The sequence below is a fragment of the Limosilactobacillus balticus genome, assembly GCF_014145615.1.
Classification (GTDB): Bacteria; Bacillota; Bacilli; order Lactobacillales; family Lactobacillaceae; genus Limosilactobacillus; species Limosilactobacillus balticus.
In genome coordinates this window covers 1-57,671 of the sequence record NZ_JACIVH010000034.1, presented here as the reverse complement: position 1 = coordinate 57,671, position 57,671 = coordinate 1, and the positions used below count along the sequence as shown (strand labels likewise).

Sequence of the window (57,671 nt, the reverse complement as noted above, 5' to 3'; positions counted from 1 at the left end):
ATTTTACAAAAGCCGGTCGGACAGACGATCCTTTTAACCGCTGTTTTAGGAGAAGTTGTCCCGATGCTGGCATTAACTTTTTATGCCTCAATTAATGGGGGAAACGCTCGGCGACTGTGGCTGATCGTTTTGCTTTTCTTAGCTGCTTTTGTTCTTTTGCGCCGTTTCAAGCAACCATATGTCTGGTTTAACAAAATTTCTAAATCAACAACCCAGCTAGACATTCGCCTTGCTTTCTTCTTGATTTTTGCATTGGTAACGATTGCGGAAACAGTCGGTGCGGAAAATATTCTTGGGGCTTTCTTAGCAGGAATGGTTATGAAATTGCTTCAACCGAGTGAGACTACGGAAGACCGGCTTAACTCCATTGGTTATGGGTTCTTAATTCCGTTCTTCTTTATCATGACCGGGGACCGACTTGACCTAAAGAACTTATTTGCTAATCGGCAGGCTGTTACCTTGATTCCAATCCTGGTCATCGGCTTTATCTTGGCAAAATTGCCAACCATGATAATTTATCGCCGTCGATTTAAGCTTCGGAACTCATTTGCGGGCAGTTTCTTGGTAGCAACGACGATTACTTTGGTTTTACCAACCTTGGAAGTTGCTCGCAACCTGCATGCAATTACCCAAGCGCAATCAGCTGCTTTCACTTTGGCCGCTGTTATTGTTTGTATCATTGCGCCGATTGTCTTTAATTCAACCTACAAACTTGAGAAGGCAGACTTAATCAAACAAAAGGTAAACTTTATCGGAACCAATACCTTAACTGTCCCGATTTCCCAACAATTATATAAGAATTGGTATGATGTGCGGATGGTTACGGATAATGAAAATAACTTTAAAACTTATAATAGTCAGGTGAAACATTTAGAATATATGCCTAAACTTGACGCGGAGTCCCTTGAGCAAGGTGGCTACTTTGATTGTGACATTATCGTTGTTGGATTCTTAAATGATCATAAGTCCGCGCGGTTAGCTCAGATCGCCAAAGAACATGGGGTAAAACGGGTGATTGCTAGTCAAAATAATCCCCGTCTCGATCCCAAAGATGTTAGTGCTCTTCGTGAAAAAGGAATTGAAATCTTTAATAGTTTCAATGTCCAGAGCAGTGTCTTGCGGGCCTTGATTGAATCACCATTGATCTTGCGGATGTTGACCGATACCGAGGCGGGACTATATGAGGCTACACTGTTAAACAGCCGGTATAGTGGACGCGAACTGCATACGTTACCGTTTGTTAACAAAATTACGATTAGTCGAATCTTCAGAAACCACAAGCCAATTGATCCGCACGGGGATACAGTGCTAGAATACGGCGATCATATTCTCTTTACTGGTGACCGCCAAGCAGCTGAGGAAGTCCGGGAAAATTTACAAGGGCGAAAATAATTTAATATTTTGACCTAATGTAATTGCCGGAAAAGCGCTCTTATGGTAAGATTTTAAATGAATTTAGAAGGAGGCACGGATTATGCCATTAGTTCATATCGACTTGATTGAAGGCCGGACCGATGAGCAGTTAAAGGCTCTCGTAAAGGATGTTACAGCAGCAATTTCAAAGGATGCCAATGTTCCTGCCGAACGGGTGCATATCGTGTTGAATGAGATGCGCAAAGACCGCTATAGTGTAGCTGGTAAGATGGTCAGCGACAAGTAACAACAAGAGAGTCATCGGGGGAGGCAGTTCAGTCTTTGCACGGTGGCTTTTTTGTATGATCTAAAATCCATCAAGTTTCTTCCTATTATATAGGTAGAAACTGCTCGCAATTAGCAGCGAAAGGATGAATATAATTGAGTGAACAACAATATATCATGGCGATTGACCAGGGAACGACGAGCTCACGAGCGATTATCTTTGACCATGACGGAAATAAGGTTGCGATCAGTCAGCAGGAATTTCCCCAATACTTCCCGCAGCCGGGGTGGGTTGAACATGATCCCCTGGAGATTTGGGATAGCGTTCAATCAGTGATTTCAAATGTAATGATTAAGTCCCAGATCAAGCCCTATAAGATTGCGGCAATTGGGATTACTAACCAACGGGAGACGACGGTTATTTGGGATCGCCATACCGGTAAGCCGATTTATAACGCAATTGTCTGGCAATCGAAGCAAACGAGCGACATCGCCGAACAATTGATTAAAGATGGTTATAAGGATATGATCCACCAGAAGACTGGCTTGGTGATTGATTCGTATTTCGCGGCCACCAAGATCAAGTGGATCCTTGACCATGTCCCTGGGGCTCGGGAAAAAGCAGCAAAGGGAGACCTGATGTTTGGAACCATCGATACTTGGTTACTATGGAATTTATCGGGACGGCGGGTCCACGCAACGGACGTGACCAATGCCAGCCGGACGATGCTTTTTAATATCCATACCCTCGACTGGGATCAAGATATCCTTGACTTGCTTGATATTCCGCAGTCGCTTTTGCCAGTAGTAAAGCCAAGTTCAGCCATTTACGGTTATACTGGCGACTACCACTTCTATGGGGTGCAGATTCCAATTGCTGGGATTGCAGGTGACCAACAGGCGGCCCTCTTTGGTCAAGCGGCCTATGATAAGGGGTCGATCAAGAATACCTATGGGACCGGCGCCTTTATCGTTATGAATACGGGGCTAAAACCCACGCTTTCAGATAATGGCTTGTTGACGACAATTGCGTACGGCTTGGACGGACAAACCCATTACGCGCTTGAAGGGAGTATCTTTGTGGCCGGTTCTGCCGTTCAATGGCTGCGGGATGGCCTTAAGATGTTTAATAAGGCAAGCGAGTCCGAACAAATGGCTGTCGATGCCAAGACAACAGGTGGCGTTTATGTTGTCCCAGCCTTTACAGGATTGGGCGCACCGTACTGGGATCAGGAAGTGCGGGGCGCAATGTTTGGCCTTACCCGAGGAACTGAGCGGGGACATATCATTCGCGCGACTTTGGAAGCAATCGCCTACCAGACCAAAGATGTTGTCGATACGATGGTTAAGGATACCCAGTTACCATTAACAGCACTGACGGTTAATGGGGGAGCATCACGGAACAACTTCATGATGCAGTTCCAGGCCGATATCTTACAAACGCCAATCAAGCGGGCAGCGATGGAAGAAACAACCGCCCTGGGAGCAGCCTTCCTCGCTGGCTTGGCCGTTGATTTCTGGGAAGACCAGGATGAGTTACGAAAGCTATCGCGGATTGGCGACCAGTTTGATCCGCAGATGGATCCGCAAGAGGCAGCTGACTTGTATCGGGGATGGCAACGTGCCATTGCAGCTGCGCAGTTTTATGGGAAAAATTAATTAAAAATACCGATCACCATTCAACAAACTAATATAAAAGGAAAATGAGAGAAATGAAAATGAAAACACCGGTTCAGATGACTGATGATTTGGCATGCTTTATTAAGGAAAACCGAGAAGATACGGCTTTCCCTCATGAATCACTCTATGTTGATTTGTTAGAACAATGGAAAGTTTTAAGCCGTTACCAGTTAGAATATGCTGATAAGGAGAGCAAACGCCTTTATAATGCCTATTGGAACTCCATGGCACGGTGGTATGAGATTTTTAATAACGAACGGGATAACTTATTAGAACCAACCGCCTTGCCAAGCGATGAGTTAATGGACTTCTATGCTGGTTTAATTGAAGACCTCATGGATCACGTCCTTAATTTGGTACCACCATCGCCCCATTCGACGATTATTAAATTAACTGATTTCCGGGTCTTATTAAGTAATGAATTACAAAAGATTACCCAACTCGACCTCGGAATTCAAGGCCCGATTGACTTTGCAATGATCATGGATTATTGGAAGATGTTGGGTGAAAGTTTTGATCGGGAAAAGATCAAATAAGCGAATAGAAAAAACAGGCCTGGAGCAATCCAGACCTGTTTTTTCTATTCTATCCACTTTTGCAAGTAGTCAATCAATACCCTCGCGTCCTCCTTTGTCAGCGCAAAAGTATTATCATGGCTGATATTATCAAAATCAATATTTGACACCAGCATTTGCAGCTCAGACTCGTCAGCGTTCTGATAAATGCTAAGCTCATTAACGCACTCATCATCGCGATCTTCGCCATCATACTTAATATGGAGCCACTTAGCTTGGCAGTCAATTTTATGTTTTTCCACATTCTCACCTCAAAACTCTCCTTTCATTTTAGCACGAAGCTGGTGGGCACGGGTAATTACTCCGCGTCGCCACTGCGAAACGGCTGCTCGACTAACCTGGTATTCATCCGCAATTTGCCGGTCACTCAAATGGTGGTTGAGTTTAGCGATCAAATATCGTTGTTGAACGCGGGGACAGTGGTGGTAGAGGTAGTTAAGAAAGTCGCTATTTTCTAGGTGAGCAAATGGGGCGGTCGCTGAATGGTCAACCATTGTCTCGTCATAGTCATGATCATCTTCTTCGTTGTCGAGGGTGTAATTAAAGAGGAAACTTTCAAGTTGCTGCTGCCGTAATCGGTCAAGCAACCGCCAGCGCATCCGTTGGTAAGCAAAACACATCAAGTCCCGTTCATTTTCGACCTCATCTGTCTCCTGTAAGAAATCAGCGTAGGCCTGGGCAAAGATAATCGAAGCATCTTGGACAAAATCATCATAGTCGTCCCGGCGCGGTGAGATCCCGAGACTCTTTAATACTCCATGGACAATCGTGATCCGCTTATCGCTCATCAGAAAAGTTAAACCGTCAGAAATTTTTTTGTAATTCATTATTGAGAACATCCTTTAAAAATATTCTCAAGAGCTCTTGAGTACCGTTAACTTATCAAAAAATCTGTTGTCTTAGCGAACGATAAAACAGGGCGAAAGTGTCCTAAAAAGACGTTGACAGGGTAGATTTATCCCAGTATCTTAATATTCAAGCTAAAAGTGAACCATTTTACAACGAATTTGCACTTTTTTATGATTTGCTTGGAGGAGATAATTGTGGTTCGTAAAATCATTGATATGAGCATGCTGGATAAATTAAAAATTGATGGGGAGGTGGCAAACTACCTAGTGCAATGGGATAACACCTTATTGCTAACGGCTTATGATCAAAATCGGACGTTTGTTTTAACCGTGGATGGAGAACAGCTGCTTATTCGGGAGCGGTTGAAAGATGTCCTTAGTCGTTTTGCACAGGCGAATCTAATTTATGAGTATGAAATGGAAGTCCATTTTGCTAAAGTCGGTTGTCAAACACGGGGGTATGTCGCCGGTCACCATCGTCTAGTGCCAACTTGTGGATCATCAAATGAACAGGTTATTTATTACATGGTTCATCTGATGGAGGACGCTAGTGAGTTAGAGAGTGATAAGAGGGTAGAAATGATTATGAATGGCCGAGCAGGAGACAAATATCACGTCCAAGTTGCTACTTCTGAGCGCACTTTTCGGCGAATTGTAAGTGCCGCTGATGAAGTTGCTAATGACCAGCTTTCTCTCTTTGAATACTGGATGTATCGCCTGGGGAAGGTAAAAAGGGAGCTCTTCGAACGAACCTACTTTGGTGATTATTGTGTTTATACGAAACTTCGTAAGCTGGCACTCGATCTATTTATCCGAACAGTTTTACATATCCTGAACAAGGCTCATAAAAAGGTATATGGCGAAGAAACACCCGCTGAACTTGTTAAAGAAGTAAAACGGGTGATAAATAAGTTCTGATGGAAAAAGCATTATAAAAATGGACAATAATTAAACATTAGTCCATTAGCTTGTTATAATAGGTGGTGAAGAGGAGTAGCTTAAGTAATAGAATGGAGCATTTTTATGACTGAAAAGAAAGATGAGTGTGGCGTAAAATACACACTAGATGTTTTAGAAGATCGCTGGCAACCACGGATTATCTTTTGGTTAGGCTTTCGGCCATTTACCATTGAAGAATTACATCAATTGCTACCAGAGTTGACAGATGTTGCTCTTAAAGAAGAAATAACATCCTTGCAGAACTTGCGAATTGTTAATCCGGTTGTTGATGAAGAAAACAAGTATTCATTGACTGACGATGGTAATGACTTGCGTAACATGGTCCTAACCATGAGCATCTGGGGGCGACAACAAATGGATGACTCTGCTAACCGAGTTTCCACGCAGATCGTTGAGCCGGAAAAAGATGCCAGTATGTCAGAACTGATAAAGTATAATGAGAAGCTTAATGAATATATGTAACGAACGGTGAGTGCCTAAGGAAGTTTCCTGGGCACTTTTTTATTAGGCAAAACAACCAAATTTAAATTTGTAACTAAAATGAAATAAACAGGTGATTAACGATAAGAATTCGCAATTAGCCCGTTAAAAGGCTGATATAATCACAAGGAAAGAGAGAAGGGACTTGATAATTTGACGAAAATGTGAAAAAGTTATGAAATTCATCCTTGACTATCGATGTTACATTCTTAATAATGTATTAAGTAATTATAAATTTGATTGACTGACAACTGATATTAAAAAAGTTCGTAACTCGTTATTTACCATTGTTAGTGTAGGTTTCCAGTAATGTAACTTGTTGCACTAGTGGACTTTTTTTAATTACGGCGTTAGTCAAAAATGGGAGAAATTTTTTATGTCAGACGAAAATAATCGACCCTTGAATAATAATGATGATGGTATGCAACAACCGGAACATCACCATCACCACCACAGACATCATCGGCGTCACCGGGGATGGAAGATCTTTGGGGTAGTCGTTGGTGTTTTAATATTGGTTGCGTTGTTCTTTGCCGGCATGGCGTGGCATAATCTGAAATCCACGACAGATGATATGTATAACAATGCCGGTGCGACCAAGTCACGGGATGCGCAAAAAGTTCTTGATCAAAAACGGCCAGTATCAATTTTGCTGTTAGGAACTGATACTGGAGCACTCGGTCGGGATTATAAGGGTCGGACGGATACGATGATGATCATGACCTTGAATCCGAAAAGAAAGACTACCACGATTGTTAGTCTTCCGCGGGATATGAAGGTTAACTTACCTGGTTATCCGCAATATTCACCCGCAAAAATTAACGCTGCATATACCTATGGGGGTGTCAAGGAATCAATTAATACGATCCAAGATCACTTCAATATCCCAATTGACTACTACGTCTTGGTTAACATGGGCGGTTTGGAAAAGGCCATTAACCAAGTTGGTGGGGTTGATGTGAAGTCACCACTGACGTTTGATTATGAAGGCTATCACTTTGAAAAGGGTGAAACCTACCATATGAATGGAAAAAAGGCCTTAGCCTTTAGTCGGATGCGGTATGATGATCCTGAAGGGGACTATGGTCGTCAGCAACGACAACGGTTAGTGATTACGGCGCTATTAAAGAAGTCTGTTTCATATAAGACAGTCCTTAATCGGTCATTCTTACGGTCAGTATCTGATAACTCACAAACCGATTTGACCTTCAATGATATGATGCGGTTAGCACAAAGTTATCGTGATACTAACGAACACATCGTTCAAGACCATGCGCAAGGACGAGGGCAAAATGAAGATGGTCAAGCCTTTGAAGTGGTGCCAACGAGTGAGCAACAACGGATCACTAACTTGTTACAAAATAGTCTAAAAAATTAAATACATGAGGAGTAGAAGTCGTGAATAGTTCACAACAAACAGCGAATAATACAATTGATTTGCATCGGTTAATGATGCTCTGTCGTAAACACATTAAGATGTTAATTATCTGGACATTATTAGCCGGAGTACTGGGGTATGTTGTGGCCCAGTTCGTCGTGGTACCAAAGTATACGGCGACGACCGAAATCTTGGTTAACCAAAAGCATGAAAATGACGATAATGGACAAGCTTATACTAATCAACAAGCGGATATCCAGATGATTAATACCTATAAGGATATCATTACGAACCAAGTAATTTTGAGTAAGGCTAGTAAGCAACTTAAGAATCCAGTGAAGGTGATCAAGCCAGCCCAACCGGCAGAATACCGTCGTAATGCGGATGGCACACGGAAGTTGATTAAGGAAGCCCAACCGGCAGTCGTTGAACGTGGCGGTAAGAGCTATAACCTATCGACAGCTGAATTAAAGAAGGCTATTAGCGTGCAAACCCAACAAAATTCACAGGTCTTCTCCCTCCAAGTTAAGACTGATGATCCGCAAGAATCAGCGGTAGTGGCCAATACTGTCGCCAATGTCTTCAAGCAACAAATCAAGAAGATCATGAGTGTTAACAATGTGACAATCGTTTCACGGGCAAGTACGCCAGATGAACCATCATTTCCTAATAAGAAATTATTCGCCTTAGCTGGTGCTGTATTAGGCTTAATCCTTAGCTTCTTATACATCCTGATCGGCGACTTAATGGACACCAGTGTGCACGATGACGATTACCTCACTAATGAATTAGGCTTAACTAATCTTGGCCATGTAAATCATATTGAGATGAGCCGCGACTTTAAAGTTAATAATCAAGAAAGTCGGCGTCAAAATAACGGTAAGCGACGGGTTTAAGGAGGAGAGAATATGTCATTATTTCATCGAACACAACAACAATCAACCGATACCATGGATAATGGGGCTAAATTGATTACCGTTGCTCATCCGAAGAGCCCAATTTCCGAACAATTCCGAACAATTCGGACTAACATTAACTTTATGGCGATTGATAAGCCAATCAAGAGTTTGGCCCTGACCTCAGCTAATGTGAGTGAAGGGAAGTCAACCGTGACGGATAACGTTGCCGTAGTTTGGGCGCAAACTGGTCAAAAGGTATTATTGATTGATTCTGATTTGCGGCGACCAACCCTTCACGCAACGTTCAATACAAGTAACCAACATGGGTTAACGACAATCCTAACTAGTGGTACTAATTCCGTTGATTTACGCGAAATCATTCAACCAAGTGGGGTTGATAACCTTGACATCTTAACAGCAGGGCCAATTCCACCTAATCCAGCAGAGCTCTTAAACTCACAACGGATGAAGACATTGTTAGATACGGTTAAAGGCATTTACGATATGGTCATTGTGGACGTACCACCAATGCTAGAAGTTACTGATACGCAAATTCTTTCGCGTCACCTGGATGCGGTTGTCTTAGTTGTGAAGCAGGGACAAACCCAAAAATTAGCCGTTAAGCGGGCCGTTGAGCTTCTTAACTTAGCACATGCTAATTTACTAGGATATGTAATGAACGATGTTAATGCCGATGGCGATGCTGCTTATGGTTATGGCTATGGCTATGGCTACGGAGAGGATACGAATAAATAAAATTTCTTAGAATTAAAGGGGGGATTTATAAAAATGGACGGAAAATTGCAAAATGCTAATATTGAGCAAATCAGTAATTTTAGTTGGTATAGGGATATCTGTAAACGATTCTTCGATTTTGTGTTTAGCTTAATTGGAATCGTAGTGTTGGCTGTCCCTATGTTAATTGTTGCAATCGTGATTAAGATAGACTCTCCTAAAGAACAAATCCTATTCCGGCAAAAACGAGTTGGCAAAAATAATCATGAGTTTACTATCTATAAGTTTCGGTCAATGCGGCAAGATGCGCCACACGAGATGGCAACGAAGAATTTTGAAAATCCTGAAGCATATATTACCCCGGTTGGTAAGTTTATTCGAAAGGCTAGCCTTGATGAATTACCCCAACTATTTAACGTATTTAAGGGTGAAATGAGTATTGTGGGACCACGGCCGTTAATTCCAAATGAGGGAAAAGTCTTGAAACTTCGTGATGAATATGGAGCTAATAAGATTTTGCCAGGAATTACCGGTTTAGCTCAGGTTCACGGACGTGATGAAATCACCGATGAAAATAAGGCGGCTTATGATGGTAAGTATGCTCTAAGGATGAGTATGCTGTTAGATATTACAATTATTTGTAGAACTTTTTTAGATGTTTTGCAGAGTCGTGGAATTAAAGAAGGAAAACAATAATAGGTAAGGTAAGAATGATATGTTTCATTTTTATTATAGGATATTAATTTATGAGTTTAGAAAGTAAGAAAAAGATTTTAATTTTAGCAACAACAGCCTCAATGATTGCACAATTCAATATGCATAATATTCAAATTTTAAAAAAATTAGGGTTTGAAGTTCATGTTGGCACGAATTTTAAGAAACCTGGTACGATTCCTAATAATTTGAGCAAAAATTTAGTAGCTACCTTAAATAAAATGAATGTTCCATATCACCAGATTGATTTTCCGAGAGGAATAGGTACACATAAAATTAATAGGAAAGTATTAAAGCAGGTTTGTACGGTTATCAAAAACTATGGGATTTCTGGAATTCATGCCCATTCGCCACTTGGTGGAATTATAGGTCGTAGAGCTGCTCATAAAATGAAAATTAAAATTTTATATACAGCTCATGGTTTTCAATTTTTTAAGGGTGGTCCTATAAGAGACTGGTTGATTTTTTTCCCTGTTGAATGGTTTTATGCTCGGTGGACTGATGCATTAATTACAATTAATCAAGATGATTATCAGGCTTCAAGATTTTTGCCTGTTTCTAGGCGATATTATATTCCAGGAGTAGGAATTAATTTTGACAATACTGTCTCTACTTTTAGAAAAAAACAATTACGAGATCAAACAAGAAAAAAATTAAGTGTCAAGTCTGATGAATATTTACTTATTTCTGTTGGTGAATTAAGTAAAAGAAAAAATCATGAGACAGTTTTAAGGGCTATAGCACGATTAAATAATACTAAAATAAAATATGTAATTGCTGGAATTGGAAAAGAAAAAGATCGGTTAATTAAATTGATAAGTGAACTAGGGTTACAAAAACAAGTGCTGTTATTAGGATATTTAGAGGACTTAGACGGACTCTATTATGCAGCCGATCTAAATGTATTTGTTTCAAAGAGAGAGGGATTGGGCCTAGGAGGACTTGATGGTGTTGTACACGGAGTATATATGATTGGAAATGCTAATACAGGAATGAAAGATTATATTCTCAATAATGATATAGGCTTGCTGGTAAAATCACCTACAGATAGTAATGAACTAGCCCAAAAAATACAACTTGCAATGAATAGTAAACGGAAAGCAAAACTAAATAAGCAAATTCAAAAATTCAGTCAAAAAAACGTTGACAAATTGATGACAAATATTTATAAGAAAGAGTTTTTTAGTTATGAGTAAATCGTCCATAGATTTTGATGTTATTGTGCCTATCTATAATTGTGAAGATTATTTAGAACGCTGTCTGCATTCTTTGATAACTTCAAGAAATAATTTTATCAATATTATATTAGTAGATGATGGATCTACAGACAAATCAGGAGAAATTGCAGACAAGTATGCTGCTATGTATAGTAATGTAAGTGTAATTCATAAAGAAAATGGTGGCCTATCTAGCGCAAGAAACGCGGGCTTAGCAAGTATTAAAGGCACTTATTTTACATTTGTAGATCCAGATGATTGGGTATCTAAAAATTACTTCACTAGTGTTGCGGAGGAATTGAGTACTCATGAAGTAGATATTCTAATGGTACCTTATTCTCGAATTTATTCTGATATTAAACTTGATACATTTGTGTTTAGTAATAAGATTTCTATTTTTGACGAAGTAAAAACAAGAGATATTGTAATGAGACGGTTGTATGGAGTAATTAATTCAGAATTAAACAATCCATTAACTGTTGATAATTTATCTACTGCATGGGCTAAATTTTACAAAACTGATAAGTTTTCTGAGATCAAGTTTACTGCAAAAAGTAAAATTTATTCAGAGGACTTATGGTTTAACATAAACTGCTTTCTTAGGGCAAAGAGTTCTGAATATTTTAATAAACCAAAATATTATTATTTTAAGGAAAATGAGAATTCAATTGTCCATACATATAACGCTAATATGCTTGATCAGTATAAGAGGCTATATAGTCAAATGCATGATTATATAATTGAGTATGAACTTGACGAGAAATTTCTTAAGGCGTTGAATAATAGGATTGTTATTAATGAATTGATAATTTTGAGAAATATTGTAATGTCAAACAAAAATTCTTTTTTTAAGTATAGAATGATTAGAAATGTCTTGTCTGATCCAATGTATGCTAATGCTTATAAAAAATTTAGTTTTGATAAATTACCTCAAAACTATCGTTTCTTTTATAAATGTTGTAAATACAGACTATCAGCAATTACATATTTAATGTTAGTAGTTGGGGAACAACTTAAAACAAAAATCAAACAATAGGGAGAGAAATATCCAATGCCAGATGTGACTGTGATTGTTCCTGTTTATAATGCTGAGCAATATATATTGTTCTTGATGAGAGATTTAGAAAATCAAACTTATAAAAATGTTGAATTTATTCTTGTTAATGATGGTTCAAAAGATAATAGTTTGGAAATAATGGAAAATTACATTGCAAAAAATGGTAATGATAGATTTAAAATTATTAGTCAACCTAATAGTGGGGTTTCATCAGCAAGAAATAAGGGCTTAGAATATTCAAACGGTAAATATATTATCTTTGTAGATTGCGACGATAGGTTGTCATCGTTATTTGTCGAAAAATACGTTAATAGAATAGAGAGTAATTCTAGTGACATTGAGGTGTTTTCTGCCATTAAGGTTAACGACAGAAAGAAATTCATTGAAGATGGGAGAATAGATTACTCTCCAATAGCTTCAATGAATTCAATGGATGTTAAAAGTTATATAAAATATTTTTCTAACTTGCAAGCATGGGGCTATCCATTTTGTTATATTTTTAAGCGCGAATTGTGGAAGAATATTAAATTTAATCCGGATATAAAATATCAAGAGGATGTTTTGGCTTTTTTCGAAGTATTGACAAAATATCCTCATATTAAAATCGGTGTTAATAAAGATGCTTATTACTATTATGTTAGTCGTAAAGACAGTGCTCTGCATACGATGACTAGTGAAAATGCTTGGCAATTTGTAGAGGTTGATGATAGCATCTTAAAACTTGTGTCAGGTCAACCCTCTTTGAAAGAATGTTATGATTTTTTGTTAGCTCTAAAAATGTCTTCATTGATGATTGTAATCGTTACAAGTTGTTTGGAAAACAATGATTATTATTATCAAAAAGCGAGAGAGCAATTTATTAATCTAAATAAACATTCAAAATATATTTCCTTAAAAATAAAATTAAGAAGAAAACTGCAGGAAACGGTAATTCGCTTGAACCTGAAGCTTATAATAAAAAAATTATACGCTCGTTTATAACGATTAGGTGAAAAAATGTTGTATATATTTTTAGTTTCAATAGGTATTTTGTTATCGTTATTAAATATAACAAAAAACAAAATTATAAATTGTCTATATTTAATAGCTGTCATAATAAGTATGGTGTACTTAATGGGGACAGTAAGTCCTTACCATTCTTTTGATACATCAGCATATCAATATATGTATAATCTTCCTCCGATTAGCCATAGATTTGAGAGTGGATATATGCACCTATCATATTATTTCTACTTAAATGGTTTTACTTATGAAGCCTTTAGGATTGTTTCATATGCATTGTTCTCTATAACTATGGCAATTGGTATATTACAACTTACTCCCAATATAGTTGGATTCTATAGTTTGTATTTAATTTTTCCTTTTTTCTTAGATGTTACACAAGTACGTCAATTCTTTATGTTTTCATTGGTTATTTGTGGGGTTGGATTATTATCTACAAACAATAAATTTTTTCGATATATAGGGATATTTTCAATATTAATATCGCCGCTATTTCAAACATCAGGACTCGTTTACTATTTATTATTTATATTAATCAAAGTTGATTATAAAAAAATACTTAAAATAATGGATTACTTAATCTGGATATTACCGATAGTAACATTTGTAATTCATTATGGAAATCTTAATAGAATTTTTTCAAAGGCTTTAGAGTTAGTACTATCGTCAAGAAGTAATGGTGCTGAGTCTGTAAACTTATATACACAAGGATCTTCTTTTTCAATTGTAATCTTTTATATTTTATCAATAAGTATAAGTTATTATATGTTTAGAAAAATGATCGTTAAACTTGAAAATTATGCAGAAAACAAAAAAAAGTTATTAACTATAGTATTTTTTATTGGTATTCTTTTTATACCTCTACTAGCTTCTTCTAGTGATTTTGAGCGATTTATTAGGAATAGTATTTTTATTTTTATTCTTACTTTTTCAATATATATTTCTCAAGTAAAAATAATTGGATCTACCGAGTGGACAAAGGGTTGGGTTGGACTATTATGTGTACTTATATTAATCACGACCAGTTGGAGATACTGGGATACAAGCGTCACTGGACGTAATCAATTCTTACCATATATTATAAAAGTTAAAAACCCAAATAAACTTGAATAAAGGGAGGTTTGTTTGTTGATTTCTATTATTATGCCAGTTTATAACGTGCAGAATTATGTTTCAGCTTGCATAGAAAGTGTATTAAAACAGACATATACCAATTTTGAATTAATCATAGTAAACGATGGATCTACTGACAATTCATTAAAAAAGGTTGAGAGCTTTGTTTATGATTCTAGAGTAAAAATTTTTTCTCAAGAAAATCAAGGATTATCAGGTGCACGAAATACAGGATTAAAGTATGCAAAGGGCGATTATATATACTTCATAGATTCTGATGATGTTATAAATCATAATTTGTTTGAAATAATTATGAACGAATTTGAAGTGAATAAAACTGTTGACTTAATTAGTTTTAATTATCGTGAGAGAAGTATTGTACAATTACCTAATTTAGATAAAAAATTAAATATTAAAGAAAAAATTTTTTTATCTAGTGACGAAGCCTTGCGGTCTTTAATGTTAAACGAGATACCTCAGATGGCATGGTCATACATAGTAAAGACTGACATTATAAAAAAAAATAACATTTCTTTTTCTTATGGAAGGTTGTTTGAGGATAACAATTCTGCAGCTAAGATATATAGTCATTGTAAGAAAATAGAAAGGGTTTCAATCGCACCTTCGCCATATATACTTAGAAAAAGATCCTCATCTATTACAGAAGTAGCAGATAAAAATTTATCAAGCAGAGATTTGGAAGATGAAATGTATGTATTTGAAGACGAATATAAAACTTTTATCATAGTCAAAAATCTAGAGAATACATTAGCTCAAAAATGGTATTTCAATAAATTAAATCATCTATATATTAAGTACTATTTATCTCTATCTTCGAAAAGGCCCGATTTATTACAAAAGTTAAAGATGAAATCTAATAAAATTTATCGTGAAAATAGTCTTTCGTTAAATCTAAGGGAAAAGGAAAAATGGTTAAGAGTTAATTCTAAAATTTTTGATTTTGCAATTCGTTTAATATGTGATAGGAGAACTAATGATAAAGTTAAGAGAAAAAATTAAACATGGATTATATTCAACAAATATTTTTGTTCATAAATTTCCAATAAAGCCTAAAACTGACAAAAATAGAATATTTTTGTTAGGGACACCACTTTTTATGAATTATGGTGATCAGGCAATTAGCTTAGCTGAATTACAGTTTTTAAAAAGGCAATTTCCTTCAAAAGAAATTATAAGTATTCCAGAAGATGCGGTTTATCAGCAGTTGCCGGTGATTAAGAAGATTATTAATTCTACTGACGTAATTGCATTACATGGGGGAGGAAATATGAATGACATATATCCTCTTCAAGACGAACAAAGAATAGCTGTGATTAAAGAATTTACAGATAATAGAATAGTATTGTTTCCACAATCTACTAGTTACGATTTGTCGAATTCATCTAGCAGTTTCTTCGAGTTGAAAGAAAATATAGAAAATAGAAACAATGTTTATTTATTTTTCAGAGACCAGTATAGTATGAGCTTTATGAAGAACAACATACAACTAAAAAATATTTTTTGTGTGCCAGATATTGTTTTAAGCCTTCGGGTTAATAGTGGTATGGTTGATCGTCAGAATAAAATAACTACATTTTTGAGGCGTGATGTCGAGAAGGTAGTTAATGAAAATGTGATCAACTTAGTAAAAAAAGTAAATAAAGAGTATAATGTTGAAAAAAGTGATACTGCTGATACTTTTTGGATGGAGCATGTGGTTACTAAATGGAATCATGAAAAATTAGTTAAGAAAAAATTACTTGAATTTCAGTCGGCTAAATTAATAATTACTGATCGACTTCATGGAATGATTTTTTCTATCATTACTGGGACACCAGCGATCGTATTTGATAACTCAAATCATAAAATCAAAAATGCATATGAAAGTTGGTTTAAAGATATACCCTACATTTATTATGTAGAAGATACAGATAATATAAAGAATGTTTATTCTAAAATTGATGAATTAATGAATGGCAGGACACAAACATATACAATGCCTGATTTCAGTAGTTATTATGCTGAATTGATTAGAGCTTTAAGTCGAACATCTTAGGGAGAGTTTAATTATAGATGGAAAGATCTCGAACAGCTAATTCAATAAGAAATATACTATTTAGTTTTAGCTATCAAATAATTACAATATTATTAAGCTTCATTAATAGAAGTATTTTTATATTTATATTAGGCATAAATTATTTAGGAATATCAGGTCTGTTTAATGATATCTTAATGATGCTTTCGCTGGCTGATTTGGGGTTTGGAGTTGCTTTAACCTATAGTATGTATAAGCCCTTAGCTGACCATGATTACAATCGGCTAGCAGCATTAACGAATCTATATAGGAAAGTATATAGAATAATCGCATTAGCAGTAACTGTAATAGGGTTATTGCTTGTTCCCTTTCTAAAATACTTAATTAATTTAAAACACCCGATTCCGCATATTACTTTATATTATTTAATGTATTTAGCAAACACCGTTGCCTCATATCTTGTTATATATAAGACATCTATCTTAACGGCTGATCAAAAGGATTATATTCTAAATAAATATAGAAGCTACTTTAGTATTCTACAAACGTTGTTTATGACGTTATTTTTATGGATAACACATAATTATTTTGTATATTTGTTAGTGCAGGTGATTTTTACATATATACAGAATTTTTATTGTTCCTATATAGCAGGGAAAATGTATCCATTTATCAATCAGAAAGTTGAGATGCCTATAAAAGATGTAAAAGAGATTTTTAAGAATTTATATTCTGTATTTCTATATAAAATTTCTGGTGTTTTACTGAATGCAACAGATAATACTATAATATCAGTGATGATAGGTACTGGAATGGTTGGTTATTATTCAAATTATTCAATGATTACAGTACGATTATCTGGCTTAATCAATACAATTTTTTATTCTCTAACTGCTAGTTTAGGTAACTTAGTGGTAAAGGAAATGCCAGAAAAAAGATATAGGGTCTTTCTAGTTATGCAGTCAATTAGCTCAATTTTTTCAACTACATGTGTAATTTGTTTAATGTTGCTTACTCAAGATTTTATAGGACTTTGGTTGGGAAAGAGCTATGTTTTAAGTTCATATACTCTTTGTGCAATACTCCTTAATTTTTATTTAGGAATAATCTTATTACCAATCTGGGTTTATCGAGAAGCAACAGGCCTTTATCAGCAAACGAAGTATGTTATGGTAATTACGGCTATTATTAATGTTGTTTTATCAATTTATTTAGCCAAGAAGATGGGGATTACTGGTGTTTTGCTTGCTTCTGCTATTTCTAGGCTAGTTACTTATTTTTGGTATGAACCAGTTTTACTTTTTAAGAAATATTTTTCCGAGTCTAGCTGGGTTTATTTTCGTCACATTATTATTAACATGCTTATAACTATCATTATTTCTGGATTGGAAATTTTGACTATTGGTAAATTTATACCTGATAATTGGGGTATGTTACTTATTAAAGCACTCATTGTTGGTGCAACTAGCTTGAGCTTAGTAATATTGTTTTATTCTCGATCAGGTGGATTTAGCCTAATCTTAAAAAGAATAAGAAGTTTTACTAAATAAAATAGCCGAAATTCATTATATGCTTGATTCCATCACGTGAGGTACTTTAAGGCAATTACTGTTAGTGAGAATTTAATTGGTACTGGGACCGTCCTCGTCCTTAATGTGATTGTCGATTTACGGAAAGGTTCACCAACATATAAGCAATGGGAAGGTTACATCTTATTAGCAAGTAATCACCGTCAACTCCTGGTTCCGCGCGGTTTTGCGCATGGCTTCTTGAACTTAGCTGATAACGTTAACTTTGTTTACAAGTGTAATAACTATTACGATGACTGGCCAATTAAATTTGATAAGGCCATTTGCTGCACAACCAACCTTAACTGAATTTGAAAAAGACACCCCATTTGTTTATGGTGAAATTTAAGCGAGGTCATGATGGAAACTTTTAAGAATATTATTGTTACAGGAGGAGCCGGTTTTATTGGCTCCAACTTTGTTCACTACGTTGTTAACCACCACCCGGAAGTTGAACACATTACGGTTTTAGATAAACTGACTTATGCTGGTAATCCGGCCAATCTTGCTGGCTTGCCAAAGGATAAAGTTGAACTTGTAGTTGGGGATATTTGTGATCAGGGCTTAGTTGATCAATTAGTAAGCAACGCTGATGCGGTCGTTCATTATGCTGCGGAAAGTCACAACGATAACTCCTTAATTGATCCCACTCCATTTATCCAAACTAATATTGTCGGAACTTCAGTTTTAATCAATGCTTGTCGGAAGTATGACGTCCGTTACCACCATATTTCAACGGATGAAGTTTATGGCGATTTACCATTGCGGGAAGACTTACCCGGTCATGGTGAAGGGGAAGGAGAAAAGTTTACTCCCGAATCACCATATCGGCCCTCAAGTCCTTACTCTTCATCAAAGGCTAGCTCCGACTTGTTAGTACGGGCCTGGGTCCGGTCATTTGGTTTACGGGCGACGATTTCCAATTGTTCCAATAATTATGGCCCTTACCAACACATTGAAAAGTTCATTCCTCGTCAGATTACTAATATCTTGAGCGGTATTCGCCCCAAGCTTTATGGATCCGGTAAGAATGTCCGCGACTGGATTCACACTAATGATCATTCGCGGGCGGTTTGGGATATTTTGACCAAGGGGAAGATCGGTGAGACTTATCTCATCGGAGCCGATGGTGAAAAGAACAACAAAGAAGTTCTGGAAATGATCTTAGAGTTAATGGGCCAACCTAAAGATGCCTATGATCAAGTTAAAGATCGTCCCGGGCACGATTTGCGTTATGCCATTGATGCAACGAAGCTCCGGACTGAACTCGGTTGGGAGCCCGAATTCACTGACTTCAAGACCGGCTTACAACACACGATTGATTGGTATACGGAACACCAAGATTGGTGGAAAGATGAAAAAGCCGCGGTTGAAGCGAAGTATGCGAAGAACGGTCAATAGATTGGCTTAAATAATATGGAATTATGTTTGTGTTTTTGCTACAATGATTAAGCAACATAATTAAACTTCATTGAATTGGCGTCTGTCAAAAGACGCCTTTTTCTTCTTAACACTAATGTTGTAATATGTGTGTCGAACCTGTATTTATTGCAGGAAACTACTACCAAAATTTTAGAAGATATTTTATACTAATATGGTAGCTAAATAATTGCATTAGGCGATGTCTTTTCTTTTAGATATCGCCTTTTGTTTAATGATTGGGAGAGGTAAAAATGAAAAAATTTAATTACCGGTGCCAATGGTCAACTAGGTTCGGAATTACGGAATCTATTGGATGAACGCGGAGTTACATATGACGCCTTTGATTCTAACCAAATGGATATCACTGATCAAGCCGTTGTAAATGAGAAGATTAGGGCCCTTAAGCCGGAAGTGATCTATCATTGTGCCGCTTATACCGCTGTTGACAACGCTGAAGATGTTGCCAAAGACCTCAATTGGCAAGTAAACGCCGATGGTACACGTAATGTTGCCGAGGCCGCTAAAAGAGTTGGCGCTAAGATGGTTTACATCAGTACCGATTATGTCTTTGATGGGACCAATGAAGGCGAGTATGAAGTTGATGCGCCCACCAATCCACGGAATGAATATGGTAAAGCTAAACTTGCTGGTGAAAAAGCCATCCAAGAAACATTAGCGGATTACTACATCATTCGAACATCCTGGGTCTTTGGTAAATACGGTATTTCGTCTATACGATGCTTCATCTTGCCAAGGACCATGATAAGCTCACCGTCGTTAACGATCAGTTTGGTCGCCCAACATGGACTAGAACCCTAGCAGAGTTTATGACTTACTTAGTCGATCATAATCAACTATTCGGTACCTACCAGCTATCTAATGAAAATAGTTGTTCCTGGTACGAATTCGCCACCGAGATCTTAAAGGATGAAGACGTTGGCGTCGCTCCTGTTGATTCTTCAGCATATCCAGCCAAAGCTTACCGTCCCCGCCATTCAGTTATGAGCTTGAAGAAGGCAGAGGATACTGGGTTTGAGATTATTGATTGGCAGACCGCGTTAGGTGAATTTATGAGAGATTTGTAGATCAAATTTTATATGAAGTTATTTAAATGATAATAACTATTGAATTGTTTGAAACTTAGATATGTTTTGGAGCTAAAAAAATTTTATTTTTGAAACATTTTTAAGTAGTATTTAGGGAGTAAAATCTTTTATGCGTAAAAGAAAATTTTTTGTTAAAGATAAAGAAACAGAGCATTATTTTATTGGTAAAATTGAAGATTTAAATAGGAGTGAAAATCATAAAAATTTTATTTTTGAATTAAATAAGTTTATTGAAGAAAATGATTTGAATAATTATAAGGAAGAGCTTTTGAGAATAATCTTTCTTATAAAGGCTAGTGATGTTTTAATCGATTGTAATGGTGATTTTCATAATATAGAACTTCTTAATACATTACGATTGATGAGAAGAAAAGCTAAAGATATAGAAGTAATTAATTCAATTAACACTTTTTTAGCTGATATTAAATTGATCAACAAAATTTCAAAAAGGTTAAAGCCACAAACTCTTAACTATATACATATCATAAACAAGATGAATTATTATATTTACGATCAACTAGAACAAATAGATGAATTCGAAAGAACAAGCATTCAAACAAATTTAAACAATATTATTGAACTACAACACTCAATTGAAAATTTAGTTGAAACAGTTTCAAAATGCTTAGCGCATTTAAATTTAAATGAGGTCAATTTAACTGATCTTAATAAATCAATAAAAGGATTGAACAAAAATAGCTTATCTTTTCAATCATATCAGGAAATTGTAAACTGTTGGAAATATGCGAATGCATCTATAACTAGAAATCGGCTGTCCAGAAAAATAGTCGTAAATGGTATTAATGACTTTTTTAGGACTTTTATTGCTAATAGAACTATAAATTTGGAAAATAGACAACTTCCTTCAAAAATACATCAGAGATTAAAGTTATCAAAATCTGAGGCAATAGTAGCGGGCCTTGGGGAGGAAATATTTAGTGACCTTTCTTCAATTAGAAATGAAGAGACTTTTAGAAGTAGACTAAGTAAACTAAAAAATCAGAAAATATATAATATACGTCTTATTGATCTTGCGGATTTTTTTGTACAATTAAAGAAAAAATATTCTTTTGGTAATGCACCGTTTGTAAAATTTGATGGGATATCTAGTTTCAAATTGCCATATAACGACTTAATGAACTTATTAAATAGACTTTCTTTTAGATACGATTTATTTGATAGTCCCTTTATTATGATAAAGGGTAGTTATTATGTTTATATACCAGCAATAAAAACTATTGATCCTGTCCATGTTCTATATTGCTTACTGAAGAATGATAAAAAATGGCAGGATCAAAGAGGAGAAAGCTTTGAAGATGAAATCTATAATTCAATGAACAATTATACTTTTGCAAAAAGTGAAGGAGTTGGAAAAAAAAGAAATAAATTAAAGTTCCGGCGAGATGGAAAGGAACACGAAATTGATGCGATTGTTATCGATGATGATAATATCCCAATGGTTTTAGAGTGTAAGACTTTTTCCAATGCATATTCAATACGTGAGTTGAGAATTGAGCTAGATAAAATTTATTCTAAAAAATATGCATTGAAATTTAAGGAGCATTTTGATGCAGTTCAAAAATATAATAGTAAAATTTTGACTTTTTGTGATAAAAATTTGAAATCTAATCGATCCTTTAACCACTTAATGAAGCAAAAGTTTAACTGGTCAGGAGCATATTGCTTATTAGTTTCAAATTTGATTTTTCCTACAGAAATAATTAAAGATTTACAAGAAAAGTATAATATTAGTGTTATTTTTGAATTTGACTTTAAAAAGTTAGTTGATCATAGAAGTTTATATGAAAATAAAGCATTTACTGCACCAGATTTAAATAAGATTATGTTAAATAAACTGTTAATAGACAATGATATAAATCTGACGCAAAATAACATAAAAGCAATATCATTAAGCCAGCCTGTTAAAAAAATGTTTTATAGCAGGAATTCTATTAAGAATGTTGTTATACCAGAAAAATTAAAAGAAGGATTATATAAGTACAAAAATATAGAGTATCATTACTATTTGTAATTTGGAAATAATTAATACTAGAATCAGGTGAAAATTCACTATCTAATATAAAATAACGAAAATGCTGGTGGCGATAGGGATATTCATGGTGAGGCTGGGAATTAACTATTAATTTTTGGTTCTCTAACAGTAAAATCCGGACTATGATTTTTGATCAATTCAAAAATTTTTCATCTGTCAATACGGACTGCTTACGATTCGACCATCAAATATTATTTGAAAGAATAGCTTATTTGCAAAAGGTAGTATTGGTGCTCAGGTAAATACCATTTTTTACTTTAGTGGCAACTGCAAACCAGAACCATTTAAATATCTACAATTACTTTAAGTATCTTTTTGAACGCTTACCAAATCGCAAGGACGAAGAACTTGAGACTTATTTGCCATGGTCAAAAAAGTACAATCAGAACGCTATAAATAATAGGGTCATGAATTACCATTTTCGGGAGCTCATGACCCAATTTTTTCAATACGTACTGTTATTGACAGTTTACGTTTAAGAAGTGCAACATGTCGTATTTAATTACGTCTATCTGTGAAGTGAGATTAAGCTTAACAATTTAATGAAATACGTAAATAGTTTAGGTGATATTTTTGGGTACTCATGTGTGTATTAAGTAGTAAGTTGTTCAATGAAATGATGCCCATAGTCTATTAGGATTGTCACAGAATCAGCATAAAAATCCATTTGATCCTTTGAAGATGTATACTAATGACTATTTGCTCTTTAACAGAAGAGTTTAATAGTCATTGATTAATTTATAAAAAGCACCCAAATGATTGAAAAATATCCCAATGGGTATTAATATTTAAGTGGAGGTATTTTACATGAAAAAGAAAGATGTAGTAAATTTAATTAAAGCCCATTACAACAACAATGATAATGAGTTTAGAGCTATTTCAAATCGAATAGCCTCTGAATTTAATGAAATGGGAGATTCAGAATTAGCTGCATATATTACAGCGCAAATAACTAATGTTGACACGGTAGTCCCGCAATCAATTAAGTATGATACGAAATATTTAACAGAGGTGAAACTTGATAACACATCTTTACCTCTGCCCTCAGTAATTGCTGATGATTTAAAGGGGATTATTAATGCGATTAATCATAAAATGGGCATTGGAAGATTTTTGTTTGAAGGTGCGCCAGGAACAGGTAAAACAGAGTCTGCAAAGCAAGTCGCTCGTCTCTTAAATCGAGTACTATTAACTGTTGATTTTAATAAAGTAATTGACAGTAAGTTAGGGCAAACTGCTAAGAATATTGCTTTAGTTTTTGATGAAATTAATCATATGCCTAATTTATCTCGAGTAGTTATCCTTTTTGATGAAATTGATTCTCTTGCCTTGGATAGATTAGATGATAGAGATGTTCGAGAAATGGGACGCGCAACGTCAAGCGTATTAAAGGAATTAGATAATGTAAATCCTGAAGCCATTATTATCGCTACCACTAACCTTTATGGTAAGTTGGATCGGGCCTTTAGAAGAAGATTTGATGCAGTGATAAATTTTGATCGTTACTCTAATGAAGATTTGATTGACGTAGCTGAGGCAATCCTAAATGAAGATCTATCAAAATTTCCTGGAGCAGGGCGAGATATTAAGCTCTTTCGAAAGATTTTGAAGACTTCAAAAGAAATTCCTAATCCAGGAGAGTTAAAGAATATTATTAAGGTTTCACTAGCATTTAGTGATCCGCAAAATCCATATGATTATTTAGCACGCTTTTATAAAGATTTGAATAATACTCAAAATCTGGAACTAAGTGCGTTACGTGAGAGGGGATTTACCATCCGTGAGATTAGCATTTTAACTAATATTCCAAAAAGCACAGTTTCACGGGAATTAAAGGAGAAATAAAGAATGAATGAAATATTAAGTATAAAAGGAAAATTCGATCATATTTCTAATAGGAGTCGTCCGGGGTCTCCCAAACTTCCAAATGGGGCAAAAGTTTCATCTAAAAAACTCCAGAAATTAATCTATGATTTGCAACGGATGGAGCAATACTGGAAAAAACATAAGGAAATTCCGGGTATGCTAATTAGCGTATTCTACATAAAGATTGCTGCTAAGTCGAATAGGATATCCGGCTTTTTCAGTAAATCAAAGGCTTCAAATGAAAAGATAGTGGGGGCAAAATTTGGACCAGATAATAAAGGAAAAGATCGCCATATAATTACATACAATGTAAATGCGGAGGATGTGCAGGATTCTATTAAACATGCTTCTAATGCTATAAATATACTTGAAAATCAATTTGGCAACGAAATTGATTATAAAACTTTTAACGATGATAAAACTATTAATAAGTTAGATTTTAACAGTTTTGATATTTCCAGAACGATGTTCAAAAAGATTATTGTGGATGCATGGTTTGTTGAGAAATTTGATATAGATGAGAGCACCGTTAGTGGCAGTGACTATAGGATAGTCACTTTCTACAATACTGGTAGAGAAATTAAACATGTATTAAAAAATATCGGCATTAATATTAACAATGACCAAATGCTTGATGAACAGACAGTTAGGCTTTCAGAAAATGATTTAAAGCTTTTAGACGAACGGGCACCTTACTTAACAGCTATGTCAGCTGATGATTTATCGAAGTACACCTCAGCAGATTTTGGAATAAAGGATTCATTCCAAAATAAGACAGTCCCGGCTCCAACAACTGAACCAGTTGTTGGAGTAATCGATACACCTTTTGATACAAATGTTTATTTTTCTGATTGGGTTGACTATGAAGATCGCATTGATCCGAATATTCCCCGAGAAACTTCTGATGGGAATCATGGTACTTGTGTTGATTCTATTATTGTTGATGGCCCCAGTCTGAATCCTGAATTAGATGATGGGTGCGGTCGTTTTAGGATTAAACATTTTGGTGTTGCTTTATCAAGTAGTCGAACAAGTTCGTTCACTTTAATAAAGAAGATTGAAAGTATTATACGAGAAAATCAGGATATTAAAGTCTGGAATATATCATTAGGATCAGAGACAGAGGTTAACAAGAATTTTATTTCGGCAGAAGGAGCTGCCTTAGATAAACTCCAAGTTGAATATAATGTTATTTTTGTTGTGAGTGCAACAAACAAAAGAGCCGATGAAAGCGAGAATAAACGGATCGGTGCACCAGCAGATTCAATTAACTCAATTGTAGTAGGAGCTGTAGATAAAGATAATAACGTACCCTCTTATTCAAGGAAAGGTGGAGTTTTATCATTCTTTATTAAGCCGGATATTAGTTGCTTTGGCGGTGATACAAATGGCTATATGAAAGTAGTAGATAGTTATGGCCAAATTGATGATAGAGGGACATCATTTTCTGCTGCTTGGATTACACGAAAGTTAGCTTATCTTATTGAGGTAATAGGATTGAGTAGGGAAGTAGCCAAAGCATTGATAATTGACTCCGCTTATGGTTGGGGAGTTTTACCAAAAAACCATAATTATATTGGTAATGGTATTGTTCCGAGAAACATAAAAGATATTCTTGAAACTCAAAATGATGAAATACGTTTTGTTATCCAGGGTATTTCCGATAAATGGAATACATATAACTATAATTTGCCGATTCCAACTGATAAAGATAATAAATACCCTTTCTTTGCAAGAGCAACCATGTGTTATTTTTCTAAATGTACTCGAGCTCAAGGGGTTGATTACACTAATACGGAGCTAGACTTATATCTAGGTCGAATCAAAGATAATGGAAATGTTGACTCTATCAATGAAAATCATCAATCTGATTTAACAGATACTCACATAAGTGAAGAAGATGCGCGTAATAACTTTAGAAAATGGGACACGGTTAAGCATATTAACCAAACCGTAAAAGCTTCAGCACGTCCTAAAAAAGTCTATAAAAACCCAATGTGGGGGATCAATGTAAAGTCTAAAGATAGGCTAGGCCATAATAATAGGAAAAATATTCCATTCGGTATTGTTGTAACGTTGAAGGAAATGAATGGTGAAAATAGAATTGATGACTTTATTCAACGTCTTAACCTCCGTGGCTGGATTGTATCTAAGATTGATGTTCAAGAACGTATTAATGTATACAATCAGGCTGAGCAGGATATTGAGTGGGAATAAGAGATTAATTGTATAATTAGTGAAATTTAAAAAGGAGATAATAATGTTAAAGGAACAATCATATGTGTTGCGAGAACTATGTAAAAAAATTAGTTTATCTGATACAGCAAAAAAAGCAGTAAAGCAACATTATAAAGCAATCGGTAGTCTAGTAACTGAGAGTGACCTAATAGAAGGAGATGTAAACGTAAAACCACAAGGATCTTATAATTTGGGAACAGCGATTCGTCCCCTTAATGGATCAGAAGATGATTATGATATTGACTTAGTTGCTATTTTTGAAAATAAGAATGATCCACAGTACATAAAAGAAACAATTGGTGAAGTTCTTAAACAAAGTAAACGCTATTCGGAAAAATTGTTACCGGAAAAGAAAAGAGCTTGGACCATTGATTACGAAGGGTCTCATGTAGACGTGGTTCCTGTTTTAGATGGTATTTTTTCTGATGAAGATACTGATGTCATGATCACCAATAAGGTTTCAAATAATCAATATGAATTCCGTAATAGTAGTCCTTTTAAGTTTAAGGATTGGTTCATAGAAAGAGGAAAGAATATCTATCAAACCGTTATAGAAAAAAGATCTATCTTTGGAGATGTTGAGGAACCAGAAGATTATCAAGAATATACAATACTGCAACAAGTAGTCCAATTATTAAAATATCATCGAAATAAAATGTTTGAGAATAGGGATAATGAAGTGAAGCCAATTTCTATGATTATCACTATTCTTGCTGGGAAAGCGTATGCAGGACAGAATGATTTATCTACTGCTTTAGCGGAAGTTGTTAAAGAGTTAAGAAATCAAATAGACTATGATGAATTAGGCATTCCCCATATCTTCAATCCTATTAATAAGGATGAAGACTTTACTGATAAGTGGGAAGAACATCCCGAGAGAGAAACAGCATTTTTTGAATGGTTAGATGCAGTAGAGAAAGAATTTAGTGCAGTTAATGATGCACCACGTCTAGAATTAGCCAAAAGCTTAACTTTAACTTTTGGTGATAGTGTTGCAGAAGTATATAACTCTTTAGGAAATCGATCTCAAAAATTACAAAAATCAGGGAATGTATATTTAAGTAAAAATGGAGTATTTGAGGAGGATGATAATGGCAAGAAGGCTAAACCACATACGTTTTGGGGTGAATAAAAGAGCCAATAATCCCATAATGTGGAAATACTATTATCAATTAAATAAGCAATTTCCAAACCCAAAGAATTGCATAAAGGCAAACGGTACTTTTCACATATATGGACGTATAAAAGCGGATAGTAATAGTTCATTATATAAAGTTGAATTCATTGCGAATGATCAGTCAATCTCGGTTAGGGTACACGATTTATCTTTCGACAAAGTGAGTTTAAGAGATATACCTCACATATTTATAAGTGAATCAAGTGAGAAAAAACACTATATTACATTATGCCTTTTTAGAAATACATTGACGTGGCGACAATTTAATTTTGGAGATGAATTGGAAGATACAATAATAGCTTGGACAAAAGAATGGTTGCATTTTTATGAATTATTTTTAATTACAGGGAAGTGGTACGGTAATGGTGAACATCCAAAATAAAAAGATTAAAGGTGAGGTTAATGCAGTTCGATTCTTGAGTGTTAACATAATCATACCTATCCTTATTCCATTTATATTAACAATGATTATTGTTAAATTTTTGCCTCAGAATTTAATAATAAAGATAGTAGATAGCTGGATAGGTGTTGAAGGATTAGTAAGTGCAATTAAAGTAATTCCATGGGTGTTAAAAGTGTTAGAGGCAGTGATTATCTTTTCTTTCTTATTTTTATTTTATGTTAAAAGTATATTTTCGAGGTTTTGTCCTGAATTATTGCCTTCAAATAAGTATTTTTTAGTTCCTACATGGATGATTAAATTTGCAGTTGTTGTCAGATGGTCAGACAAGAATGTCAATGGAAGTGCAAAAAGTATTCCCACTTGGCAATATATGGACTATCTTTATAATAATTGGAATAGAGTGAAATTGAGTATCCCAGAAGTATGTAACGTAGATGAAAATACATCGGTAATTGTAGAGAAGTCTAGTAAACATGGGAAAATACTATCTATTATTATATCTGATACATATCCTATAATTATAGAAAAACTACCGTCCTTTATAAAGAACCATAATTATGCTTTGATACAAACTATGGTTAATGGAGAAAAGAATAAGGGTCAAAGAGGATATAATACTAAGTTAGTTCAAGAGTGTATATCTTTAATAAAGGAGGGAATGAATAATGGTGTTACAACAATAAATATTTTAGCTAATACAAATCCAAAACATATTACAGAAATAATGAGAGAATCATTTGAAGATGCTGGGCGGAATCCATTAAAACACCTATATGTTTATGAAAATCCGCGTAAAAATAATTTTTATTTTAGTAAACCTCATAAAATTTTTTGATTAAATAGAAATGCAAATAAAAAATGAATTTTACTTAAAAATTAATTAGAGTAATAATGATGCGATACCGAATATGAGAGATAAACTATGAAAACAGTAGAATTTAAATTAAGCAAGGATAATAAGGAAATATTATTATATTACTCGTCACCAACTATTGCTGAAAATGAGCGAATGAAAGCATATTTAGGGATAGACTTTGATAATGATGGTACTCTAAGAAAGTTTATAAGTTCAAAAGAATTGCCTGATAACATTGTAGGTTTATTTCCTCATATAACTCCTGACTTTGAATACTATTTCAAAAGGATTTTTTGCTTAGAACAAAAAGATATATTAGAAGCACAATCTAATGAAGAAAGAATAGTATTTAAATTTATTAGAATTAAGGAAACCAAAGGGATAAGAATATATTATATTCCTGGGCGAAAGTTATGTATTGAAAATAATGTGTTTATTTTTCAGAAAAATGATAAACCAATACTAAACTTTAATATAAATTATTTTGGAGCTGGATATGAAAAAAGAACATCAATTTTTAAGAAGATTTGTGAAGTTATAGATGTAAAAAAACTCGTATTATTAGATGATGATTTAATTGATGGAAATCAGTCAATATTTAATGGTAGTAGATTTGATAAAAATAATGGCTATATTAGGTTTAGCGAGTTTAATAACCTCCTGGATAAGTTTCCAACAACAACTGTGCTAGAACATTATGGTGACAAAATAATTGCTGACAAAATAGAGAATGCTTTTATAAGGAAAGACTATAATCAAATATTTATTAATTCTAAAAATAGGATATTGCAAAATAAAACTTCATTAATGTTTAATAAGAGACCTAATAAGTCTAATGAAAGTAATAGAGCATTTGTACTGGCGGGAACTAAGAGTATTAATTCAAGAATAAAAGATAATTTAATAGAAAGTTTTGAAATTATTAAATCAGCCTTAAAAAGTGAACAATATGCGCATGATGAATCATTTTGGCAAGAGCAAGTTTTAAAAATATTACCAATAATTTATCCGCAATATATTGGGGTAGTACGAGAAGCTGTTATTCCAGAGAGATATTCTAAAGATACTAAAATAACATACAGAAAACTTGATCATGCTTTAATTAGTACTACAGGTAATATAGACTTATTAGAAGTTAAATGCCCCTTTAAAAAAGAAAAATTAATTATGAAGACGCAATATCGTAATAATTATATTCCTGCAAGAGAATTAAGTGGAGGTATTTTACAAATTCAAAAATACATATATTATATCCATCATTTAGGAAAAAAAGATGAGGAAAAGTTTTCAAGAGAATATAAAAATAAAATTGAGAAGGAGACGGGTAAAGAATTACCTTTTTCATTAAAATTTATAAACCCAAGAGGACTTTTATTAATTGGCAATTGTGAATTTACCTCACAAGAACAAAGGGATTTCGATTTAATTAGACGTCAATATAATAATATTGTTGATATTATGACTTATAATGATCTATTGAAACGATTAGAACGATTAACTTTATTATTATAGTTGCAATTTTTGTATATAATACACAAATATGAATTTTTACCTTTTAAATTGATCTAGCTAGAGTTCCCATTCGTGACAGTTCTTTTAGCTCTTCGTCAAAAAGTACTGATGAGAAAAGAATAATTTTACTAAATAGCTTGTGTCTCGCCTGGGACATGAGCTATTTATGTCAATGTAATTACTTTTTTAATTACAAATGGCATAATAAAAGAAAGTTGATGATAGGATGTGAGTATATGGATACTACAAAAGCTAGAATTCAAGGAAAAGCAGTGGTAGTAACAATCCCTAAGTCGCTAGGAGTTGAGCCCGGTACAGAATATCGATTTAGTAAAGAATCTGATGGTTCATTGAAATTAACACCAACTAGAAAAGTACCTGAAACCATGGCTGAACTTTTTAAGGGATGGCATCGTAAATACGAAATACCAACTGATTTGCAAGGTTGGAATAGCCATGATTCAGAAGGTGAAGAGTTGTGCTAAAGACGAATGAAGATACTAAACTAAAACGAGGAAGTATTATTTATATTAACTTTGATCCTTCGGCAGAAACAGAAATTCAAAAATGTCGACCAGCTGCGGTAGTTAATAATGATATTCTTTCAGAAACTTTACCTTTTGCATGGGTAGTTCCCATTTCGCATGGCACAGACTATCCTTTACACGTCCAATTAGATAATCTTACACAGACAAATGGAACAGATTATGTTGAGTAATTAAAATTATTTGACTTTCATCAATGCAAATGGCAATTTATCGAAATAATGCCAGCTGATTTGTTTGAAGAAATCCAGAAAAAGGTTCAATTAGTGATTAAATGAGGTTGTAATGCTTGTTATAGAAAAGGCATCCCCTGTATTCTTTAGTGAGGATGCCTTTTAGCTTATTCAGCAAGCAAACAGGACAGGAACACGTAAAGATATTCTCTTCGTGTGTTTCATTCTACTCTAACTTAATTTTACAAACAGCGATAAAATAATTGACAAGTTAAGCTCTTAGTATTAGGCTTAACATAGTATTGAAAAGCAATATTTGTTTTTGTAAGGAGTAAGATTTCATCTTGCTTCTGATTTTTTATAATGAACATGATTTACTAAATAAAAACGAGTAATTATTGGTTCTCTTGTATAAGGGTACTGAACAGATAACAAAAATATCTGTTTGGTAATGATGTGAATAGGCAAGCATATTTATTTGTAAAGATTATAACTCTTAAGATAATTAAAACTCTAATATATAACGTTTGATTGACGATGACTAATTTTAGTCGTCGCTTTTTTTATGGTATGTATTACAAAAAAGTCGAAATTCTGCAATTAGCAGGTGGAGATGAGTAAAAAGAAGTGACCTTATCAAGCAAGTATCCAAAAGATAAGTTATTATAAAATAGGTAATGTAGATATTTAAAGCCTCAATTATAGGAGATGACGATGAAAATAGATAAAATCATAAATCTTATATTAATATCATTAGGTATTACAGCAGTATGCCTAGTAGCATTTGCAGGAATTAGATCAAATCAGCATCACGCGAAACATAACTATGCAGAAACATCTAAGACTAATGCCAAAAAGAAAAGTTCAAGTGAAACTATAAAATCAAGCGAAAGTGACTCAGAGAAGGAAAACAGTGAATCAAACCAATTATCTGAGAATCATAAAGATAGGCCAAATGCAGGGAAAATTATCAAACTTGATAGCGTTGAAGCAGCAGAAACAACGATAAAAGAGCATGAAGCAACTTGTTCATATGACAATGAACCTTTTTATCCAGGATTGGTTTATACAGGAACATACACTTGTAAATGTGGATTAAAAATTATTTGGTGGGATAAAGCTATGAAAGAAAGTGTTGATCGGGATATGGAAAGTTTTTCTAGCAAGGGAATTCATGGACCAGAAGAATATAGCTATGGAACCGATGATCCGTGGGAGAATAAGGCGGATAGTAATCCATTGCCAGAAAATCAAGAGAGTACAGGAATAAGTAGTACTGATTAAAAGGAAAATTGAAGAGGAACAGATAAAGCAACGAGATAATATTTTAGAAGAAGGAGGCAATAAATCATGATTCAATTAGTCGAATTAGTTACAGTTGATAATGAAGCTTTGGCCTACCACTATGGTTCAGATAACATAGATGAAGTGTTTGAACATGAAAGATTCTTTAATGAATTGATTAAAGATATTCCATTATCGTTTAGCTCACATATTCTTGCTACAGAAGATGCTTCATTTGATTCTTTATGTGAAAAAGATCCATATTTTAAGCAGTTTATTGCATATCACGACTTGAAATTTTTTATAAAAAAAGTGAAAGAAAAAAGTCAACTTACAGATGAGGAAGTGGCCGGTTATTTAAAGACTCATTTTAACTTACATGCATTTCCGCTTCAAAAAGTTCTATATTATAGTTATGCTGACTACTTAGAGAGTAAGGGATATCGCCTTTTCTTAGCATCATTTCAAGCTTTTGACCATGGCCCTGTTGATCGAAAAGTATGGCGAAAGGCCCAGGATAATTTAAAGGAATTGCAAGAAAAGAATTATGATTTTATCCAAAAAGCAGCATTAAATCCTTCAATTAAGGAATTTATTGATAATTCAGTCAAAAAATATGCTAATTTTTTTGATTCTGGACAGCGATTTGAGAATTCAGACCAAAATCCAACTCATAATAATGGTACGCCATGGGATAGAGCATATAGTAAAGGACGAAATACGCTACTATCTGATGATGATATAAAAAAGTATCATTACCTAGAACAGATACCTTAATTCTTTATTACCATTAGTCAAAAATGTGGAGGTACAACAATGTTATTCATTCATCAAACCGGTTTTGCATAAGTGGCCTAAGTTAATTGGGCCCTGAAAGGATTATTATGCAAAATGTTCAATTGTTATGTTATTCATGACTATATTTACAGTCATGATGACAAAGTATATATGTATTCTGAATTGGTAAAGGCGCTGAATAACGCTAAGCCGCTAATAGATTTTACGTTCTTTAGTACGGTGACATTTTATCAAAATGTTCACAGTATTAAACGTGTAGTGTCAGGTGCAGGTTTCTCCTTTGAGATTGATTGTGATGATTGCAAAAAAATTGAGGAACAGAAATTAAAGGACTTGTACAAGAAAGCTAAGCAATAAGCGCTTATCTACAAGAGAGTTAAAAGAATATCCACTTACCCACCACAACCGTAAAGATCGTCGCCACTATTTTAGATTTCCACTTTTTGATGATGACGAATACTTTACTGCTAAGCATTCGACTGGCTGGAAATATTCAACTAAGTGTCGTCATCAATATCAGATCCATTTATAAATTAAAATCACATTAAAAACATCCTTGACGAATTTGCCCTCACTCGTTATACTAATCATAATTTATATGAGAATTTGCTGAGATCGAATGAGTAACTAATGATAGATTTAACAGAGAGCTGTGACTGGTGCAATGCAGTATTTCTAGAGTTAGTGAAGATGGTTCGTGAGCGATTGATCGGTGAATAATTAGCAGATCACGGCGTTGCTACCGTTACCCAAGCTGCAAATTTATTACTATGAATAAGTTTGTTTGAGTGCAGGATTTTAACTTTCCTGAATTTGGGTGGTACCGCGTATTGATCGTCCCTTGAAAAGACTAGTTTCTTTTTGAGGGGCTTTTTTATTTACGAGGAAGGATAAAGATGACAAAGATTACTGCAGAATTAACTAAACCATTACTAATTGACGGCGCAATGTCAACGGCTTTGGAACAATTAGGTGCTGATACCAATAACTCATTATGGACGGCGAGTGTTTTAGCTAACCAGCCAGCATTAGTTAAAAAAGTTCACCAGGAATATTTTAAGGCGGGAGCCCGGTTAGCAATTACTGATACCTACCAGGCAAATGTTCCGGCATTCATAAAGAATGGTTATTCAAAACAAGAGGCCCATTCATTGATCCAACGAGCAGTCGTCTTGGCTAAAGAAGCGCGTGATGAATATCAGCAGGAAACCGGTATTTATAACTATGTGGCGGGAGCGCTTGGTCCTTATGGCGCTTATCTTGCTAACGGGAGTGAATATAGTGGTGATTATCACCTCAGTACAATTGAATATCAACAATTTCATCGACCGCGATTAACTGATATTTTAACGGTTGGTGTTGATGTGATTGCAATTGAAACTCAGCCGCGCTTAGATGAAGTGTTGGCAGAATTGGACCTTGTCAAAGAACTGGCTCCCGATATCCTATGCTATGTCAGTTTTTCCTTGAAAGATTCCACGCATTTACCAGATGGGACACCATTAGCAGTGGCGGCTCGAACCGTTGCGAAGTATCCAAATGTTTTTGCGGTGGGCGTAAATTGTATTCCGTTAGAAGAGGTAACGGCAGCCATTAAGACGGTCCATCAAGTCACTGATAAACCAGTTATTGCTTATCCTAATTCGAGTGCGACTTATGATCCGATGACAAAAACGTGGAGCTATCCTCATGGGCGTCGCGGGTTAGTCGATTACTTACCACAATGGCTCGCGGCTGGACTGACAATTGTTGGGGGATGCTGTACTACTACGCCGCAAGATATTGTCGCCTTGCATGAGTACTTGGAAGGAGGCGCCCATCATGACTAAGAAAACGCATTTAGCCCGTGAAATGAGTGCTCGTCATATCCAGATGATTGCGCTTGGTGGAGTGATCGGGACCGGCCTATTTCTGAGTTCTGGTTACACGATTCATCAGGCTGGGCCGTTGGGAACCGTTATTGCTTATTTGATTGGTGCGTTAATCGTTTATGCCGTCATGCTATGTTTAGGTGAGTTGAGTGTTGCGATGCCGTATACGGGGGCTTTTCATGTTTACGCCAAAAATCTGATCGGACCTGCTACTGGATTTACCGTTGCGATCCTTTATTGGTTGACTTGGACGATTGCGATGGGCTCCGAATTTACCGCGGCTGGTCTAATTATGAAGCGCTGGTTTCCCCAGATTCCGGTTTGGTGGTGGAGCTTGTTATTTATCATCATTATCCTCTTATCTAACATTTTTACTGTCAAAACATTTGCGGAAAGTGAATTTTGGTTTGCGGTGATTAAAGTGGTTGCGATCTGCGCGTTTATTTTGTTGGGGGCTTTAGCAGTAATTGGCCTTATTCCGATTCAAGGTTATCATCATGCGCCTTTGCTAAATAATTTTACTAAGGGCGGCCTATTTCCAGGTGGTTTTAGTGGATTATTTATGACGATGTTAACGGTTAATTTTGCTTTCTCTGGGACTGAATTAATCGCCATCACCGCGGGGGAAACTAAGCATCCTGAAAAGACCCTCCCTAAGGCGATCCATACTACTTTATGGCGGTTAGTGATCTTTTTTGTCGGGAGCATGATCGTTATGGCCTCTTTGATTCCTTATCAAAAGGCGGGGGTAACACAAAGTCCATTTGTCTATGTTTTTAGCCAACTCGGCATTCCATATGCTGCCGACTTAATGAATTTTGTCGTCCTCACCGCGATTATTTCTGCCGCCAATTCTGGTTTATACGCGTCAACCCGGATGCTATGGTCATTAGCTAATGAAGGAACAATTCCGGCTGTCATCGCCAAAACTAATAAGCGCGGGATTCCTGTTTTCGCATTGCTCTTAAGTATGCTTGGTGGGATTTTAGCTTTGCTTTCCAGCATCTATGCCGCTGGAACGGTCTATTTAGTCTTGGTTTCTGTTTCTGGATTGGCGGTTGTCTTTGTATGGATTGCGATTTCCTTATGTGAACTCATTTTTCGTCGGCGCTTTTTAGCGGCTGGTCACCAGTTAAGTGAGTTAAAGTATCGTACGCCATGGTATCCGATTGTTCCATGGTTTGCGTTTATTGCTAGCAGCCTTTCTTGCATCTTAATTTGGTTTGATCCGCAACAACGAATTGCCTTGTATTGTACGATTCCATTTGTAATTGTTTGCTATGCTGCTTATTATTTACAGACCTTGTGGCGCAAGTATACTACGAAGAAAAAGGTTTCAACAGTTGTTAAATAGATGTAAAAAAGCTGTAATTAAAAAATTCATAACGTGTAGTAAAATGTACGAGGATAATTTTTAGTTAGGAGATATCAAATGCATTCACTATTTTTACTACAGTTGATTCAGGCAGTCTTAGTAGCAATTCAATTAGTAATGATCTTCTCAGCTAATAGAATTAAGCGAGAATGGTTAACTGTTAGCCAGCTTTGTATCGCGGTCGTAATCTTAGCCGACTTATTTTCAGAATTGATCTTCTTTAGTTATACAAGTGTCCTTACTGGTTGTGTATTATTCCTCCAGTTATTCTTGCTCCCAATGTTTTGGAAACAGCTAAAGGCATTTGAAGAATAATATAAATAGGTGAGTGGAAATTAACTTCCTTGACAAGGCGGTTAATTCGCACTCGCTTTTTTAATCAAAAAAGCACCATGAAGCTTACTTCAATAGTAAAAAGAGAAAAGCTTTTACCAGAACGTTCACGAAAGTAGCATAAAGTATGCTAAAATGATAAAGATTATTAAGACCAATCAACGATATTCGCTGACTGGCCTTTTGTAATTTTAAATATAATTAAGTGGGTTTTATTTATGAAGAAAAGAAAATTAAAGAAGAGTTTAGCAACAACTGCGACGGTGGTGGCTGTTACAACGGGGGTGACGGCTATTAGTAATTCCGCCAAAGCTGATACAGTACAAAAGAATAAAAATACTATTCAACAAACGCTGCCTGATACGAACCAACAAGCGCAGCAAAATGTCTGTGCAGCCCAAGACGCAGTGAATAAAGCCAATGCTGATGTAGCAACTGCAAATAATGGCCTTAATATTGCTAATCAAAATTTGGCAGACGCGGATCAAAATGTTGATCTAAATAAGAATCAAGTTAAACAGACGAAAGAGCAATTATCATCCCTTGAGCAAACGAAAGAAAATGCTCAACAAGTTTTAACTAACGCTCATGATGAATATTACGAACTATTGAAACAACCAGTTAATATTTCATACACGGCATTTTCTGGTAGTGAATTGAGTGTTTATGAAAGATCAATGCTTGATTACATTGCTTATGATAATCAAGGAAACCTAATTTCTAAGAATCAAGCGTATAAAAATTTTCTTGCGAATAACTATCAAGGAAATATTGATTTCTTGAAGAAGATTATTGCGGAAAACGAGAAAACCATTAATTATCTGAAAATGGGTAGACCATTTGAAGATAATATTAAGAATCTTGAACAAGCAAGATCAACAGTAAAAGAAGAACTAGAAGAATTATATAAGGTTGAAGCAGCACAAAGAGAAGGAAAATATTATAAGCCCAAGTATAATATCAGCTGGATAAATACTGATTCATACGGTTTATCGTATTCTTATAGTTCCCCTAATTATAATGAGTGGAATGATGTTGACGAAATTGATCATACAAAGAATTTAATTGAAAATCACGAGGAAGCTCTAAATAAAATTCAACAAAGATTGGCCGAATTACATAATAAAACGCAGTCGGCTGTAGAAAAGGCAGAAAAAACATCCATTGCTGCCCAAGAATTACTTCAAAAGTTAGAGCAGATTTCCCAACCACTTATTACTGCTACTCAACAAATTAAAGATGTCGAAAGTGCAATGTCACAAGCTCAACAAAACCTGGCACTTCAAGAAGAACTACTTACTCAGGCCAAAGATAAGCGCAATATTATGCAATCTCAAGCAATCAATGCGCAAACCAAGCTCTTGCAAGCACTTCTTAATAAGACAAATTCACAAGAAAAGTTAGCGTCAGCAAAAGAGAAACTTCCTACACAAACTGATGCCTTAAAGTACAGTTCGCTAATCAACCTTGAACCATTAACAATTGAGCCAGGAGAAACTCCTCTTCCTAAAGTTACGACAGCGATTGCAGTTGAGAATGATCATCAGAATAAAGCTGTTATTACTTTGCCCGGCGATGAACAAGAAAATAAACTGCCTCAGGGAACGAAGGTAGTATGGAAAGATGATACGAAAGTTGCGGCCGACCTTCAACATCCCGGAAAGCATACTGAAGATGTCTTAATTGTTTTTCCTGATGGATCGGTGATTTTAACTAGCGAGCAAGTTACTGTTACCGCGATAGAAAAACAGACAGACGTTAATAAAGAGACTTTGCCTGTCCAAGAAACGGTTGATCCTGTCCAAGAAAATAATAAGCATGCGAATGATCTTTCTGCCCAGATAGTAGAAGTTAATAATGATAATCTAGTACCAGAAATATTGGTGACTCCGCAAACCAAGCAAACTGATGTCCAGTCCATAGTCAAAAATCATGCAGCTCTAAATAACACTTCTCGACCTTCATCAGCTAAGTCGTTTGCGGCCAAGACAACAAATAATGCTTTGCCACGAACCGGGGATGAATCTTCACTTCCAATTATTGCCCTTGGCGCTGTTATTGGGCTAGTAGGAATTGGTGCAGCCCTCAAACGGTACGAATAAGTCTTTTATAGCACTAACTTATATAATCTGTGAAGTTTTGCCCTAAGTACCTATAAAATCCCGCTATAACTTGCTATACTTAAAATATTAATATGTGAAAAAAGGGATGAGAAGAATGGTAATGGTTGATTTGCATTGTCACCTTTTGCCGGGGATTGATGATGGTTCAAAAAGTATGGAGATTTCATTGCGACTTGCAAAAGAAGCAACAGAAAACGGGGTTACCCATGCACTTTTAACCCCTCACCATATGAACGGGCACTATGTAAACCATAAACAAGATGTTTTGGCGCGAACAAAAGAATTTCAGGAAGAGCTGGAGAAAAATAATATTCCACTAACGGTCTTTCCCGGACAAGAAGTGCGAATTAATGGTCAGCTAATTGAAGCTCTTGATAATGATGATATTCTATTTGCTGATGAGAGTGGGAAGTATATGATGCTGGAATTTCCAGACAATGATGTACCTCATTACACTAACCAGATGATCTTTAACCTCCAGCAACGGGGAATTACGCCAGTGGTTGTTCACCCTGAACGGAATACCAAGATCATGGCTGAACCAGACTTGCTTTATCAAATGTTGGAAAAAGGGTGTCTGTCACAAATCACCGCTAGTTCCTATGTTGGTACATTTGGTAAAAAGGTCGAAAAATTCAGTAAGAACCTGATTGCGGCCGGTCAAGGATATATTTTTGCTTCTGATGCTCATGACCTTCCAGGACGAAAATACGAAATGCGGCAAGCCTTTGAAAAATTATCGCGTGAATTTGGCGCTGGCCTTGCCCAAGAATACCAAGATAATGCGCGAGCCATCATTAACGGGGATGAAATTGGTCGTCATCAGATTAAGAAGGTTCAGCAACGTAAGAAATTGTTTGGGTTATTTTAAAAAGCTGTAGTTCACACTACGGCTTTTTTATCAAAAGTAAAGAGGTGGTGGGTGAATCCGTAATTATAATGCCTGATCACGTCTTTGGTGCCCCGCGCAGATGGTCAATATGGCTATCTTCCATGCCAAAATGCTGATAGTAATGAGGCATTTGGCAAGTTTGAACCACTTAGTTAAGAAGCTAGTTCCACGGATTATTCGTGAAAAAAGGTGAGGCTGAGAGAAAAAAATTTTTTCTCCCAGCCTCACTTCTGTAAAATGTAAGATTTTAAGTGAATTTAACAATTTTTTGCGTATATATAATATTAGAGACACTATTTTCAGGAGGAACCTATGCGTTTTTTACATACAGCTGATTGGCATATTGGCAAGACCTTAAACGATTTTAGCTTGCTTGATGATCAGCTAGCAACCTTTAAGCAGATTGAAGCAATTGCCAAAGACCGTCAAGTTGATGCGATAGTGATTGCCGGAGATTTATATGATCGATCCGTCCCCAATGAAGCAGCGGTTAAGCTCTTAAACCAGCTGCTGCAAGAATTAAATTTGGCAGATCATTTTCCTTTACTAGCAATCAGCGGGAACCATGATTCAGCAGCTCGTTTAAGTACTGGGACTGATTGGTTTGCTTACCAGTCATTTTTCTTAAATACTAATATTAATGATGCTTTTACCCCAGTCACAATCAAAGATACTCAGTTTTTCTTGTTACCATTCTTTGGTATTCAAGAAGTTCGCAATTACTTTAATGATGACAAGATTAAAAATGTCAATGATGCGATGGCGCGGATTACAACTGAGATGGGAAAGCATTTTGATCCTGATAAAAGGCATGTCCTCGTCGCCCATTTCTTTGCGGCTGGAAGTAAGCGCACGGCTGATTCTGAAACTTTGATTGAGGTTGGCGGATTGAGTGCGGTCACGACAGATGTTTTAGCTCCCTTTGATTACGTTGCTCTTGGTCACCTTCATAATCGCAATGCTTTAAATGACAAAAAAGTTAAGTACAGTGGGTCCCCAATGAAGTTTTCCGTATCAGAAGCCAAGCAAGAAAAGGGCGTTTGGATTGTTGATACAGCACCTTTTAAGGCCGAGTGGGTTCCACTATCACCAGTTCATGATATTCACCTTTTGAAAGGGAGGTTTGCTGAACTGGCGACAAAACCTGAAGAAGCATTACGGGAAGATTTCTATGACATTGAATTGACCGACCAAGAACGAATCCCCGATGTGCTAAACAAGTTACGCGAATACTATCCCAAGATTGTCAGCCTTCACCGGACACATCAGGCCAAGCAGGTTCAACTTAACCTTAGTAAAAAGCGTGCTCAGGAATCGCCCCTTGATTTGCTTACGGATTTTTATTCCCAAACGATGGGAAATGATTTAACTGACCGCCAAAAAAAGTGGGCAGAAAAGGCCTTGACTCAAATTATGAAAGGGGAGGAATAGGATGCGTCCATTAACGATTGAACTACATTACTTTGGGCCGTATGAGCATCAAGTGATTGACTTTACACAGTTCACAGAACGTTCCTTATTTCTGGTAGCAGGAAATACTGGTGCAGGAAAAACCACAATTTTTGACGCAATGTGTTATGCACTTTTTGGTCAAACAACCAATGATCGTGATCGGTCGGCTGCTGCTTTACGTTCTGATTTTGCACCAGCTGATCAAGAAACAATGGTGAAGTTTACCTTTGAGCACCAAGACCTTCAATATCAAATTATGCGCCGTCCTAAACAGGTTTTAAAAGGACGCCGTGGCAATTTAGTTGAACACACTCAAGCCGTTGACCTCATCTACCCGCTTGAAAGTGAGCATCCTCAGGAAATCACTAAAATCAAGGAAGCAGACACGTTTATTACTGACCTGCTCAACCTGACCCGTGATCAATTTAAGCAGATTGTGCTTCTCCCCCAAGGAAAGTTTCGACAGTTCCTTGATTCAGATAGCAATACTAAAGAAGCCCTTCTACGTGACCTTTTTAATACGTCACGTTATGAGCAGTGGGCAACACAACTAAAAAACGATTTGCGTGAGCAGAAGAAGTCATTGACGACCCAAGAGACAAAGCTTCAATCATTAAAGGAAACAGTAACCGAGATTGATACGCAATTAACAACTAAAGAGTGGTTAGCAGAAGCAAAAAAATGCTTATCTCGACTAAAGGCTAATCTTAAACACTTAGGCGATGATGAGCAGCAACAGCAAAAGAAAGTTGATCAGCTTGATACCAAACTTCATACTGAGCAAGAGTTGAAGAAGAATATTGAGGAGTTGGCTGAACTTATCAAGGCTGGAAAAACACTGCAAGCTGAAGCAGGAGAGATCCAAGAAACAAAGCAGCAAGTAAAGGTCCTTGACTGGTATCAAGAACACCAGACAGAATATCAACGGTGGAAAGATGGTGAAAAGCGTCTCCAAAAATTAACGGTAGACAATAAAATTCTCCATGAGGACCTGCACAACCTTAAAAAGCAACAGCAAGTAATTGAAACTGAACTGCAGCAAACGAGCCAGCAACAAGAAGAGATTGATCATCTTCAAACAGAGGTCACCGACTTAACGAATAAACTACCATTATTCGATGATCGAGATAAACTAAGATCAACTGTCGATGAACTACAAACACACTTAAAGCAACAGGAAAAGCAACAAGCTGCTTCCAAGAAGAAGTTGCAAGACGCTCAACAGCAATTGACGGTTGTTACTAATAATTTAAAAGAGCATGAACACTTGGGTGAGGTTCAAGTTCAAATAGCAAAAAAAGAAGGTCTTCAGGAAAAATTAACGACTGCTGGAAAAGATTTAAAGCAATTAGAAACAAAACTTTCATCTGAAAAGGAAAATTGCGCGAAATTAGAGCAAAAGCAGGGGGATACTGAAAAACTCGTTCAAAAATCGCAAAGTAGATTGGATGACTTGAATGATCGCTTTGCCCGTCACCAAATTGCCATTCTTGCTCAAAAATTAAAGCCAGCCACCCCTTGTCCAATTTGTGGATCGCTTGACCATCCCCATCCAGCAAATTTAGCAGATGATAGTGAGTTGGTAACGGAAGCACAAGTTAAAACGGCAACGGTCAAAGTTCAACAAACTCGTAGTACGCTTGACCAGTTAAAAGAGCAAGTTCGCCAAAGCGTTGCCCAAATTGCTAACTTAACTACACAGGTAGAAACCAAGCAGGCAAATTTAGCTGAACTGTTAGGGGATAATGAATTACCGAGTGATTGGGAAGGACAAATTGAAAATCACGCTCAAAAACTAGCAGAAATGAAGACTGACCTCGATAGAATAGAACAACAGGTTAAAGAATGGCGCCAAGAAGAGGAAAAATTGCAACAGGAAATCAAGTCCTCTCAGGAAGAACTAGTTAAAATAGACGAAAGTGTGAACCACTACAAACAGGACTTAATCGCCAAACAGACTATTCTGAAAGAGAAAACAGCCACTTTACCAGCAAAATTACCTACTAAAGAAGCTGCTAATAAGCAAATCCAAAATGCTCAACTAAAGATCGAAGCATTTAATAACCAGCTTGAATTATTGCAACAACAACGACAAGAAAATGCCGAAAAATTAGCAGGGACAAATAGTCGGATCGATCAGACTAAAGAAGAACTTGCCACGCAAACGACGCAACAAGATAACTTACACCAATATCTTGTGAACCTTTTAGCGCAATATGATGTCCAGCTTAAATGGAATTTCTGGCAAGAAGCTAGTGAACAAGTAGCAACATTGTCATCATTACGGGAACAGGTAACAACCTTTGAGAATCAAGTCCAGGATAATCAGTCCCAACAAGAGCGGTTGACTAAGGCCATCAATAATCATCCCATGCCAGATATTGCATCAACGCAGACAAAACTTAATACTGAGCGTGAACAACTTCGGCAATATCAGCAAGAAATTGGTCAGTTAACTGCTCAGTATAAGCAATTAGAAGAAACGGATCAAAAGATTATTAAGGCAGTCGAAAAAACTGGAAAACTTGATCAAGAAATTAATGAATTACAAACATTAACAGACGTTGTGACTGGAAATACCGAAAACCACGTTAGCTTAGAACGGTATGTATTACAGGCATATTTTCAAGATGTCTTAGTAGCAGCCAATGTTCAGTTAGACCGGCTAACTAATGGTCGCTACCAGTTTGAATTAGCAACGGAAAGTCATGGGGCTGGTGCCAAGTGGAGTGGGCTCGAAGTTAATGTATATGATGATAATGCTGGCAGAACGAGAAGTGCTCGGACGCTTTCTGGTGGTGAAAGTTTTATGGCCTCACTTGCTCTTGCTTTAGCTCTTTGTCAGATTGTCCAAGAGCAAAGTGGGGGGATTAAAATTGATGCGCTCTTTATTGATGAAGGATTCGGTTCCCTTGATCAGCAAGCTCTTGAAGATGCTCTTCATGCCCTTCAAGAGCTAGAAGGCCACCGGATGATTGGAATTATCAGTCATATCACTGAACTTGAAGAACAGATTCCTGACCAATTAATTGTCCAGTCACGAAATGGCCGTAGCTATGTGACCTATCAGCATGAAATATAAGCGTCAAAACAGTATTTAAATTTGAAATGATAAGGTTAAATAAAAAATTTTAAAATAAAAAGTGCAAATGTTAGTTTTTTTCGTATATAAATATATAGGGTAAATGATTTACAAGATGGAGACTTGTTCGTTCATAGACTTCTTTCCCCATTATTTGCTGTCTTCATCTGTAAATTACTTTCCCTTCTTCTCCCACAAATCTTGATGTAAAGATCTCTTATCTGCTCTTTTACGAACCACCAGGTAAGAGATCTTTATTTTTTTTAATAAAAAGTGCAAATGTTATCTTTTTACGTATATATTTAAGTGAAGGCCTAAAAATACATTTAATGCTCTTTAACTCCATATTATCTTCCATAGTCAACTAAGGCCTTCGTTTCAAAAGCTAGGAAATTTTTCTTAGCTTTTTCTTATAATAAAAAGCCATTATTGTGGGGAGGGCAATAATGACTTTGAAATTATTTTATCTTAATGACTTACGATATCCAGCGGCTTGCGCTTCCGCTTCTGAGTTGAAGTAGACCGCATTTGCTGAATTCATATGGTAGCCTTGCTGATCAGGCGTATGGTAGATTTTTGAACGAGCATTACCGACGATCATACCGGCCTGATCGGTTCGCATATCACCGTTATTCGATGGTGCAGTTGAACTGCTGCTTGTATTAACTGCTGAACTTTCCTCACTACTGCTGCTCGATGATATTTCTGAAGATGATTCGCTTTCAACAACTGGTTTTACGTAAGTAGTATTAGTAACAGTAAAACTTGTTTTGGCGCTTTTATCATCATCACTATTAGTGGCGGTAATATCGAAACGACACTTCTTGGTACTAGTAGCAAGTTTTAGACTCTTACTAAAATTACCATTATCATCGGTTTCAACAGTATAGTGACCGTTGTTTCCGCCATGCTTCACAATTTTAATGGTTGCATTGGCTTCAGTCTTTCCTGAAAAAGTGACAGATCCGTCTGCTTCAGTATCAATCTTAATTCCTTTATTTGTAGCTTGCGCATTCTTACCGTCTGGGATATTAACGGTGAGTGGTAAATCACTGGCAAGTACTGAATGTTGGTTAATTGGAATAATAAATAAACATATTCCAGCAAAAAAGCTAGTAAAGATTGTTGCTAGTTTTCTCACAGTATACTTCCCCCATATTCTTTAATAGATGTTTTTCCCCTCTAAGATCATATCATATAAAAGTCAATTTAAAAAGTTAATCTGGTCTTGTTGTATGCCCTTACATAAGCGTCGAAATTACTATAAAAATTAACTTTTGGTCATGATAAAATTAAAACAACTTTTAAGCTATTGTCCATTGTATATTTATAGAGGAGTTTTTTATGAAGAATAATAGTTCAAAATATTGTTTATTGTTAGGGACAGCATTGTTAGGATTATCTTTCCAAGCTAATAGTGTTCATGCGGATACGACGGGGACAACAGTTAATGGCGAAACTACCCATAGTAATGTTACGCCAATGGTTCAGACTAATAAGGATGAGGCAAGTACGCCGCAAACAACTACCGATTGGTCTGACCCAGCCAAATATCAAAACGACATTCCAGTTCAAATTTTAGGAATCAATGACTTGCATGGTGGGTTAGAAACGACTGGATCAGCAACGATTGGAGACAAGACTTATTCGAATACTGGGACAGCTGCGCGCCTTGCTGGTAACCTCGATGCAGCGGAAGAAAGTTTTAAGAATGCTAATCCGACGGGAACTTCAATTCGGGTAGAAGCCGGAGATATGGTTGGAGCCTCTCCAGCAAATTCTGCTCTTCTCCAAGATGAGTCAACCATGCATGCTTTAGACGCAATGCATTTTGAAATAGGAACTTTAGGAAACCATGAGTTCGATGAAGGATTAGCTGAGTATATGCGGATTGTTAATGGTGGCGAACCTACTAAACAATACAATGACGCTGAGATGGCCTATCCTCATGTGAAAACGGGGATTAATATTATTACCGCCAACGTTGTAAACAAATCTGATGGTCAGATCCCATTTGGAATGCAACCATACTTGATTAAAGAGATTCATACTAGTGATGGTAAAGTTGCTCGGATTGGCTTTATCGGCATTGAAACGACTTCCCTCCCAATTTTAACTTTATACGATAATTACAAAGATTATGATGTTTTAGATGAAGCTGAAACAATTGCAAAATATGATCAAATTTTACGCAAAAAGGGTGTTAATGCAATTGTAGTTCTTGCCCATACGGGGGTTTCAACGGATAAAGATGGCAGTACTAAGGGTAACGCTGTTGATATCATTAAGAAGCTTTACCAAATTGACCCTGATAATTCTGTGGACCTTTATATTGCTGGGCACTCCCATCAATATGCTAATGCTACTGTTGGTAGTGTGAAATTAGTGCAAGCTATTTACACGGGTAAGGCTTACGATGATATTATCGGCTACATCGATCCAACAACTAATGATTTCGCACCCAATAGTCTCGTTTCACATGTCTTTCCTGTACTATCTGAAAAGGATGCACCTAATATAAAAACGGATGCAAATGTTACAGCAATTGTTGAAGATGCTAATAATCGAGTAGCACCAATTATTAATAAGAAAATAGGGGAAGCTGCTACCACAGGCGATATTCTTGGACGCTTGCATAATACCCCTACTCGTGAAAATGCCGTTGGTGAATTAGTAGTTGATGGTCAATTATATGCCGCGCATAAGGTGGGCTTACCAGCTGATTTTGCAATGACTAATACAGGGGGCGTTCGTGCAGATCTGCATGTTAATCCTGATCGTTCCATTACCTGGGGTAGTGCTCAAGCAGTTCAGCCATTTGGTAATATTTTGCGGGTAGTTGAGATGACAGGGGCACAAATCGTTGAAGCTTTGAATCAACAATATGACGAAGACCAAGCTTACTATTTACAGATTTCCGGGCTTCGTTATACTTATACTGATCAAAATGATCCTAACCAACCGTATAAAGTCGTTCAAGTTTATGACCAACATAATCAACCGCTTGAGATGAATAAGACTTACAATGTTGTTATTAATGACTTTTTAGCTGGTGGCGGAGATGGCTTTTCTGCATTTAAAGGTACCAAAGTCGTCGGGATTGTTGGTCAAGATACAGACGCGTTTATTGATTATATTACTGATATGACTAATGATGGTAAACCAATTACCGCTCCAACAATGAACCGTAAAATTTATTTGACTGCTGAACAATTAGCGAAGGCTGACTCAGAATCACAGTCACAAACAGGAACTAACCAGAACACTCAAAACGATCCTAATTCTCAGACTGAAGGAAATCAGCTTCAAGAAGTTCCAAGCCAACCGGTATCTCCAACAGTAACCTTGCCAACAACAGCTGGTCAACCAGCCGAAACTGTTACATTACATGCTCAACCTAAGCAACAAACCATAGTTGCTGCTAATAGTCAATTAATTAATTTGACGCCTTCATCACTCAATGGTCAAAAACAAAAAGCAACTGACCAACAAGCAACTTTACCACAAACTGGTAATGATGAAGAGCTTGCATTACTTCTTCTCGGAAGCTCATTAATGGCAGCGACTGGATTGACAATTATCGATCGCAAGCGCAAACATGCTTAATTGCTTAAAATAGACTGTTACTTTCATTATGTGGGAGTTAGCAGTCTATTTTTCATTATTTTATTTTCTCGCTATAATGGAAACAATAAAGTAAAAATGGAGTAGAGATATGGCAGAAAACATCATCAATATTTTAAAAACCAATAATATGACAGTCGCATTTGTTGCTCAAGAAAGCAGCCTTGACGTTGCACAGGTTAACGAAACACTTAAACGCCCTGTTGCAACCTGGTCAATTCAGATTCTTAATGCACTTGCAGATGCTTTAGGGGAGCGTCCGGGAGAATTATTAGATCGAATCCAGGACTTTGATTTTCACTTACATACTGATGATGATCAATTAACGATTCAGCACGTGCAGTTCCAAACACCTTCTTCTTATCAACAAGTTCGATTTGCGGTTGAGAGTAATGTTTTAGAGGGATGGGCGCCTACAGCAACAGAGATAAGACAATTAAAAGAGAGCGCTGAAAATCCAGATGATGAAATTTTAATGGAAATTGAGCAATTATTTGGTGATGAAGATGACTGATGAAGAACTTCAAGCAAAATTTTTATATGATAATGGAACCCTCCGCAATAAGTTTGCAATTAAAAACGCGGATGAATTAAGCTTAATTGAGTATCGTGGTGTAGCAGAAAGGGAAGTGGCCCTTCTTCAACAACAACCGAAAATTAAGAGCTTTGAAGATTTGCAGACAATTAACAAATTCCTTTTTGGTTGGCTTTATGACTGGGCGGGTAAGTTACGAAACTACTATATTTCAAAGGCAGGTTTTGATTTTTTGGAATATGGTCGCTTTGATAATGCAATTAAATATATTAATGATGAAATTTGGCGATTGAATAAGAAAAAGCAGCCTACTATTGAGGATTATGCTGCTCTCTTAAATGATATAAATTATATTCATCCGTTTCGTGAAGGGAATGGCCGGTCAACTAAATTATTCATTCAGTTAATTGCCCTTCATCATGGTCAGGTAATTGATTACCCAGCAGATAACGCGGAAATGATTGCCGGATTAAACCAATCAGATGTCGGTATTATTGCTAAGACCATGGCTTTACAGAAAAGTGCTGGTTAAGCTAGTTTACTAGCTGCTTGTTTATCAAGAATCACTGTTATGTTTGGATGCTGTTGGAGGGCTGATGCCGGAACAGCAGTCGTGACTTTACCGTTGATCATTTTGTTGATTGCGTCTGCTTTTTGCTCACCAAACGCGAGTAAAATGATATGTTTTGCTTTTATGATTGAACCAATTCCCATTGTGTAGGCTTCTGTTGGTACGTCCTTGCTTGAAGTAAAAAAGCGCGCGTTGGCATTGATAGTAGCAAGGGTCAACTTTACTTTATGGGTTTGGCTATCAAAGGGAGTTCCAGGTTCATTAAAACCAATATGACCATTATTGCCAATTCCTAAAATTTGCGTATCAATAGGATAAGTAGCCAAAATCTGATTATAGTGATTAATTACTTCAGTGGCGTTCAGATTACTGCCATCTGGAATAAAACTTTTGGCAAATGGCTTTTGAGCGAAAAGATGATGCTCCATAAAGTAATGGTAACTTTGCGGATCAGTTGGTTTAAGACCGACATATTCGTCAAGATTAATAGAAATAAGGCTGGAATAATCAACTGAACTACTAGTCATCTTTTGATAAAGGCCTAGTGGAGAACTTCCTGTTGCGAGACCAAGTACCTGGGCGCCGTTTATAATATCTGTTTGAAGAAGTTTAAAAGCTTTTTGGCTTGCTTCTTCTTTATTTTTCGTTACAAGAATTTTCATTCTTATCACCTCACGATCATTGTAATTCTTTTAGGGAAAAAGAAAAGAGTAGCTGCTAATGCTTATTCTTGAGATTTGACAAAAATGTTATTGAATACGCTTACAAAAATGTGTAAAATAAGGATGTTGCTGAAAGAATCTGATAAGAATTGGAGAAAGTTTAATGAAATTCAAAAAATTAACAGTAATGTGTGCTGTTTTATCAGGTTTACTATTAGGGAGCTCTGCGATGACGGCAGTTCCAGCTACTACCTATGCAGCCTCTAATGATAAGCAGGTAACAATCTATCTTACACGTCACGGAGAAACTACTGGTAATGTAATGCAACGGGTACAAGGATCGAGTGATTTCCCATTAACTAAAAATGGGATTACCGTTGCTAATGATTTGGGCTATGGATTAAAGGGAATTAAATTTAAGCATGCCTACACAGGTAACTTAACCCGGCAAGAAGTTACTGCACAACAAGCATTGAAGTATTCTGCCAATCCAAATACAAAGATTACGACCACACCAATGTTACGTGAAGGCGGATATGGGAGCTTTGAAGGAGATAGTATTGAAGCTGATAACCAGAAGATTGCTAATGTTTATGGTTATCAAGATGGCAAGCAGTTCCAGCAAGCAACTGGCAAAGATTACTGGAATAAGCTCCAAGATGCCTACCATAAACTTGATATGGACAATTCGCAAAATACCAAGTTGGCTAAGAGCGATCGGGCAGAAAGCTCAGCTCAGGTTCAAAAACGGATGAATTCCGAATTGCTTCACATTGCAAAAACGACTCAAAAACAAGGTGGCGGCAATGTCTTAGTCGTTAGTTCCGGAATGTCAATTAATGAATATCTTTCAACCATTTCTAAAAAATATGATGGAAAGCCAATGCAGAATGCGGCAGTAACCAAACTTGTTTATAAGAATGGTAAACTTCACGTTGATGGTCCAATTGGTACGCTTCACTATGTAAATAAGGGCAAGAAAATAGCAGCAAATAAGTAAAATGAATTATCTTTCAGCAACACATAGATTTTTTGCAATTATCAAATTATTATTCGGGAGACTCTTTGATCAGCAAGGAGCCCCTTTTTGCTTTTTTGAAGGGGGATAGTGCCAATGGAGAATTTAACGGTTAAGCTGTTTAATGAAATTGCTGAAAAGCAGCTTCCAGGTTTAGCATTATTTGAAAATCGAACTGGCTCTGGGAAAACAACGGGTGCTCTGCAGTGGGTAACGGATATGCTAATGAAAAGTAAGAACTCCGATGTCATTATCTACATAACTCCTAGCAGACAGAATCGAGACGAAGCATGGCGGGGATTAGCTAACCAATTAGAAGAAAAAGGAAAAGATAAACATTTTGTTGAGCATAATGTCATCTTACTTAAATCTGAAGTTGATGAAGTTAGTGATTATTTAAATAAAGTGCTCTTTAAGGGGCTTGCACCGACTGACATTGATAGTATTTCTTCTAGAGTCACGAATTTTTTATCACCGTTTAAACACCGTTATCCATTATTTGCCGAAACATTGAAAAAAGCAATGAAGAGGTATCAATTTTATTTCTTTCAAAAAGGTCTCCACTTTTCTCAAAATAAACATATAGATGATGAAGATTTCAGTAAAGCAGTTCCGCTTTTGAAAAAGAATTTAGTTAGAGATATTAAGAAGAAGTCCCTTTCTAAAAAGATTAGTAACAATTATATCTTAGAGGAAATAACTGCAAACATTCCATGGGTATTCAAGATGTTTCCTGAACTTAAATTAAAAGAGAAACGGGTTGTCTTTATGACAAGTAGGAAATTTCTCACCCTTATTAAAACTCCTAAAGCCAGTACAATGCATACCTGGGCCGCCTTTTCTCAGAAAAAGGTTCACTTAATTATGGATGAGGTCGATGAGATCAAAGAAGATTGGAATGATTTCATCATCGACCAGATTACTGACAAAAGTGATTTGGCATTTAGGGACCGTCTTGATTTGTTTCATATTTACCGAAGAATAATCATAAAAGTAAACGACTGTATGACAACTTTACCACAGCAGATTATTGATGCGCCGGGGATAAATGGTAATAACGATAATAAAGATATTCTAAAAGTTATGCAGCAAAAAATGTGTGATACTTATAAAAATCTAAACTTATTATATCGCGTCAAGCTTGACGATTCGTTAAGGAATGGAAACCAACGCTTTATCTTTAATCTTGGGATGCAAAACCAACTGTTAGGTAAGACAGAAGCTGAAAGGTATTTAGTCATTCAATCAGATCCTAAACAACAGTTAAATTTGATTAAGTCTGATAAAGCATTATATCAACATGGTGAACTGAGGCTTTCGCAAGTTTTAAAGCATTTGCAAAAGTTAATTCGGTTTTTCGTCAAAAACGTGCAGAAAATCGGTCAAAACGTAACCAGAGCTGAAAGAAAAGACTGGACGGCAAATGAGGCAACCGCCTATATCATCCGGAGTATTTTAGATGAAAGCAATGAAGAAGATAAAACCACATATATATTAAGTCGTCTTGAAGATGGGATAACAGGAAGATTTGATTTGACGACTGAGAGATTGTTTGGTGACAACCAAAGTATTTACGCAAATGGCTATGAATACTTACAGATAATGAGTAATGACGATAAAGCATTTGGTGATCACGTTTATTGGTATCATTCCAACTTTAGTGCTGAAAGGCTCCTGGCATTTTTAGCAAATAAATGGCACGTATATGGTTTGTCGGCGACCGCTAAAAGCCCAACGATGTTAAACAATTTTGATTATCAGTGGATTGAAGCGCATGTGAAGAATAATTATCAATTGTCGACGCAGTTGGAGAAAGAGCTAGATAAAGAAAATAAAGATTATTTGGCAGCAGAAAGAAGAGCCGGAATTAATGTCTCAATTACGAATGTTGACTTACCGATTAAAGGACAAGACACTATTTTTGCAAAAGACCTTTTACAAAGGGTGCTTAAGGTTAACCGTATTCCTGCTGAACTCTTTACTGTATATCCAGAAGAAGAAGGGTTAAGACCTAATGATGTAATTTCGTTAGCGGGAGATGGCCAAGTGAGTTTTACTCTTTTGCGGAACCTAAAAACAGTGCAAGCGCTTATTACGTTTGCAAAATTTTATAATGAGCGCCCTCTTAATCCAGCATATGTATTATTTAAAAATAAGAAAGTTAGCGAAGAGTTATTACATTGGTACAAGTTATGTTTAAAGGCGATAGGAATGGGGAAGGTTTCCTTAACAGTTGTTGATGCTCAAAATGCTCAGCAAAAGATTCCCCTAATAAAAAAGGATTGGACAAACGGCAAGCTTAACATTATGGTAACCACTTATGCTGCTTTGGGAAGAGGGATTAATCTTCATTACTCAATTGATGCGGAAACATTAACAGAGCTAGTCAAAAGTAAAAATGGAGTAATAATCGGCAAACAAAATTTATCTAAAGACATTGATGGCGAATACCTTGAAGCTCCTACTCATATCGCCACTTGGATTGGCAGAGGCGACGAACAGTTTTTGATAAAGAAAATGTTACACATAATCGGTGAACAAGATGCCTTATATGGAAATGGTCATATTACGAGGGCAACTTATCGGAAAAATTTATATGCCTATATAAATGGTGGCCCAGTAAATAATTATCGGCAAAATGATTTGCAACCAGTAAAAATTGCTGGGGGTGTTTATATTGAGCAAGCTTTAGGGAGAATGGCACGGACCAATATCAAGAGTAGCTGCCCCCTGATCCTAATAGATAATGCCGCAAAAAAGAATCTTGTAAGCGACTATTTGAATAATAAACGAACTACTTTAGAAATGGCAGCAGTATTAGCTGATATTTCTGAGATAGAAGCGGAACTTAAAAAAGAAAAAGCAAGGCTACTTTATGAAAAGCTCAATATGGCTAATGAAATCCAATATCGTTTTACGGTTTGGTTGCCATCTCAATTGCAAGAAGACCGGCAAGGGACAAAAGAGATGTGGCAAAGATTACGTGAAATGATATTGAAGTATCCGTTTGGTGATGATGCCTCTGCAACTATTCAGCGTCTCCATTGGCAATTCGAAAAAGCAGTCAATAAATATTACTTTGCTATCGATGGTGACTATAATTGGTTACTGGCTATTGACACTGTTCCAATTCAACGCTATAACCAGCATCAATTTGACTTTGTCCACTATGGAAAGACTTTAAATCGGATATATGAAGCAAACCCTTGGCTCAAAGAAGAACTTGACTTATTAGGTTACTATCATGATTTTGAAAAGCCACACCATTATCAATTATTGCCAGGAATATTTAATAATTTTTATCGTCCAGCTTTAAGTGAAGAAGTATTTAAAGTTATTTGTAAATACTTAGGGATTAAGGTTTATTCAATGGCAGACAATGAATTTGAATTATTTGATTGCTACCTGCAAACAAAGGATAAGAAGAAAGTTTTTGTTGATATCAAAGATTATAATGAGATCACTAATGCCACTGAACAAGCAGAAGTATTTAAGAAGGCCCGCCTAAAACTGGCTAATTGTACAGAGAATAATCCAGTATACTTTATTAATTTCCGCCAACTTAAACCTAATAGTAAATATGAACAAAAATTGATCACTCCACAATCGGATCAACAGTTCTTTACATGCCCTAGTATGTTTTTAGCTGACGGGAAACTTAACAGTCAATTTGCGAAAAATTTATTGGATTATTTTGAATAAAAGGAGACAGAAATGATAACAACTAATCAGCTTGCTAAATTTGATATTGATACTCACAAAATTCTGACTAGCTATGATATATATTCAGTTGATCAAAATTTAGAAGAGCAACGTTTTATTCCAAGAAGAATTTTTAGCATTAATATCGATGTAGAAAATAACTTATATATTAATGCGCTAACGGGGAAGAAAATCCAAAAGAATGTATATCGTTTATATTTAATCGCTAAAAAGTCAGCGGTAAATGTTCAAGAGATAAGGGCAACAATTGAGAAGTATAGTCAGCATACTTTTAGGGTGTCAAAATTAGATGAGAAAGCAGTCTCTTCTTTAGATAAAGCCGTCATCCTACGACTATTTTTTAATATGTTACCCTTCTATGGAATTAAGGGAACGGGGATGCTTGGTAATCTTTTTCTCACACCGTCGAAGCCACATCTTACTCAAAAAATTTACCTTGATCTAACAAGGTTAGTGGTTGGTAATGATTGTAACTTGTTTTTATCAACTTCACGGTTTACTAAAGTTAAAAGTTTTAAGGAACATGGAATTAGTTTGTTTAATAACATGGAGAGGAAAAGTCTTAACAATGCGCCATGGTTTGATATTGATTTGAAAAAATGGCAAATAAAGCAGGTAAATAAATATAATAAGAACTTAAATACCGAAAATTGCTTTATTAATGCTCCTTTATATCCTAAAGATAAGCCGCGCCAAATGCTATTTTGGTCAGATGGTAAATTAAATCAAGTACAGTCAACTAAGTTTTATCACTTGTATAACTTGGTAAGTGTTTTTAATTCAGCTTTTAGAGAGTATTTTTCTGAATTAAAATTTGAAAAAGTAGATACAGCAAAACAACTTTTAGGACGGCTATCACAAACTGAATGGGGGAATCGGTTAGATAAGCACATCGAAGAATTCTTTGCGAAGAACCAGTTAAACTTAATCGATAACCGGATTGTGGGGGATGAAAGGATAGAAGATATTAAGGCCGCATTGGTTCGGCTTCTACCAACAGTTAAAGTCAATATTAGACAGACCGTTGAAGATAAATTTGGATATAATCTAGTTGTGATTAATAATAAGCAGTATTTTCAAACTCATGACGACATTGATATAATCTAGTTGTGATTAATAATAAGCAGTATTTTCAAACTCATGACGACATTAAAGATAATTACGCGACCGACTACCAGCAGGCAATAGTGCAGCATTTGACAATTGATACCTTTAGGAAGGGGGATTTAAAAAGTACGCTAATTAATTCGTTAAAAGAGTTGATAATAAAGAAAGATTTGAAAGGAAGAAGGTTAAGTCTATATCATTCACCAGATTCAATGAAAGGATGGGAGTTCTATCAAGTAGTAAAGGAAGTTTATGGTGCTAAAGCGGTCTATCTATTTAAAATGATTAATGGTATTGAATTTGAGGTGAGACGGTTAGATTTACAAGAAAGCTCAAAATTTATTGGTGCTGATAATACAGACCCCCAGTACCTAATTAAAACTCCTGCTAATACCTTCTACAATTTAAACAGGAAAAATATTTTTACTTTGCCTAATGCTGAGCTTTTTGACGATCTCAACGAAATGATTAGTCATCAAAATTGTTCGTCAGTAACAAAAGAGGAGATTAAATCTACCTTAAATGACTTAAGTAAAAGTTACCCTAAGTATAGTGCTAAATATCAAAGCCTCATTTCTATTATTAATAAAAGAGAGCTGAATTCGTTTAGTATCAATGACTTAAAAGATGAATTTGACTTTATGAAGAAGAATAAAATCTTAAGTCCAATTGCAATTAATTTGTTATTAGATGAATTATATGAACAATATGGCCTAGTTTTGAAAGTGAAGCCAAAAACAAAAGCCCATGTTCAAAAATATCTCTCTGGGTTAACGGATATTAATTATTTTTTTGATAAAGACGATCAGGATGTTATTTACTATAATGTAGGAACTATTAGTAAAAATATGAATATGTCAATTGCGAAGGCATCTCATATCTGGCAACTTCAACCTAATACTAAATTAAATGAGCGTGGTTTTGCTACGATTGAGACCGAAAACATCTTGAAGTTTCTTCAAATGATGAGGGTGAATTTTGTACGATTTCATCAGTTGACAGTAATTCCTTTTCCCTTTAAATATCTTCGGGAATTTATTCAACTTGAAGAAAAGAAAAGGTTAATTAAAAAAGATGTGACAGATTTACTGAAATGATGAGATAATACTAGGAAGGATGGGGGGATGATGGTGAGAAATTCTAAAAAGAAACGATACCATATTGGGTTAATTACATTTACCATATTACTGGTAATCTTGTTAGGAATTTTAGGGGTAAATTATAAACAGTTTGCTAGTAAACAACTTAATCCAGTTCGTGACAATAAAGTAGTAAAAAAGAATTCGCCTCAAATAACTAAAACTGTAAAAGTTGTTGGATCGTATCGAGATGATCAAGACGGAGCAGCTATTGTCTTAAACGAAAACGGAACAGGTCGATATGTTTATGCTGATAAGAATAATCCGGACACAGATGATAGCTTAACTTGGCGTAAAGACGGAGAACGCTACCTTATAAATTTGGAAGACCATGATGTAACTAATCCACTTACCGCAGCGCTTGATAACAATAAACTAGTTATTACGGGTAGTAATGGTTGGAATACTGAAACGTTCCAAAAAGTCAATGAAGAGTTAAACCTTCAACAATTTTTGAATGATATGCATAAAAAATAAAATAATGCTTGCAAAGGCTTTGTAGATGAGATATAATGAAATCCCTGTCAGCGATAAGAGATGAAGTAAATTTTGCGACTGCTTAGACTTATTTATTGGTTGCACAGTTCAAATGACATTTTTTGAAAATGCTGTTGACATCCTATTGATGACATGATATATTAATAAAGTTGCTGATTGAGTTATCGATCAAAAGAAATTCAAAATTAATTAAAATTTCTTCTTGACAAGCCAACTTGATACATGTTATAATAAATATGTTGATTGGCTGCTTGGTTAGCCAACAGGTAGACCTTTGAAAACTGAACAAAGTTTCGACGAATCAAATGTGTAGGGTCTTCAATCACGATGTGAT

Annotated in this window: 49 protein-coding genes, 2 pseudogenes and 1 other annotated feature (1 of these 52 running past the window's edge); of the genes and pseudogenes, 47 read left to right on the top strand and 4 right to left on the bottom strand. The window is 35.7% G+C overall.

Going from position 1 to position 57,671, the window contains the following annotated elements; genetic code table 11:
- The 4 genes from H5S10_RS00430 to H5S10_RS00415 form a co-directional block, all read left to right on the top strand.
- A protein-coding gene (locus H5S10_RS00430) for a cation:proton antiporter domain-containing protein (RefSeq protein WP_182588356.1) crosses the window boundary here: on the top strand, nt 1-1,392 show its 3' portion. It extends 438 nt beyond the left edge of the window; only the last 1,392 of its 1,830 coding nucleotides appear in the window; its start codon lies beyond the left edge, outside the window; it ends in the stop codon at nt 1,390-1,392.
- Nucleotides 1,393-1,474: 82 nt separating this feature from the next.
- A complete protein-coding gene (locus tag H5S10_RS00425) occupies nt 1,475-1,660 on the top strand; it encodes a 2-hydroxymuconate tautomerase (RefSeq protein ID WP_003663508.1) in 186 nt (61 codons plus the stop codon).
- A gap of 134 nt (nt 1,661-1,794) precedes the next feature.
- Complete coding sequence (gene glpK, locus H5S10_RS00420; protein ID WP_182586854.1) at nt 1,795-3,297, top strand: glycerol kinase GlpK; 1,503 nt, start codon at nt 1,795-1,797, stop codon at nt 3,295-3,297.
- Nucleotides 3,298-3,341: 44 nt separating this feature from the next.
- On the top strand, nt 3,342-3,854 hold the full coding sequence (locus H5S10_RS00415; RefSeq protein ID WP_182586853.1) for a hypothetical protein: 513 nt from the start codon (nt 3,342-3,344) through the stop codon (nt 3,852-3,854).
- Between the two features lie 44 nt (nt 3,855-3,898).
- On the opposite strand, the gene H5S10_RS00410 is transcribed toward H5S10_RS00415, so the two are convergent.
- Complete coding sequence (locus H5S10_RS00410; protein ID WP_136001693.1) at nt 3,899-4,135, bottom strand: hypothetical protein; 237 nt, start codon at nt 4,133-4,135, stop codon at nt 3,899-3,901.
- 9 nt (nt 4,136-4,144) lie between these two features.
- On the bottom strand, nt 4,145-4,720 hold the full coding sequence (locus H5S10_RS00405) for a sigma-70 RNA polymerase sigma factor region 4 domain-containing protein (protein WP_182588355.1): 576 nt from the start codon (nt 4,718-4,720) through the stop codon (nt 4,145-4,147).
- Between the two features lie 216 nt (nt 4,721-4,936).
- Here H5S10_RS00405 and H5S10_RS00400 point away from each other — a divergent pair, with 216 nt between their 5' ends.
- The 35 genes and pseudogenes from H5S10_RS00400 (at nt 4,937) to H5S10_RS00230 (ending at nt 44,460) form a co-directional block, all read left to right on the top strand.
- Nucleotides 4,937-5,659, top strand: coding sequence for a hypothetical protein (locus tag H5S10_RS00400; RefSeq protein WP_182588354.1), 723 nt, complete (start codon nt 4,937-4,939; stop codon nt 5,657-5,659).
- Nucleotides 5,660-5,764: 105 nt separating this feature from the next.
- Nucleotides 5,765-6,163, top strand: coding sequence for a winged helix-turn-helix transcriptional regulator (locus H5S10_RS00395; RefSeq protein ID WP_182588353.1), 399 nt, complete (start codon nt 5,765-5,767; stop codon nt 6,161-6,163).
- Nucleotides 6,164-6,557: 394 nt separating this feature from the next.
- Nucleotides 6,558-7,559 (top strand): LCP family protein, encoded by a 1,002-nt coding sequence (locus tag H5S10_RS00390; protein ID WP_182588352.1) that lies wholly within the window; start codon nt 6,558-6,560, stop codon nt 7,557-7,559.
- A gap of 20 nt (nt 7,560-7,579) precedes the next feature.
- On the top strand, nt 7,580-8,455 hold the full coding sequence (locus tag H5S10_RS00385; RefSeq protein ID WP_182588351.1) for a YveK family protein: 876 nt from the start codon (nt 7,580-7,582) through the stop codon (nt 8,453-8,455).
- A 12-nt stretch (nt 8,456-8,467) separates the two neighbouring features.
- Complete coding sequence (locus H5S10_RS00380) at nt 8,468-9,214, top strand: CpsD/CapB family tyrosine-protein kinase (RefSeq protein ID WP_182588350.1); 747 nt, start codon at nt 8,468-8,470, stop codon at nt 9,212-9,214.
- A 33-nt stretch (nt 9,215-9,247) separates the two neighbouring features.
- Complete coding sequence (locus tag H5S10_RS00375) at nt 9,248-9,889, top strand: sugar transferase (RefSeq protein WP_267905323.1); 642 nt, start codon at nt 9,248-9,250, stop codon at nt 9,887-9,889.
- A gap of 50 nt (nt 9,890-9,939) precedes the next feature.
- Nucleotides 9,940-11,103, top strand: a complete 1,164-nt coding sequence (locus tag H5S10_RS00370; protein WP_182588349.1) for a glycosyltransferase — start codon at nt 9,940-9,942, stop codon at nt 11,101-11,103.
- Complete coding sequence (locus H5S10_RS00365) at nt 11,096-12,160, top strand: glycosyltransferase family 2 protein (RefSeq protein ID WP_182588348.1); 1,065 nt, start codon at nt 11,096-11,098, stop codon at nt 12,158-12,160. Before H5S10_RS00370 ends, H5S10_RS00365 begins: the two co-directional genes overlap by 8 nt.
- A gap of 15 nt (nt 12,161-12,175) precedes the next feature.
- Nucleotides 12,176-13,162: a glycosyltransferase family 2 protein gene (locus H5S10_RS00360; RefSeq protein ID WP_182588347.1), complete on the top strand. Its 987-nt coding sequence runs from the start codon at nt 12,176-12,178 to the stop codon at nt 13,160-13,162.
- A 15-nt stretch (nt 13,163-13,177) separates the two neighbouring features.
- Entirely contained in the window at nt 13,178-14,296 is a 1,119-nt protein-coding gene (locus H5S10_RS00355) for an EpsG family protein (protein WP_325064747.1), read from the top strand.
- Between the two features lie 15 nt (nt 14,297-14,311).
- Nucleotides 14,312-15,316, top strand: coding sequence for a glycosyltransferase family 2 protein (locus tag H5S10_RS00350; protein WP_182588345.1), 1,005 nt, complete (start codon nt 14,312-14,314; stop codon nt 15,314-15,316).
- Nucleotides 15,291-16,352, top strand: a complete 1,062-nt coding sequence (locus tag H5S10_RS00345; protein ID WP_182588344.1) for a polysaccharide pyruvyl transferase family protein — start codon at nt 15,291-15,293, stop codon at nt 16,350-16,352. Before H5S10_RS00350 ends, H5S10_RS00345 begins: the two co-directional genes overlap by 26 nt.
- A 17-nt stretch (nt 16,353-16,369) precedes the next feature.
- Nucleotides 16,370-17,881, top strand: coding sequence for a lipopolysaccharide biosynthesis protein (locus H5S10_RS00340; protein WP_182588343.1), 1,512 nt, complete (start codon nt 16,370-16,372; stop codon nt 17,879-17,881).
- A 72-nt stretch (nt 17,882-17,953) separates the two neighbouring features.
- A pseudogene (locus tag H5S10_RS00335) lies at nt 17,954-18,248 on the top strand (dTDP-4-dehydrorhamnose 3,5-epimerase family protein); the annotation flags it as partial.
- An 11-nt stretch (nt 18,249-18,259) separates the two neighbouring features.
- A complete protein-coding gene (rfbB, locus tag H5S10_RS00330; protein ID WP_182588342.1) occupies nt 18,260-19,300 on the top strand; it encodes a dTDP-glucose 4,6-dehydratase in 1,041 nt (346 codons plus the stop codon).
- 285 nt (nt 19,301-19,585) lie between these two features.
- Nucleotides 19,586-20,406 (top strand): annotated as a pseudogene (gene rfbD / locus H5S10_RS00325) (dTDP-4-dehydrorhamnose reductase).
- 130 nt (nt 20,407-20,536) lie between these two features.
- Complete coding sequence (locus tag H5S10_RS00320; RefSeq protein WP_182588341.1) at nt 20,537-22,459, top strand: hypothetical protein; 1,923 nt, start codon at nt 20,537-20,539, stop codon at nt 22,457-22,459.
- A 281-nt stretch (nt 22,460-22,740) separates the two neighbouring features.
- Nucleotides 22,741-22,959 (top strand): transposase domain-containing protein, encoded by a 219-nt coding sequence (locus H5S10_RS10250; protein ID WP_231795422.1) that lies wholly within the window; start codon nt 22,741-22,743, stop codon nt 22,957-22,959.
- A gap of 328 nt (nt 22,960-23,287) precedes the next feature.
- Nucleotides 23,288-24,325 carry an ATP-binding protein gene (locus H5S10_RS00310; protein ID WP_086131983.1) on the top strand — a complete coding sequence of 346 codons (1,038 nt, stop codon included), beginning with the start codon at nt 23,288-23,290 and terminating at the stop codon, nt 24,323-24,325.
- A gap of 3 nt (nt 24,326-24,328) precedes the next feature.
- Nucleotides 24,329-26,563, top strand: a complete 2,235-nt coding sequence (locus tag H5S10_RS00305) for a S8 family peptidase (RefSeq protein ID WP_182588340.1) — start codon at nt 24,329-24,331, stop codon at nt 26,561-26,563.
- A 43-nt stretch (nt 26,564-26,606) separates the two neighbouring features.
- The gene (locus tag H5S10_RS00300; protein WP_182588339.1) at nt 26,607-27,716 is read left to right on the top strand and encodes a nucleotidyltransferase domain-containing protein; all 1,110 of its coding nucleotides are present in this window, start codon (nt 26,607-26,609) and stop codon (nt 27,714-27,716) included.
- Entirely contained in the window at nt 27,676-28,143 is a 468-nt protein-coding gene (locus H5S10_RS00295) for a hypothetical protein (RefSeq protein ID WP_086131986.1), read from the top strand. The genes H5S10_RS00300 and H5S10_RS00295 overlap by 41 nt, the downstream gene beginning before the upstream one ends.
- Nucleotides 28,124-28,999: a hypothetical protein gene (locus H5S10_RS00290; RefSeq protein ID WP_182588338.1), complete on the top strand. Its 876-nt coding sequence runs from the start codon at nt 28,124-28,126 to the stop codon at nt 28,997-28,999. Before H5S10_RS00295 ends, H5S10_RS00290 begins: the two co-directional genes overlap by 20 nt.
- A gap of 87 nt (nt 29,000-29,086) precedes the next feature.
- Nucleotides 29,087-30,532 (top strand): Shedu immune nuclease family protein, encoded by a 1,446-nt coding sequence (locus H5S10_RS00285; RefSeq protein ID WP_182588337.1) that lies wholly within the window; start codon nt 29,087-29,089, stop codon nt 30,530-30,532.
- 236 nt (nt 30,533-30,768) lie between these two features.
- Entirely contained in the window at nt 30,769-31,017 is a 249-nt protein-coding gene (gene mazE, locus H5S10_RS00280; RefSeq protein ID WP_182588336.1) for a type II toxin-antitoxin system PemI/MazE family antitoxin, read from the top strand.
- Nucleotides 31,011-31,250 carry a type II toxin-antitoxin system PemK/MazF family toxin gene (locus tag H5S10_RS00275; protein ID WP_325064746.1) on the top strand — a complete coding sequence of 80 codons (240 nt, stop codon included), beginning with the start codon at nt 31,011-31,013 and terminating at the stop codon, nt 31,248-31,250. Before mazE ends, H5S10_RS00275 begins: the two co-directional genes overlap by 7 nt.
- Nucleotides 31,251-31,964: 714 nt before the next feature.
- Nucleotides 31,965-32,534: a hypothetical protein gene (locus tag H5S10_RS00270; protein WP_182588335.1), complete on the top strand. Its 570-nt coding sequence runs from the start codon at nt 31,965-31,967 to the stop codon at nt 32,532-32,534.
- Nucleotides 32,535-32,600: 66 nt separating this feature from the next.
- Nucleotides 32,601-33,311 carry a Panacea domain-containing protein gene (locus tag H5S10_RS00265; protein WP_182588334.1) on the top strand — a complete coding sequence of 237 codons (711 nt, stop codon included), beginning with the start codon at nt 32,601-32,603 and terminating at the stop codon, nt 33,309-33,311.
- 623 nt (nt 33,312-33,934) lie between these two features.
- Nucleotides 33,935-34,177 (top strand) — a binding site (T-box leader).
- 51 nt (nt 34,178-34,228) lie between these two features.
- Entirely contained in the window at nt 34,229-35,161 is a 933-nt protein-coding gene (gene mmuM / locus H5S10_RS00260; protein ID WP_182588333.1) for a homocysteine S-methyltransferase, read from the top strand.
- Nucleotides 35,154-36,557 carry an amino acid permease gene (locus tag H5S10_RS00255; protein WP_182588332.1) on the top strand — a complete coding sequence of 468 codons (1,404 nt, stop codon included), beginning with the start codon at nt 35,154-35,156 and terminating at the stop codon, nt 36,555-36,557. Before mmuM ends, H5S10_RS00255 begins: the two co-directional genes overlap by 8 nt.
- A gap of 78 nt (nt 36,558-36,635) precedes the next feature.
- Nucleotides 36,636-36,893, top strand: a complete 258-nt coding sequence (locus H5S10_RS00250) for a hypothetical protein (protein WP_109913531.1) — start codon at nt 36,636-36,638, stop codon at nt 36,891-36,893.
- Nucleotides 36,894-37,129: 236 nt separating this feature from the next.
- Entirely contained in the window at nt 37,130-39,013 is a 1,884-nt protein-coding gene (locus H5S10_RS00245) for a hypothetical protein (RefSeq protein ID WP_182588331.1), read from the top strand.
- Nucleotides 39,014-39,128: 115 nt separating this feature from the next.
- Nucleotides 39,129-39,905, top strand: a complete 777-nt coding sequence (locus tag H5S10_RS00240) for a tyrosine-protein phosphatase (RefSeq protein ID WP_182588330.1) — start codon at nt 39,129-39,131, stop codon at nt 39,903-39,905.
- Between the two features lie 333 nt (nt 39,906-40,238).
- Nucleotides 40,239-41,357, top strand: coding sequence for an exonuclease SbcCD subunit D (locus H5S10_RS00235; RefSeq protein ID WP_182588329.1), 1,119 nt, complete (start codon nt 40,239-40,241; stop codon nt 41,355-41,357).
- Nucleotide 41,358: 1 nt separating this feature from the next.
- The gene (locus H5S10_RS00230; RefSeq protein ID WP_182588328.1) at nt 41,359-44,460 is read left to right on the top strand and encodes an AAA family ATPase; all 3,102 of its coding nucleotides are present in this window, start codon (nt 41,359-41,361) and stop codon (nt 44,458-44,460) included.
- 463 nt (nt 44,461-44,923) lie between these two features.
- Here H5S10_RS00230 and H5S10_RS00225 read toward each other — a convergent pair whose 3' ends face one another.
- Nucleotides 44,924-45,601: a sunset domain-containing protein gene (locus H5S10_RS00225; RefSeq protein ID WP_182586991.1), complete on the bottom strand. Its 678-nt coding sequence runs from the start codon at nt 45,599-45,601 to the stop codon at nt 44,924-44,926.
- Between the two features lie 203 nt (nt 45,602-45,804).
- Between H5S10_RS00225 and H5S10_RS00220 the strand changes: the two genes are divergently transcribed.
- The 3 genes from H5S10_RS00220 (at nt 45,805) to H5S10_RS00210 (ending at nt 49,151) form a co-directional block, all read left to right on the top strand.
- Nucleotides 45,805-48,066 (top strand): bifunctional metallophosphatase/5'-nucleotidase, encoded by a 2,262-nt coding sequence (locus H5S10_RS00220; protein ID WP_182588327.1) that lies wholly within the window; start codon nt 45,805-45,807, stop codon nt 48,064-48,066.
- 109 nt (nt 48,067-48,175) lie between these two features.
- Nucleotides 48,176-48,598 carry a helix-turn-helix domain-containing protein gene (locus tag H5S10_RS00215; protein WP_182588326.1) on the top strand — a complete coding sequence of 141 codons (423 nt, stop codon included), beginning with the start codon at nt 48,176-48,178 and terminating at the stop codon, nt 48,596-48,598.
- A complete protein-coding gene (locus H5S10_RS00210; RefSeq protein WP_182588325.1) occupies nt 48,591-49,151 on the top strand; it encodes a Fic/DOC family protein in 561 nt (186 codons plus the stop codon). The genes H5S10_RS00215 and H5S10_RS00210 overlap by 8 nt, the downstream gene beginning before the upstream one ends.
- Here H5S10_RS00210 and H5S10_RS00205 read toward each other — a convergent pair.
- Complete coding sequence (locus H5S10_RS00205; RefSeq protein ID WP_182588324.1) at nt 49,148-49,852, bottom strand: glucosamine-6-phosphate deaminase; 705 nt, start codon at nt 49,850-49,852, stop codon at nt 49,148-49,150. The genes H5S10_RS00210 and H5S10_RS00205 overlap by 4 nt on opposite strands.
- 163 nt (nt 49,853-50,015) lie before the next feature.
- Here H5S10_RS00205 and H5S10_RS00200 point away from each other — a divergent pair, with 163 nt between their 5' ends.
- The 5 genes from H5S10_RS00200 to H5S10_RS00180 all read left to right on the top strand — a co-directional run bounded on the left by H5S10_RS00200 (nt 50,016) and on the right by H5S10_RS00180 (nt 57,316).
- Nucleotides 50,016-50,852: a histidine phosphatase family protein gene (locus tag H5S10_RS00200; RefSeq protein ID WP_152701628.1), complete on the top strand. Its 837-nt coding sequence runs from the start codon at nt 50,016-50,018 to the stop codon at nt 50,850-50,852.
- Nucleotides 50,853-50,966: 114 nt separating this feature from the next.
- Complete coding sequence (locus tag H5S10_RS00195) at nt 50,967-54,572, top strand: hypothetical protein (protein ID WP_182588323.1); 3,606 nt, start codon at nt 50,967-50,969, stop codon at nt 54,570-54,572.
- A gap of 12 nt (nt 54,573-54,584) precedes the next feature.
- On the top strand, nt 54,585-55,700 hold the full coding sequence (locus tag H5S10_RS10245; protein ID WP_231795420.1) for a hypothetical protein: 1,116 nt from the start codon (nt 54,585-54,587) through the stop codon (nt 55,698-55,700).
- Between the two features lie 80 nt (nt 55,701-55,780).
- Complete coding sequence (locus H5S10_RS00185; protein ID WP_231795419.1) at nt 55,781-56,797, top strand: hypothetical protein; 1,017 nt, start codon at nt 55,781-55,783, stop codon at nt 56,795-56,797.
- A gap of 27 nt (nt 56,798-56,824) precedes the next feature.
- The gene (locus H5S10_RS00180; protein WP_182588322.1) at nt 56,825-57,316 is read left to right on the top strand and encodes a lipocalin/fatty acid-binding family protein; all 492 of its coding nucleotides are present in this window, start codon (nt 56,825-56,827) and stop codon (nt 57,314-57,316) included.
- The last annotated feature ends 355 nt before the right edge of the window (nt 57,317-57,671 follow it).

Coding starts and splice junctions, on each gene's coding strand:
- H5S10_RS00425 (WP_003663508.1), top strand. CDS start 1,475: ATGCCATTAGTTCATATCGACTTGATTGAAGGCCGGACCGATGAGCAG.
- H5S10_RS00415 (WP_182586853.1), top strand. CDS start 3,342: ATGAGAGAAATGAAAATGAAAACACCGGTTCAGATGACTGATGATTTG.
- H5S10_RS00405 (WP_182588355.1), bottom strand. CDS start 4,720: ATGAATTACAAAAAAATTTCTGACGGTTTAACTTTTCTGATGAGCGAT.
- H5S10_RS00395 (WP_182588353.1), top strand. CDS start 5,765: ATGACTGAAAAGAAAGATGAGTGTGGCGTAAAATACACACTAGATGTT.
- H5S10_RS00390 (WP_182588352.1), top strand. CDS start 6,558: ATGTCAGACGAAAATAATCGACCCTTGAATAATAATGATGATGGTATG.
- H5S10_RS00380 (WP_182588350.1), top strand. CDS start 8,468: ATGTCATTATTTCATCGAACACAACAACAATCAACCGATACCATGGAT.
- H5S10_RS00375 (WP_267905323.1), top strand. CDS start 9,248: ATGGACGGAAAATTGCAAAATGCTAATATTGAGCAAATCAGTAATTTT.
- H5S10_RS00370 (WP_182588349.1), top strand. CDS start 9,940: ATGAGTTTAGAAAGTAAGAAAAAGATTTTAATTTTAGCAACAACAGCC.
- H5S10_RS00365 (WP_182588348.1), top strand. CDS start 11,096: ATGAGTAAATCGTCCATAGATTTTGATGTTATTGTGCCTATCTATAAT.
- H5S10_RS00360 (WP_182588347.1), top strand. CDS start 12,176: ATGCCAGATGTGACTGTGATTGTTCCTGTTTATAATGCTGAGCAATAT.
- H5S10_RS00355 (WP_325064747.1), top strand. CDS start 13,178: ATGTTGTATATATTTTTAGTTTCAATAGGTATTTTGTTATCGTTATTA.
- H5S10_RS00345 (WP_182588344.1), top strand. CDS start 15,291: ATGATAAAGTTAAGAGAAAAAATTAAACATGGATTATATTCAACAAAT.
- H5S10_RS00340 (WP_182588343.1), top strand. CDS start 16,370: ATGGAAAGATCTCGAACAGCTAATTCAATAAGAAATATACTATTTAGT.
- rfbB (WP_182588342.1), top strand. CDS start 18,260: ATGGAAACTTTTAAGAATATTATTGTTACAGGAGGAGCCGGTTTTATT.
- H5S10_RS00320 (WP_182588341.1), top strand. CDS start 20,537: ATGCGTAAAAGAAAATTTTTTGTTAAAGATAAAGAAACAGAGCATTAT.
- H5S10_RS00310 (WP_086131983.1), top strand. CDS start 23,288: ATGAAAAAGAAAGATGTAGTAAATTTAATTAAAGCCCATTACAACAAC.
- H5S10_RS00305 (WP_182588340.1), top strand. CDS start 24,329: ATGAATGAAATATTAAGTATAAAAGGAAAATTCGATCATATTTCTAAT.
- H5S10_RS00300 (WP_182588339.1), top strand. CDS start 26,607: ATGTTAAAGGAACAATCATATGTGTTGCGAGAACTATGTAAAAAAATT.
- H5S10_RS00295 (WP_086131986.1), top strand. CDS start 27,676: ATGGCAAGAAGGCTAAACCACATACGTTTTGGGGTGAATAAAAGAGCC.
- H5S10_RS00290 (WP_182588338.1), top strand. CDS start 28,124: ATGGTGAACATCCAAAATAAAAAGATTAAAGGTGAGGTTAATGCAGTT.
- H5S10_RS00285 (WP_182588337.1), top strand. CDS start 29,087: ATGAAAACAGTAGAATTTAAATTAAGCAAGGATAATAAGGAAATATTA.
- mazE (WP_182588336.1), top strand. CDS start 30,769: ATGGATACTACAAAAGCTAGAATTCAAGGAAAAGCAGTGGTAGTAACA.
- H5S10_RS00270 (WP_182588335.1), top strand. CDS start 31,965: ATGAAAATAGATAAAATCATAAATCTTATATTAATATCATTAGGTATT.
- H5S10_RS00265 (WP_182588334.1), top strand. CDS start 32,601: ATGATTCAATTAGTCGAATTAGTTACAGTTGATAATGAAGCTTTGGCC.
- mmuM (WP_182588333.1), top strand. CDS start 34,229: ATGACAAAGATTACTGCAGAATTAACTAAACCATTACTAATTGACGGC.
- H5S10_RS00255 (WP_182588332.1), top strand. CDS start 35,154: ATGACTAAGAAAACGCATTTAGCCCGTGAAATGAGTGCTCGTCATATC.
- H5S10_RS00250 (WP_109913531.1), top strand. CDS start 36,636: ATGCATTCACTATTTTTACTACAGTTGATTCAGGCAGTCTTAGTAGCA.
- H5S10_RS00245 (WP_182588331.1), top strand. CDS start 37,130: ATGAAGAAAAGAAAATTAAAGAAGAGTTTAGCAACAACTGCGACGGTG.
- H5S10_RS00240 (WP_182588330.1), top strand. CDS start 39,129: ATGGTAATGGTTGATTTGCATTGTCACCTTTTGCCGGGGATTGATGAT.
- H5S10_RS00235 (WP_182588329.1), top strand. CDS start 40,239: ATGCGTTTTTTACATACAGCTGATTGGCATATTGGCAAGACCTTAAAC.
- H5S10_RS00230 (WP_182588328.1), top strand. CDS start 41,359: ATGCGTCCATTAACGATTGAACTACATTACTTTGGGCCGTATGAGCAT.
- H5S10_RS00220 (WP_182588327.1), top strand. CDS start 45,805: ATGAAGAATAATAGTTCAAAATATTGTTTATTGTTAGGGACAGCATTG.
- H5S10_RS00215 (WP_182588326.1), top strand. CDS start 48,176: ATGGCAGAAAACATCATCAATATTTTAAAAACCAATAATATGACAGTC.
- H5S10_RS00210 (WP_182588325.1), top strand. CDS start 48,591: ATGACTGATGAAGAACTTCAAGCAAAATTTTTATATGATAATGGAACC.
- H5S10_RS00205 (WP_182588324.1), bottom strand. CDS start 49,852: ATGAAAATTCTTGTAACGAAAAATAAAGAAGAAGCAAGCCAAAAAGCT.
- H5S10_RS00200 (WP_152701628.1), top strand. CDS start 50,016: ATGAAATTCAAAAAATTAACAGTAATGTGTGCTGTTTTATCAGGTTTA.
- H5S10_RS00195 (WP_182588323.1), top strand. CDS start 50,967: ATGGAGAATTTAACGGTTAAGCTGTTTAATGAAATTGCTGAAAAGCAG.
- H5S10_RS10245 (WP_231795420.1), top strand. CDS start 54,585: ATGATAACAACTAATCAGCTTGCTAAATTTGATATTGATACTCACAAA.
- H5S10_RS00180 (WP_182588322.1), top strand. CDS start 56,825: ATGATGGTGAGAAATTCTAAAAAGAAACGATACCATATTGGGTTAATT.